Below are 47,914 nucleotides of genomic sequence, written 5' to 3' on the forward strand. Positions count from 1 at the left end.
GTACGAGGACTTGTGCCCGGCGCGCCGAGAGCACGCACCTGACGCCGCGGGGCCGCCCTTCGGGCGACGACGGGAGTGTGACGACAGGACCTAGAGCAGGGAGCGGAGGCGGAGCAGGTCGCGGAAGCCGGCTTCCAGCCTGACCCGGCCCGAGGCCCAGGCCTTCGCGAAGTTCAGGTCTCCGCCCACCATCGCCACAAGGTCGTCGCCGGTCATCGCGAGCCGGATCTGAGCCTTGGCCGGCGGCGGGCCCGACACCGTGGACTGGACCTTGATCCGGCCGTCCGTGAGGCGGCCCGTGAAGGTGGTGTCCAGGTCGGTGATGTGGCAGCTCAGGGTGCGGTCGAGCGCGGCCGCGCCGCGTACGTCCCCGTCCGCCCGCGCGAGGTTGTCCGAGAGTGTGTCGAGTGCGTCGCGGCACTCCGTGATCGTCGCCATCGCCTTCGACCGTACCCCAGGGGTTCGCGGTAGCGTCGGGACCATGAACGACGCGATGGCCGAGCCCGAGCCCGTGGACGAGATCTCCGAACCCGAGGCGTCGGACACGGCGGCCCCGCGAGGCGGCGCCCACGAGCCCGCCGCGGCCGCGCCGCTGGAGGTCGTTCGGGAGCTCACCGGGCACCCCGGGGTCGACGCCCGTCTGGCGCGTCTCGCCGAGGTGGACGACCTCCCGGCGGACGGACACCTGGAGGTGTACGAGGATGTACACCGTGGACTGCGCGCCGAGCTGACCTCGCTCGACGCGCACCCCGCCCCTCGTCCGTACGAAAACAGGAGCTGAACCGAACGTGGCAGGAGTGGCACGCCGCCGTCTCGACGCCGAGCTGGTCCGGCGCAAGCTCGCGCGCTCGCGCGAGCACGCCAGCCAGCTGATCGCCGCGGGCCGGGTGACCGTCGGCAAGACCGTCGCCACCAAGCCCGCCACCCAGGTCGAGACCGCCGCGGCCATCGTCGTCGTCCAGGACGACTCCGATCCCGACTACGTCTCGCGCGGCGGTCACAAGCTCGCCGGGGCCTTCGAGGCCTTCGTCCCGCTCGGGCTGAAGGTCGAGGGCCGGCGCGCCCTGGACGCCGGGGCCTCCACCGGTGGCTTCACCGACGTCCTGCTGCGGGCCGGCGCCGCCCATGTCGTCGCCGTCGACGTCGGCTACGGGCAGCTCGCCTGGTCGCTGCAGAGCGACGAACGCGTCACCGTGAAGGACCGTACGAACGTACGCGAGTTGACAGTCGACGCGATCGACGGCGTGCCCGTCGACCTGGTCGTCGGCGACCTCTCGTTCATCCCGCTCGGCCTCGTCCTGCCCGCCCTCGCGGCCTGTACGGCGCCCGACGCCGACCTCGTCCTGATGGTGAAGCCGCAGTTCGAGGTGGGCAAGGAGCGGCTCGGCACGGGCGGAGTCGTCCGAAGCACCGAACTCCGCGCCGACGCCGTGAAGAACGTCGCCCGGCGTGCCGCCGAGCTCGGCCTCGGCGTCCTGGGCGTCACCGCGAGCCCGCTGCCCGGCCCCTCCGGCAACGTCGAGTACTTTCTGTGGCTGCGGGCAGGCGCGCCCGCGCTGGATCCGGCGGATGTCGACCGCGCCGTGGCGGAAGGACCTCGTTGAGCTCAACGGCAGCAGCATCAGAGACCGCACCACGTACCGTCTTCCTGCTCGCACACACCGGCAGGCCGGCCGCCGTGCGCAGCGCCGAACTGGTCGTCCTCGGACTGCTGCGCTGCGGCATCGGCGTCCGCGTCCTGGAGGCCGAGGCGGAGGACCTTCCGCTGCCGCCGTCCGTCGAGAAGGTGAAGGAGGCCTGCTCCGACGCCCTCGACGGCTGTGAACTCCTCGTCGTCCTCGGAGGCGACGGCACCCTGCTGCGCGGCGCCGAGTTCTCCCGCGCGTCCGGCGTCCCGATGCTCGGCGTCAACCTCGGCCGCGTCGGCTTCCTCGCGGAGGCCGAGCGGGACGACCTCGACAAGGTCGTCGACCGGGTCGTGACGAAGGCGTACGAGGTCGAGGAGCGAATGACCCTCGACGTCGTCGTGTACGAGAACGGCGACGTCCTGCACCGCGACTGGGCGCTCAACGAGGCGGCCGTGCAGAAGGTGTCCCCCGAACGGATGCTGGAGGTCGTCCTCGCGATCGACGGGCGCCCGGTGACCGGCTTCGGCTGCGACGGGGTGATCTGCGCGACACCGACCGGGTCGACCGCGTACGCCTTCTCGGCGGGCGGCCCGGTCGTCTGGCCCGAGGTCGAGGCGCTGCTCATGGTCCCGATCGGGGCGCACGCCCTGTTCGCCAAGCCGCTCATCACCACCCCCGAGTCGGTGCTCGCCGTCGAGGTCGAGCCGCACACCCCGCACGGGGTGCTGTGGTGCGACGGGCGGCGGACGGTGGAACTCCCGGCGGGAGCGCGGGTGGAGGTGCGGCGGGGTGCCGTGCCGGTCCGGCTCGCCCGGCTCCACCACGCCTCCTTCACGGACCGGCTCGTCGCGAAGTTCGCCCTGCCCGTGTCCGGGTGGCGGGGCGGGGCTCGCTGACGTACGCGCCCCGTCCGCTGCCCCTGACGGGGGCGCTCGCTCACGTACGCCCCCGGTCGGCAGGCTCCGGCGGGAGCGAACGAGCGGCGCGCCGGAGAGTTACGCCCGGGGGTGATGTCGCATCGCACCAGGGAAACCTCGTATGGTCTGGGGCGTGCTGGAGGAGATGCGGATACGGTCGCTCGGGGTCATCGACGACGCGGTGGTCGAGCTGTCGCCCGGCTTCACCGCGGTGACCGGTGAGACCGGTGCGGGCAAGACCATGGTGGTGACCAGTCTGGGCCTGCTGCTCGGCGGCAGGGCCGACCCGGCCCTGGTGCGGATCGGCGCGGCCTCGGCCGTCGTCGAGGGGCGGATCAGCGTGCCCGCGGGCGCGCCCGCCGCCGTGCGCGCCGAGGAAGCCGGGGCGGAGCTGGAGGACGGGGTGCTGCTCGTCAGCCGCACCGTCTCGGCCGAGGGACGCTCGCGCGCCCACCTCGGCGGGCGCTCGGTGCCCGTCGGGCTGCTCGCCGAGCTCGCCGACGAACTCGTCGCCGTCCACGGCCAGACGGACCAGCAGGGCCTGCTCAAGCCGGCCCGGCAGCGCGGGGCGCTCGACCGGTACGCGGGCGAGGCCGTCTCCGTGCCGCTCGCCGCCTACGCGGAGGCGTACCGGCGGCTGCGTGCCGTCACCGGCGAACTCGACGAGATCACCACACGGGCGCGGGAGCGGGCCCAGGAGGCCGATCTGCTGCGGTTCGGGCTCGGTGAGATCGAGGCGGTCGCCCCGCGGGGCGGGGAGGACACCGAACTCGCCGCTGAGGCGGAGCGGCTCGGGCACGCGGAGGCCCTCGCCTCCGCGGCCGCGCTCGCGCACGCCGCGCTCGCGGGCGTTCCCGAGGATCCCGAGTCCGTCGACGCCACGACCCTGGTCGCGGGCGCGGGCCGGGCCCTGGAGTCCGTACGGTCGCACGACCCTGCGCTCGCCGCGCTCGCCGACCGGATGGGGGAGATCTCCATCCTCCTCGGCGACGTGGCCACCGAGCTCGCCGGATACGCCGACGACCTGGACGCCGACCCGCTGCGGCTCGCCGCGGTGGAGGAGCGCCGGGCGGCGCTCACCCAGCTGACCCGGAAGTACGGGCGGGACGGTGAGGGCATGGTCGCCGTCCTCGCCTGGGCGGAGGAGAGCGCCGGCCGGCTCGGTGAGCTGGACGGCGACGACGACCGCATCGGGGAACTCACCGCCGAGCGCGACCGGCTGCGCGACGATCTGTCGGCGCTCGCCCAGCAACTCACCGACGCCCGTACGGAGGCCGCCGACCGGTTCGCCGGCGCGGTCACCGCGGAACTCGCCTCGCTCGCCATGCCCCACGCGCGCGTGTCCTTCGACATCCGGCAGACCGAGGACCCCGAGGGCGTCGAGGTCGGCGGCCTCCGGGTCGCCTACGGTCCCTCCGGTGCCGACGAGGTCGAGCTGCTGCTCGCCCCGCACCCCGGGGCCCCGCCGCGGCCGATCGCCAAGGGCGCGTCCGGTGGTGAGCTGTCCCGCGTGATGCTCGCGGTGGAGGTCGTCTTCGCCGGGGTCGACCCGGTGCCGACGTACCTCTTCGACGAGGTCGACGCGGGCGTCGGCGGCAAGGCGGCGGTCGAGATCGGCCGCCGGCTCGCCAAGCTCGCCAGGACCGCGCAGGTCGTCGTCGTCACCCATCTGCCGCAGGTCGCGGCCTTCGCCGACCGGCAGCTGCTCGTCGAGAAGACCAACGACGGGTCGGTGACCCGGTCCGGCGTCACGGTCCTGGAGGGCGAGGAGCGCGTACGGGAACTGTCCCGGATGCTCGCCGGCCAGGAGGACTCCGAGACGGCCCGGGCGCACGCCGAGGAACTGCTGGCGACGGCGCGGGCGGACGTCTGACACCGGTCGGACCGGCCGGGCGACCGGCCGGTCAGCCTGGTCGGTCGGGGCGATCGGTCAGCCTGGTCGGTCATGGGCGATCGGGAGGTGTGGGGGCGGGTGGGTCGCCACTGCGCGGAGAGAGGGCCCCGGGGGCGTGTGAGTCCGCCTTGTGCGCTCACCCGAGTGGGTGAACCCGCGGTGGGGGTCCCGGTGCCGTACGCCTTCCGTACAGGGGAACGACGCCACTTCGGTGCCGGAACGTGCGTACGGTCGGCGGTACGGGCTGGCATCCTTGGGCGCGTGACACAGCTCCGTACGGTCCAAGTGCTGGGCGGCGGCAGCGCGGGCAGCAGCGCTCACGTCCGATCACTCGCCTCGGGGCTGGTGGCGAGGGGTGTGCGGGTGACCGTGTGCGCCCCGCCCGAACTCGACCGCGTCTATGACTACCTGGGCGCCGGTGCACACTTCGTGCCGCTGCCGCGCCTCGGCGACCCCGCGACGGTCGCCGCACTCCGTAACGCCTGCATCGGCGCCGACGTGGTCCACGCGCACGGCCTGGAGGCGTCCGTGCGGGCCGCGCTCGCGCTGTCCGGCTGCGGGGGCGGCGATCGTGCTCCGCTCGTGACGACCTGGGACAGTCGGAACCAGGCCCGCGGGGCGGCGCAGGGCGGGGTGCTGCGGCTCCTGGAGCGAAGGACCGTGCGGGCCGCGACCGTTGTCCTCGCCACCTCCTCCGAGCTCGTCGACCGGGCCCGCCGCCGTGGGGCCCGGGACGCCCGGCTCGCGCCCGTCACGGTCCCGCCCGCGCGCGGGCCCGTCTGCCTCCACGACGGCAAGGCCCGGGCCGAACTGGGCGCGGTCGACCGGCCGTTGCTGATGGCGGTCGGGGCGCTTGAGCGGGGCCGGGGGTACCGGACGCTGCTCGACGCGGCCCGGTCCTGGCGGGAGCTCGATCCACAGCCGCTCCTCGTCATCGCGGGGGAGGGACGCGAACGGGCCGCCCTCCAGCGGCGGATCGTGGCCGAGGGGCTGCCCGTGCGGCTGATCGGGCGGCGAGAGGACATCGCCGAGCTGCTCGCGGCCGCCGATGTGGCGGTGCTTCCCTCGCGGTGGGAGGCGCGGTCCCTGCTCGCGCAGGAGGCGCTGCGGCTCGGTGTGCCGCTGGTCGCCACGGCGGTGGGCGGCGTACCGGAACTCGTCGGCGACGCGGCGGAGCTGGTGCCGTACGGGGACGCCGAGGCGCTCGCCCGGGTGGTGCGCGGGCTGCTCGACGACGCGGAGCGGCGGATGGACCTCGCGGCGGCGGGACGGGTGCAGGCCGGGACCTGGCCCACGGAGGACGAGACGGTGGCACACGTGCTGAGCGTCTACGACGAGCTGGTGGGGCGGTAGTCGCGGCCCTCGCGAGGGGCCTGCCCCACCGCCCTCCGCGAGGCGGGTGGGGGCAGGCCCCCACCGCCCCGTGGGCCGCTACGGCGTGTGGCGGCGGGCCCTCAGGGCCAGGGAGAGGGCCAGGACGGTCTGGGGGTCGTCCAGGTCCGTGCCCAGGAGGTCGGAGATGCGGGCCAGACGGTTGTACAGCGTCTGGCGGTTGAGATGGAGCTCCCGGGCCGTTTCCGCCTTGCGGCCCGCGTGCGCCAGGTACGTCTCCAGCGTCGGCAGGAGCGGCGGGCGGGACGTGCGGTCGTGGTCCCGCAGGGGGCCGATCGCACGGTCCACGAAAGCCGCGAGGACCGTGTCCCCGTGGAAGTGCAGCCGCCACAGCAGCAGGTCGATGTCGAGGCGCCGGGCGTCGTACCAGGGCAGGTCCGAGAGGCCCTGCGCGGCCGTCGCCGTCTCCGCCGCGTGCCGCAGCCCCGCCGAGGCCGCCGCCCAGCTGCCCGCGACACCCACCACGACGACCGGCGGATGCACCCCGGCGCGTTCGAGGCCGGCGCGCTCCACGCCCGCGCGCAGCGCCGCCGCGACCCGGTCCGCGACCGCCGTGCGCTCCGACTCCGAGCGCAGGCCGAGCAGCAGCGGCACCCGGCCCTCGACCGGGCGGACGCCCAGGAGGACCGGGACACCCACGGACGACAGCTCCTCCAGGACCGCGCGGGCCAGGAGGGCCCAGTTGCCCGACGGGGAGAGCTCCGAGGCCAGCCGCATCACCACCGGCAGGAGCGGGCCGTCGCCCGGCTTGAAGCCCAGGACCCGGGCCTGTGCCGGGGCGTCCTCGGCCGTGATCCGGCCCTCCGCCAGGTCCGTCAGGAAGTCGCCCCGGCCGCGCGCCGCCAGCTCCTCCTCCTGGCGCGCCTGCATGAGGACGACCGCGAGGAGGCCCGCCGCGCGCTCGGCCGCCATCCGGTGCACGGGGGAGAGGGCGCCGGAGACCGAGAGCAGGACGAGACGGGCCCGTACCGAGGACGTACCGGGGCCGCCGCCGGGCACGTCCACCAGGACCGCGCCGGTCGGCGGGCCCGATTCGCGGGCCGCCCGGCCGCCGCGCAGCCCGTCCCAGACCTGCAGCGGGTCGGCGGGCGCGGACTCGGTGCCCGCCGCGTACAGCAGCTGTCCGTCGGCGGTCTCCAGGAAGACGGGGTTGGCCGCGAAGTCCGAGAGGATGCGCAGGACCTGGGGGATCCCGCCGCCGCCGAGCAGTGCCTCCGTGCACTGCCGGTGGACCTCCTCGGCCTGTCGCAGGAGCGCGTAGTGACCGTTGACGATCTCGGTGTGGATCTCCTCCGTCACCGCCACGAACGGGACCTCGCGGTGCAGCTGCACCAGGGGCAGACCGGCGGCCCGCGCGGCCTCCACTATCGTCGAGGGGAGACGGGCGAAGCGCGGCCCCAGCTCCACCACGAGCGCCGCGATGCCCCGGTCGGCGAGCCGCCGCACGAAGGCACGCTGTTCCGCCGGCCGGGTGCCGAGCCCGAGGCCCGTGGTCAGCAGCAGTTCACCGCCCTTGAGCAGCGACGCGATGTTCGGCACCTCGCCCGCGTGCACCCAGCGCACCGTGCGCTGCAGCCGGTCCGCGCCGGCCACGACCTCCGGGAGCCCGCTGCGCAGGCCCGGGAGTTCGAGCGCCCGCTGCACGGTGATTCCGCCCTGATCGTCCATGGAGCCGGACGCTACCCGCGTCCGTGATCCGGCGACATCACCCCACGGTCACGGGACCGGACGGTTCGTCGCCGAGGGCGACAACTCGTCCACTCGCGGCGGTAATTGCGCGACCCGGTGTCGAGTGTGTCCTGCGTCACCTCCGGCGAGCCACCTCAGGCGGCCGGGACGATGTTCTGGTTGAAGCGGAACACGTTGTCGGGGTCGTACGCGGCCTTCACGCCGGCGAGCCGGCGGTAGTTCTCCTCGCCGAACGAGGAGACCACGCGCTGCTCGCCCTCGGCGCCGACGAAGTTCAGGTACACCGAGTCGATCGCCCACGGCCGCACGTCCGCCCGCACGTCCCGCACCCACTGGATCTCGGCCTCGTCCATCGCCGGGTCCTCCCAGGTCGCGAACGGGTGCACCGCCCAGGGCGCGGCGCGCCACGGCTGCGGGTAGGGCGCGGCCCCGGCCGTCACCGCGCCGCCCTGCACGAACAGCACGTGCTGGGTGGCCGCGGGCAGCGGAATCCCCGCGCCTCGCTCGCAGAACAGGTCCACGGCCTCGTCCGGGAAGGCGGTCAGGTACTCGGCCGACCAGTAGTTCCGCAGCCCGGGCGGGTCGTCGAGCATGGACTGCAGCTCCGCGTACGGGATGTCCATGACGATCTCGATCACCGGCTTCAGGGCGAACAGCGGCGCCGCCAGCTCCCGTACCTCCTCGACCGGCCCCGCGTACGTCAGCAGGGTCCCGCACAACAGCCTGCCGACCAGCTCCTCCGGGACGAACGGCTCGGGCGGCGCCGGCAGGTAGATCGCCCCGCCGCCCACCTCGTCCGGGGCGGCGACGGCGATGTCCCGGAAGGTGCGGACCACCTCGGGCGCGGAGTCGGGCAGGAAGAACAGCATCACGATGCTCATACGCGGCAGCTCGTGCAGCCGCAGCGTCAGCGAGGTCGCCACCCCGAAGTTGCCGCCGCCGCCGTGCAGCGCCCAGAACAGGTCGGGGTGCTCCTCGGCGTCGGTGTGGACGTGCTTCCCCTCGGCGGTGATCAGGTCGGCGGCCAGCAGGTTGTCGCTGGCGAGGCCGAACTTCCGCTCCAGCCAGCCGGACCCGCCGCCCAGCGTGAAGCCGCCGATCCCGGTGGTGGAGACCCGCCCGCCGGTGGTCGCGACGTGGAACGGCTGGCAGGCGTGGTCCATCTGCCCCATCGTCGTCCCGCCGCCGACCCGAACCGTCATGTTCTCCGGGTCCACGACGACCGTGTGCATCCGCCGCAGGTCGACCACGAGGGAGCCGTCGATGACGGAGGTCCCGGCGACGCTGTGGCCGCCGCCGCGCACGGCGATCGGGAGGTCGCAGGCGCGGCCGAAGAGGATCGCGTTGGACACGTCCGCCTGGCTCTCGCACTGGGCGATCACCGAGGGACGGTGGTCGATCATGCCGTTGTGGAGGGTGCGGGCCGCGTCGTAGCCCGGACCGCCGGGGATGATCACCTCGCCGGCCAGGTCGTCGACAAGCCCTGCCAGGGCGCTTTCGGAGATGTGGGGACCCATGGGAGCCCCCTTTCGTACGGGGGACGGGACCTTCTCATCCTAGGTCCGGGCACCCTCCCCCGCGCGGGACCGCGGCAGCGGTCCAGCGAGGGGGAGGCCCCCGTCCGGTACGGGGGCACGTCACGCCGCGCGCGGGGGCGCGTCAGGCCGTCCTGCGCGGGGGGCGTCAGCCGCCGTACGCCCCGCTCGCCGTCAGGCGCAGGGCCGTGTCGATCAGGGGCACGTGGCTGAACGCCTGCGGGAAGTTGCCGACCTGCCGCTGGAGCCTGGGGTCCCACTCCTCGGCGAGCAGCCCCAGGTCGTTGCGGAGCGCGAGCAGCCGCTCGAAGAGCGAGCGTGCCTCGTCGACCCGGCCGATCATCGCCAGGTCGTCGGCCAGCCAGAACGAGCAGGCGAGGAACGCGCCCTCGTCGCCCTCCAGGCCGTCGACGCCGGCCTCCTCGCCGGAGGTCGGGTAGCGGAGCACGAAACCGTCCTCCGTGGACAGCTCGCGCTGGATCGCCTCGATCGTGCCGATGACCCGCTTGTCGTCCGGCGGCAGGAAGCCCATCTGCGGGATCAGCAGCAGCGAGGCGTCCAGCTCCTTGGAGCCGTACGACTGCGTGAAGGTGTTCCGCTCGGGGTCGTAGCCCTTCTCGCAGACGTCCCGGTGGATCTCGTCGCGCAGCGCGTGCCAGCGCTCCAGCGGGCCGTCCGCGTCCCCGGACTCGATCAGCTTGATCGTGCGGTCGACGGCCACCCAGGCCATCACCTTGGAGTGGACGAAGTGCCGGCGCGGGCCGCGGACCTCCCAGATGCCCTCGTCGGGCTGGTCCCAGTGCTTCTCCAGGTAGTTGATCAGCTTGATCTGGAGGAGCGAGGCGTAGTCGTTGCGGGACAGGCCCGTCATGTGCGCGAGGTGGAGGGCCTCGGTGACCTCGCCGTATACGTCCAGCTGGAGCTGGTTGGCGGCGCCGTTGCCGACCCGGACCGGGCCCGAGTTCTCGTAGCCGGGGAGCCAGTCGAGCTCCGCCTCGCCGAGCTCCCGCTCGCCGGCGATGCCGTACATGATCTGCAGGTTCTCCGGGTCGCCGGCGACCGCGCGGAGCAACCAGTCCCGCCAGGCGCGGGCCTCCTCCCGGTAGCCGGTGCGGAGCATGGAGGAGAGGGTGATCGCCGCGTCGCGCAGCCAGGTGTAGCGGTAGTCCCAGTTGCGGACGCCGCCGATCTCCTCCGGCAGGGAGGTGGTCGGCGCGGCCACGATGCCGCCGGTCGGCGCGTACGTCAGCGCCTTCAGGGTGATCAGGGAACGGATCACGGCCTCCCGGTAGGGGCCGTGGTACGTGCAGTGCTCGACCCACTCGCGCCAGAAGTCGGCGGTCGCCTCCAGGGAGCCCTCGGGGTCCGGAAGCGCCGGCGGCTCCTTGTGGGAAGGCTGCCAGGACAGCGTGAACGTGATCCGGTCACCGGGGTTCACGGTGAAGTCGGAGTACGTCGTGAGGTCCTTGCCGTGCGTCTCGGCGTCGGTGTCCAGCCACACCGAGTCGGGCCCGGCGACGGCGACCGTACGGTCCCCGACCTTGTGGACCCACGGCACGATCCGGCCGTAGCTGAACCGCATGCGCAGCGAGGAGCGCATCCGGACCCGGCCGGAGACGCCCTCCACGATCCGGATCAGCTGCGGGGCGCCGTCGCGCGGCGGCATGAAGTCGGTCACCCGGACCGTCCCGCGCGGGGTGTCCCACTCGGACTCCAGGATCAGCGAGTCGCCCCGGTAGCGGCGCCGGTCGGCCGGGGCCGGCTCGGCGTCGGCGGGCATGGCGGGGCCCACCCGCCAGAATCCGTGTTCCTCGGTGCCGAGCAGCCCGGCGAAGATCGCGTGGGAGTCGAATCGGGGGAGACACAGCCAGTCGACGCTGCCGTCGCGGCAGACCAGGGCGGCGGTCTGCATGTCTCCGATGAGTGCGTAATCCTCGATGCGCCCGGCCACGTGCTTCACTCCAGTCGAACGGCCACGTCCGCCCCGCGGGGCGCTTGCTCAGATGCGCCGGCTGGGTGTGTCAGCCGGGTCTGCGTGTGTCAGCGGTCAAGGGATCTTCGACGAGCTCTTGGTCCGGGTGACGGGCGGGGTGATGCCGCTGGCCGGCCCGCTCGGCGGGCAATGTCCGAGCAGGATACGTCGCACCCTAGTGACCCGGTGATCACGCCGGTAACGGCGTTGCTCCGATCAGGTGAACGAGTCCGGTTCGCCGGTGGAAGGTCCGCCTGTCGTGCGGGCAGGCACGGTCGGAACGCCTGCCGGAAGATCCGGCGGGCATCCTGTGCGTCGCAGGTGAGAGACAGTGAGAACTCCTCCCTTCCGCCCGGTGGGAGGCCGCTCCCCCCACCCGGTAGGGGACCCTTCCCCGGATCCGCCGGGAGACTCCGCCCACCCCGGGGTCGCCGTCCGTGAACACCCGACTGCCGCGTGTGGCCGGAAGCGGCCTCCCGATGTCGCTGATACCCTGGTACCCCGTGGACCGGTGGGAAACGGCGACAGCCGAGGACCCCGAAACCGCAGCGACGGCACCCCCCGATTCTTCCGGAGGGGACGCCGGTACGCACCTCCAGAACGCGACCACGGGAGCCCCCTCTTGGCGATGCCGCCCAAAACCACGACGACCAAGCACATCTTCGTCACCGGGGGTGTCGCCTCCAGCCTCGGCAAGGGCCTGACCGCCTCCAGCCTGGGTGCGCTCCTCAAGGCCCGGGGCCTGCGGGTCACGATGCAGAAGCTCGACCCGTACCTGAACGTCGACCCGGGCACGATGAACCCCTTCCAGCACGGCGAGGTGTTCGTCACCAACGACGGCGCCGAGACCGACCTGGACATCGGCCACTACGAGCGCTTCCTCGACGTCGACCTCGACGGCTCGGCCAACGTCACCACCGGCCAGGTCTACTCGCAGGTCATCGCCAAGGAGCGGCGCGGCGAGTACCTCGGTGACACCGTGCAGGTCATCCCGCACATCACCAACGAGATCAAGTCCCGGATCCGCCGCATGGCGACCGACGACGTCGACGTCGTCATCACCGAGGTCGGCGGCACGGTCGGCGACATCGAGTCGCTGCCGTTCCTGGAGACCGTCCGCCAGGTCCGCCACGAGGTCGGCCGCGACAACGTCTTCGTCGTGCACATCTCGCTGCTCCCGTACATCGGCCCCTCCGGCGAGCTGAAGACCAAGCCGACCCAGCACTCCGTCGCCGCGCTCCGCAACATCGGCATCCAGCCCGACGCCATCGTGCTGCGCGCCGACCGTGAGGTCCCCACCTCCATCAAGCGCAAGATCTCGCTGATGTGCGACGTCGACGAGGCCGCGGTCGTCGCCGCCATCGACGCCAAGTCGATCTACGACATTCCCAAGGTGCTCCACACCGAGGGCCTGGACGCGTACGTCGTCCGCAAGCTCGACCTGCCGTTCCGCGACGTGGACTGGACGACCTGGGACGACCTGCTCGACCGCGTCCACAACCCCGACCACGAGGTCACCGTCGCGCTCGTCGGCAAGTACATCGACCTGCCCGACGCGTACCTCTCGGTCACCGAGGCCATGCGGGCCGGCGGCTTCGCGAACAAGGCCCGCGTCAAGGTCAAGTGGGTCACCTCCGACGACTGCAAGACCCCGGCCGGCGCCAAGAAGCAGCTCGGTGACGTCGACGCCGTCCTCATCCCCGGCGGCTTCGGCGACCGCGGTGTGAGCGGCAAGGTCGGCGCGATCCAGTACGCCCGCGAGAACAAGGTGCCGCTGCTCGGCATCTGCCTCGGCCTCCAGTGCATCGTCATCGAGGCGGCCCGGAACCTGGCCGACATCCCCGAGGCCAACTCCACCGAGTTCGACCCGGCCACCGCGCATCCCGTCGTCTCGACGATGGAGGAGCAGCTCGCGTTCGTCGAGGGCGCCGGCGACCTGGGCGGAACGATGCGCCTGGGCCTGTACCCGGCGAAGCTCGCCGAGGGCTCGATCGTCCGTGAGGTCTACGGCGACCAGCCGTACGTCGACGAGCGCCACCGTCACCGCTACGAGGTCAACAACTCCTACCGCGCGGAGCTGGAGAAGAAGGCCGGTCTGGTCTTCTCCGGCACCTCCCCGGACAACAAGCTCGTCGAGTACGTCGAGTACCCGCGCGAGATCCACCCCTACCTGGTCGCCACGCAGGCGCACCCGGAGCTGCGTTCGCGCCCGACGCGTCCGCACCCGCTCTTCGCCGGTCTGGTGAAGGCGGCCGTGGAGCGCAAGACGGGCAAGCCGGCCGAGTAGTCGCCGCGCGTTAACGTTGCCGGGGTACGGGTCCTGACGGATCAGTACCCCGGTTTTCGTGTGTGGGAGGACGCAGATGGAGTTGAAGGACACCCCGGAGGAGTGGCGGGTCGTCGCGACGACGACCCCTTTCCAGGGAAACAAGACGAGTGTCCGCACGGACGACGTGGTCATGCCGGACGGCACGGTGGCGCGCCGCGACTACCAGGTCCACCCCGGCTCGGTGGCCGTCCTGGCCCTCGACGACCAGGACCGGGTCCTGCTGCTCAAGCAGTACCGGCATCCGGTGCGGCAGAAGCTCTGGGAGATCCCGGCGGGACTCCTCGACGTGCCCGGCGAGAACCCGCTGCACGCCGCCCAGCGCGAGCTCTACGAGGAGGCGCACGTCAAGGCCGAGGACTGGCGGGTCCTGACCGACGTCTACACGACTCCGGGCGGCTGCGACGAGGCCGTACGGATCTTCCTCGCGCGCGGGCTCTCCGAGGCGGAGGGGGAGCGGTACGAGGTCTCCGAGGAGGAGGCGGACATGGAGCTGGCGCGGGTGCCGCTGGCAGAGCTGGTACGCGGGGTCCTGGCGGGGGAACTGCACAACAACTGCCTGGTGGTGGGAGTGCTGTCGCTGGCGGCGGCGCGGGCGGGCGGGGGTGTGGGGGAGCTCCGGGCGGCGGATGCGGCTTGGCCGGCGCGACCGTTCGAGGCGTAGCGCGGGGGCCGGGGGTCTGAGATTTGTGGATTCGGGGTCTTACGGCCCCGGGCCCCGCAGGAGAGGCCCGACTGCTGGGCCCCTGACACCCACCCGGGTCGTCGCCCCCCGTTGCGGGCAGCGGTTCCGCCGGGGCCGTGCCCGCTCCCCACGCCTCGTTGTGGCCCTCCGCCCCGCCGAAGCGGCTCCCACCCTCGCCCACTCCGTCGTGGGCATTCGTTCCTCCCCCAAGGACTTCGTCCAGGGGGACCCCCAAGCGGGACGATCGCCCGCACGGCGGGGGTGGCGGGCGCAGCCCGTGCGGTGGGTGGTGCCGGTGCGGGTCGCTCCGGGAGGGTGTGTGGTGTGAAGATCCGCTGATCCGATCGGGGGACGTGTTCGTCGTGCTCCGCCAGGTCCGGTGCGCGCCCTGAACTACGCTCGTGATCGCCCGTGCGGAGCCCCCACGCGGGATCGGCTCGTGCGCAGGTGGACGGGAGCGTGGCCCGTGACGGATCAGGCGGTGGCGGCGGCCGGCAGCCGGCAGTTCTTCGGCCGACAGCGGGAGTTGAAGGCCCTGCGCGCCGACATCGAGCGGACCGGCCTCGACACCCTCACCGGCCGTAAGGCACCCCGCGCCCGTGTCCTCCTCGTCGCGGGCAAGCCCGGCTCCGGACGTACCGCGCTCGCCGAGGAACTCGCCGCCGGACTCTCCGACCAGTACCCCGACGGGATCTTCCGTGCCCGGCTCACCGAGCCCGGCGGCGACCCCGTGCCCACCGCCCGCGTCGCCCAGGAACTCCTCGCCGTGCTCGGGGTCGCCGAGCCCCCCGGCGCCGCCGAGGACGAGCTGACCGAGCTGGTCCGCACGGCGCTCGGGGAGCGCCGTGCGGTTCTCGTGCTCGACGACGCCGTCGACGCCGAGCACGCCGATCCGCTCATCCCCGACAACCCCGATTCCCTGGTGATCGGGGTCGCCAGGGGACCGCTCACGGGGATTCCCGACGTACGGCCCTGCACCCTCGGCGGGCTGGACCCCAAGTCGGCCATCGAGCTGCTCACCGCCTTCACCGGCTCCGTACGCATCACCGTCGATCCGCAGGCCGCCGAGACGCTCGTCGAGGAGTGCGGCGGGCTGCCCGCCGCGGTCGTGCTCGCCGGCGGCTGGCTCTCCACCCGGCCCAAGGCGTCCGTCGCCGACCTGGCGAAGCGGTTGCGTGCGCTCAGTGGCGATCCGCTGACACGTGCCTTCTCGCTCGCCCACGAGGCGCTGCCCGCGACCGCCGCCCGGATACTGCGCTACCTCTCCCTCGCGCCCCTCGGCCGGGCCGACGCCCACACGGCCTCCGCCCTGGCCGGCTGCTCCGTCTCGGCCGCCGCGACCACCCTCGCCGACTTCGCCGCCCTGGGGCTCCTCGAGTGCGGCGAGGACGGGCAGTACGAGGTCCCCGGCCATCTCGTCCCCCTCCTTCGCGCTCAGCTGGAGGAGCGCGACCGGCCCGCCGAGGTGCAGCTCGCCCGGGCCCGGATGCTGGAGCGGACCGTACGGCTCCTCCAGTCCTGCCGTGCGGTCACCGAACCCGAGGGCTCGCCGGCCCGCCGGAAGCTGGCCGGTCTGCCGCGCGCCCTGCGTTTCCCCCACGCCGCCGCGGGTGCCGACTGGCTGCGTTCCCGGCAGTCGTTCCTGCTGGCCTCCGCCCGGCTGGCCGTTGCCGACGGGGAGCTGGACACACTCGCCCGCCGGCTCGTCGCCTCCCTGGTCAGGGCGCTCGCCGCGCACCGGGGGGCCGAGGCGGCGGCGCCCCAGTTGTACGGGCTCCATCAGCTGGTCCTGGACGTGGCAGAGCGGCGCGGGCTGCACCGGGAGCGGGCCGCAGCGCTGCTGAACCTGGCCGACCTCGACGCCCGTACCGGCAGGACGAAGGAGGCTCTGCTGCGATATCGGTCGGCTTTGGATGCCGGACGCGCAGCAAATGACCCGTACGCGACCGGTCGCGCAATGGAATCCGTAGGTGGCTCGTATCAGGAGCTGGGGGACTGGCAGCGGGCCGGCGACTGGTACGGGCGGGCTCTCGCCCAGCGCCTCGCCCGGGACGAGCGAGCGGATCAGGCCAGGCTGTACGCCCGCCTCGGCGCCGTACATACCTACGCGGGCCGGTACGGAGAAGCCCTGCGGAACTGGCGGGCCGCCGCGGCCGGCTACCGGCGGCTCGACGATCTCCCGGGCTACGCGCGGGCGTTGAGCGAGGCCGCCAGGGTCCAGGAGTACGCGGGACGGCCCGAGGAATCCCTCCGGACCTGCGAGGAGGCCGTCGAGTGGGCCAGGCGTGCCCAGGACACCCGGCTCCAGGCCGCGCTCCAGCTGCGGCTCGCCGACACCCTCGACCGGCTCGGCGACCCGGCCGCGGCCCGGCTGCACCGGTCCGCAGCCGAGAGACTGCTGGAAACGGAATCTTCTGCCTACGAAATCCGCAGTGGGTCGATCGAAGATTAGTACTTTGAAAGGCTAGACAGCGGGAACTCCTTCATTAGACTGGGTGCGCCGCGTTCGAACGTGGTCTGCCCCGGTGCGCCGCAGTGCATCCGGGTATGTATCGCAGTGCCCCATGTATCCCCCCTGATTCAAGGACCGTGATCGACGATGAAGGTCGGCATCCCCCGCGAGGTCAAGAACAACGAGTTCCGCGTGGCCATCACCCCCGCCGGTGTCCACGAGCTCGTCCGCCACGGCCACCAGGTCTTCGTCGAGCAGAACGCCGGTGTCGGCTCCTCGATCACGGACGAGGAGTACGTCGCCGCCGGCGCCGAGATCCTCCCCACCGCCGACGAGGTCTGGGCCACCGCCGACCTGCTGCTCAAGGTCAAGGAGCCGATCGCGGAGGAGTACCACCGCCTCCGCAAGGACCAGACGCTCTTCACCTACCTGCACCTCGCCGCCTCCCGCGAGTGCACGGACGCGCTCCTCGAGTCCGGCACCACCGCCATCGCGTACGAGACCGTGGAGACCGCGAACCGCGCCCTCCCGCTGCTCGCCCCGATGTCCGAGGTCGCGGGCCGCCTGGCCCCGCAGGTCGGCGCCTACCACCTGATGCGCTCGGTCGGCGGCCGCGGCGTCCTCCCCGGCGGCGTCCCCGGCACCCATGCCGGCGAGTGCGTCGTCATCGGCGGCGGCGTCTCCGGCTGGAACGCCACCCAGATCGCCGTCGGCATGGGCTTCCACGTGACCCTGCTCGACCGTGACATCAACAAGCTCCGCGAGGCCGACAAGATCTTCGGCACCAAGGTGAAGACGATCGTCTCCAACGCCTACGAGCTGGAGAAGGCCGTCGTGGAGGCCGACCTCGTCATCGGCGCCGTCCTCATCCCGGGCGCCAAGGCCCCGAAGCTGGTCACCAACGAGCTCGTCGCCAAGATGAAGCCCGGAAGTGTCCTTGTCGACATTGCGATCGACCAGGGCGGCTGCTTCGAGGACTCGCACGCGACCACCCACGCCGAGCCGACCTTCCAGGTCCACAACTCGGTCTTCTACTGCGTCGCCAACATGCCGGGCGCGGTTCCGAACACCTCCACCTACGCCCTCACCAACGCCACGCTGCCCTACATCGTGTCGCTGGCGAACAACGGCTGGGCCGAGGCGCTGCGCCGCGACGCCGCGCTCGCCCTGGGCCTCAACACCCATGACGGCAAGGTGGTTTACAAGGAGGTCGCCGAGGCGCACGGCCTGGAGCACGTCGAGCTGAACACCCTCCTGGGCTGACCCTCGCGGCGCCGCCGTCAACGCGTGCCGTCAATGCCGCACACCCGGCCGGACCTTGTTCGACAAGGTCCGGCCGGATGTGTGTCCGGACCCGGCGGAACGTTCGGCCAACTCGCCTCGAACGTAACCCTTTAACCGTTTCGCACACCCCTGAAACGTGTGGATGCATGCCTGCGCACCCTTGACAGAGAGGTGTTCGGTTGCCGACACATCGGGCCGGGTCCGGCGGATTGTGTTGCTGCGGAGCGGTGACACGCCATAGAGTCGCCAACCGTCGGCATGGTGCCACGCTGACCTATCGATAAATGTTCCTGGTGACATCCAAGGAGGTAAGACGACTTGTGAATGAGTCGACAATTACTCCCGGGAGCGGTGCGCCAGGTGCTCCGATCGGCTCCGTCGCGGTGCGGACCTTCGCGACGCACCAGCCCATGACGACAGCCCACACGATGAAGACGATGGACGGCCTACACGTGAACGCCACGGCCGGCAACGAGATGGGCCGAGAGTCCACCCACTTCGCCGCCTTTGACGAGGTGCCCGAGGGGCACTTCTACGACCCCGACGCCGAGTACGAGCCCGACCCCGAGTACGCGGCCACCCTCGCACCCGACGCTGCCCGCCAGCGCCGCGAGCGGATCGGCCCGACGGGACGGCCCCTGCCGTACTTCCCGATCCCCGGTCCCCTCACGGACCACGGACCCGCGAAGATCATCGCGATGTGCAACCAGAAGGGCGGCGTCGGCAAGACCACGTCGACCATCAACCTGGGTGCCGCGCTCGCGGAGTACGGACGACGGGTCCTGCTCGTCGACTTCGACCCGCAGGGAGCCCTGTCGGTCGGCCTCGGCGTGAACCCGATGGAGCTCGACCTCACCGTCTACAACCTGCTCATGGAGCGGGGCATGTCGGCGGACGAGGTCCTCCTCAAGACCGCCGTACCCAACATGGACCTGCTGCCGAGCAACATCGACCTCTCGGCCGCCGAAGTCCAGCTCGTCAGCGAGGTGGCGCGCGAGTCGACGCTCCAGCGCGCCCTGAAGCCGCTGATGAACGACTACGACTACATCGTGATCGACTGTCAGCCCTCGCTCGGCCTGCTGACCGTGAACGCCCTGACGGCGGCTCACAAGGTCATCGTGCCGCTGGAATGCGAGTTCTTCGCGCTCCGCGGAGTGGCGCTGCTCACCGAGACCATCGAGAAGGTCCAGGAGCGGCTCAACCCCGAGCTGGAGCTCGACGGCATCCTCGCCACGATGTACGACTCCCGTACCGTGCACAGCCGTGAGGTCCTCGCGCGCGTCGTCGAGGCCTTCGACGACCACGTGTACCACACGGTCATCGGGCGGACGGTGCGCTTCCCGGAGACCACGGTCGCCGGCGAGCCCATCACCACGTACGCCTCCAACTCCGTGGGCGCCGCCGCCTATCGTCAGCTCGCCAGGGAGGTGCTCGCCCGGTGTCACGCCGAGTGAGTCTGCCCGGGGCCGACGAACTCTTCCGTACGACCGGGGGGACGGCGCTCCAGGCGTCCGCACCCCGCCGGGCGGTCCCGGCACCCGCGGCCGAGAGCGACACGACGGCGGCCGAGGGCTCCGCGGAGCACACGGCGGCGGGCTCCGAGGCCTCGGAGCCGCGCGCCCGGACGGCGGAGCCCGAGGGTGCCGCCGCTCCGAAGCCCGCGACGCCCACCGCCGCGGTGCCCGCCCCGGCGGCGGCACGGCGGCGCGGCGGCCGGGCCCCGAACCGGCGGCCCAGCGGCCGTGAGCGTCACGACGAGAAGATCACGGTCTACGTCTCCGCCGAGGAGCTGATGGACCTGGAGCACGCCCGTCTCGTCCTCCGGGGCGAACACGGTCTCGCCGTGGACCGGGGCCGGATCGTCCGGGAGGCCGTCGCGGTCGTCCTGGCGGACCTGGAGTCACGCGGCGACGCGAGCATCCTCGTGCGCCGTCTGCGCGGCCGCTGACGGTAGCCTGCGGGCTGCCGCGCTCCCCGTTCTCCTGGACCTCCATGCACCACGCCTCTGACGAAACGTCCCGTCCGCCACGCCGCCGCGCCCTGGGCCGCGGCCCGGGCGAGCCGGAGGGGCCGGCTGCCGCTCCGGCGGCGTCGACGGGGGACACGGGGGACACGGGGGACACGGGGGACACGGGGGACACGGGGGCTTCCACCGCCCCCGACGCCCCCACCGCCCCTGCCGACCGCGGGGTCGCGGAGGAGGCCGGGGCCGCGTCCCGGCCCGAGCCGGATCCCGTGGTCGTGTCCGGGCGTGAGGCCCTGGCTCCGCTGCGTGTCGAGCCCGACGTCGCGCCGGGGGCCGAGCCCGAGCCCCAGCCCGTGGCCGCGTCCGGGCCTGCGGTCGCGTCCGGGCCCCAACCCGTGGCCGCGTCCGGGCCCGAGGGCCCGTCTGCGGGCGTACCCGCGGGTGACGGCGGGGACGGGCGGTTCACCGTGCGGCTGGCCAATTTCGAGGGGCCCTTCGATCTGCTGATCCAGCTGATCACCAAGCACAAGCTCGACGTCACCGAGGTCGCCCTCTCCCAGGTCACCGATGAGTTCATGGCGCATCTGCGGGCCCTCGGGCCCGACGGGGATCTCGACCAGACCACCGAGTTCCTCGTCGTCGCCGCCACCCTGCTCGACCTCAAGGCCGCCCGGCTGCTGCCCGCCGCAGAGGTCGAGGACGAGGCCGACCTCGCGCTCCTGGAGGCGCGCGACCTGCTCTTCGCCCGGCTCCTCCAGTACCGCGCGTACAAACGCATCGCGGCGATCTTCGAGGAGCGCTGGGAGGCCGAGGGCCGCCGCCATCCCCGTACCGTCGGACTCGAACCCCACCACGCCGAGCTGCTCCCCGAGGTCGTCATCTCCATCGGCGCCGAGGGTTTCGCCAGGCTGGCCGTCAAGGCGATGCAGCCCAGGGCCGAGCCGCAGGTGTACGTCGACCACATCCACGCCCCGCTCGTCAGCGTCCGCGAGCAGGCCGCCGTGGTCGTCTCGCTGCTGCGGGAGCGCGGGACGGCGCTCTTCCGGGAGCTCATCGAGGACGTCGGCGACGACACCCTCACCGTCGTCGCCCGCTTCCTCGCCCTCCTGGAGCTCTACCGGGAGAAGGCCGTCGCCCTCGACCAGGAGACCGCCCTGGGGGACCTCACGGTCTCCTGGACCGGCGGGGAGACGGATCCCGCGGGGGCCGTGACCGACGAGTTCGACCAGGAGAACACCGCATGAGCGACCTCAAGCCCTCTCTCGAAGCCGTCCTCATGGTCGTCGACGAGCCCGCCACCGAGGTGCATCTCGCCAAGGTCCTGGAGCGCACGCCCCGCGAGGTGGCCGACGCGCTGCGCGAGCTGGCCGACGAGTACACCGTCCAGGGCCGCGGCTTCGAGCTGCGACAGGTGGCCGGGGGCTGGCGCTACTACACCCGTGCCGCCCACGCCGCGGCCGTCGAGGCCTTCGTCCTGGAGGGCCAGCAGGCCCGGCTCACCCAGGCGGCCCTGGAGACCCTGGCGGTCGTCGCGTACCGCCAGCCGGTCAGCCGTTCCCGGGTCTCCGCGGTCCGCGGAGTGAACTGCGACGGCGTGATGCGGACCCTCCTCCAGAGGGGTCTGGTGGAGGAGACGGGCGCGGAACCCGAAACAGGTGCGATCCTGTACAGGACGACGAACTACTTCCTGGAGCGGATGGGCCTGCGTGGCCTGGACGAGCTCCCCGAGCTCGCGCCCTTCCTCCCCGAGGCGGAGGCGGTCGAGCCGGACTCACTGGAAGGGGTCCCGTCGTTCGATCCGGATGCACCGGATCGTGAGGACGACGACGACAAGACGGAAGTTTGATGCGAAGCAGCAGCGGCAGGAACAGCAGCGGAAACAACGGCGGGAGCCGTGGTGGCAACAGCGGCGGCCGCGGCGGCAGCAGCGGTGGCGGCCGTGGTGGCAGCGGCGCCGGCGGTGGCGGCTACCGGGGCTCCGGTGGCGGCAGTGGCAGCGGTGGCGGTGGCGGTCGTGGTGGCAGCGGCGGTGGCGGTGGTTACCGCGGCGGCAGCGGCTCCGGCAGCGGCGGTGGCGGTGGCTACCGTGGCGGCAGCGGCAGCGGCTCCGGTGGCGGTGGCTACCAGGGCGGCGGTGGCGGTGGCGGCTACCAGGGCGGCGGCCGTGACGGCCAGAAGAGCCCGAGCAACCCCCGTCGGCCTCGCCCCGAGGAGCGCTCCTACGACGTGAGCCCCCCCGCCGAGGCCCCGAAGAAGGGGCGCGGCTCCGCGGCCCGCGGCGGCGCCAAGGGCGGCCCCAAGGCCCCTCAGGGCGGCATGCCGCCCCGTCGTGGCCCGCACGGCCAGCGCCAGGCCCCGGCCCGCTCCCGTGAGCTCGACGCCAAGATCGAGCAGCGCAACCGGGAGCGGTACGAGAACCGGCCGGAGATCAAGACCCCGAAGACCTTCCCCGGCGCCGAGCAGGAGGGCGAGCGGCTGCAGAAGGTCCTCGCCCGCGCCGGCATGGGTTCGCGGCGTGCCTGTGAGGAGCTCATCGAGCAGGCCCGCGTCGAGGTCAACGGCGAGATCGTCCTGGAGCAGGGCAAGCGCGTCGACCCGGAGAAGGACGAGATCAAGGTGGACGGCCTGACCGTCGCCACCCAGTCGTACCTGTTCTTCGCGCTGAACAAGCCGGCCGGCGTCGTCTCCACCATGGAGGACCCGGACGGCCGCCAGTGCCTCGGCGACTACGTCACCAACCGTGAGACGCGTCTCTTCCACGTCGGCCGGCTCGACACGGAGACCGAGGGCATCATCCTGCTCACCAACCACGGCGAGCTGGCCCACCGCCTCACGCACCCGAAGTACGGCGTGAAGAAGACCTACCTGGCCGCCATCACCGGCCCCCTGCCCCGCGAGGTCGGCAAGCGGCTCAAGGACGGCATCCAGCTGGAGGACGGCTACGCCAAGGCCGACCACTTCCGCGTGGTCGAGCAGACCGGCAAGAACTACCTGGTCGAGGTCACGCTGCACGAGGGCCGCAAGCACATCGTGCGCCGCATGCTCGCCGAGGCGGGCTTCCCGGTCGAGAAGCTGGTCCGTACGGCCTTCGGCCCGATCGGTCTGGGCGACCAGAAGTCGGGCTGGCTGCGCCGGCTCACCAACACCGAGGTCGGCATGCTGATGAAGGAAGTCGGCATGTAAGGCCCCGAGGCCCGCAGGCCCCGGCCTGCCCCTCTCCGCGGAAGCCCGCGACCGTCCGTCGGTCGCGGGCTTCCCCGTTCTGGTACGGCCTCGGGGACCATCGGACGCCATCCGCTGTGCCGCTGTGCCCCAGGTCGTTACCGGGGCGACGGCTCACGGGGGCCTGGTTCGGGGCACCCCGAAGCAGAGGAGTGCCCCGTGGGCAAGGTGGTCATGTACAGCTCGGTGTCGGTGGACGGCTTCGTCGCGGACGACAACGACCGGCCGGGACCGCTGTTCGCGTGGTTGTCCAGCGGTGACGTCCCGTTGGACGAGAGCGGCGTGCTGAAGGTGTCGCAGACGTCGTACGACTACACCCGGTCGTACTGGGACCGGATCGGGGCGACCGTCGTCGGCCGCCACGTCTTCGACCTGACCGACGGCTGGGACGGGAAGCCTCCGGGCGGTATCGACCACGTGGTCGTCGTGACGCACCGGCCGGAGCCCGAGGGCTGGGACCGCGAGGCGCCGTTCCACTTCGTCGACGGCGTCGAGGCAGCCGTGGCGAAGGCGCAGGAGCTCGCGGGTGACCGCATCGTCGAGGTCGCCGCGGGCGACGTCGGCGGCCAGGTGCTTGCCGCGGGCCTGGTCGACGAGGTGCGCATGGACGTCGTACCCGTCGTGCTCGGGTCGGGCAAGCGCTACTTCGGGTCGGTCCACGCGCAGCACCTGCTGGAGGATCCTGACGTGGTTCAGGGCGACCGGGTGCTTCACCTGCGCTATCGGGTGCGCCGCTGACCTGTCCGAGCGGGTGCGCCGCCGGCGCGGGCTGATCTACGACGGACCGCGCGCCGCCGTGCCGAAGCCACGCCCTCCCTGCAGGGTCGAAAGCCGCGCCCTCCCCGCCGTGCCGAAAGCCGCGTGCGCGGCGGGCGTGGCGCCGTGCTTTTCGGGCTTGTGGCCGGAGACGGTCGACCTTTATAGTCAGTATGACTCTTAAGGAGGTCGGGCGTGAGCCTCGCAAGCATCCTCGAACCGCTGCAGCAGCCGCTCTTCACGATCCTGGACACCCCGGTCAGCTGGACCGAGGTCCTGGGATTCGGCAGCGGGGCGCTCTGTGTCTGGCTCGTCGCCCGTCAGCACCTCGCGAACTGGCCCATCGGCATCGCCAACAACCTGTTCTTCGTCCTGCTCTTCACGCAGGCCGGGTTGTACGCGGACGCCGGCCTCCAGATCGTCTTCATCACCCTCGCCGTGTACGGCTGGTGGACCTGGACCCACGGGGGTGGACCAGGCTCCGACGCCCTCCCGGTGCGCCGCACCACGCGCACCGAGTGGACGTGGCTGCTCACGGCGGGGGTGGTGGGGACCCTCGCGCTCACCCTGCTGCTCGACCGCGCCACCGACTCGACCGTCCCCTTCTGGGACGCCCTGACGACCGCGCTCTCCCTCATGGCGACCTACGGCCAGTGCCGGAAGCGCCTGGAGTCCTGGTGGCTGTGGATCGCCGCCGACGTGGTCTACGTACCGCTGTACGCGTACAAGGAGCTCTATCTGACCTCCCTGCTCTACGTCGGCTTCATGACGCTCTGCGTCCTCGGCCTGCGCGGCTGGACCAAGGACCTCACCGCACGTCGCGCCCTCCAGGTGGAGGCGGCGGCATGAGGCGCTACGGACACGGCCTGGTCCTCGGCAAGTTCTATCCGCCGCACGCCGGCCACCACCATCTCGTCGACACGGCCCTCGCGCGCTGCGAGCGCCTCACCGTCCTCGTCTGCGCCTCCTCCGTGGAGAGCATCTCCCTGGAGGACCGGGTCGCCTGGATGCGCGAGGTCCACCCCGACGCCCTCGTCGTCGGAGCCGTCGACGACATCCCCGTCGACCTCCACGACCCCGACGTCTGGGACGCCCACATGGCCGTCTTCCGGGCCGCCGTGCCCGAACACGTCGACGCCGTCTTCACCTCGGAGCCGTACGGGGAGGAGCTCGCCCGCCGCTTCGGCGCCGAGTCCGTCTGCGTCGACCCCGGGCGCGACCGCTTCCCCGTCTCCGGCACCGCCGTCCGCGCGGACCCCGCCGGCTGCTGGGACTTCCTGGAGCCGCCCGTACGGTCCGCGCTCACCCGGCGCGTCGTCGTCCTCGGCGCCGAGTCCACCGGCACCACCACCATGGCCCTCGCCCTCGCCGACCACTACCGGAGGCGCGGCGGCGTCTGGGCCAGGACCCGGTACGTGCCGGAGTACGGGCGCGCGTACAGCGAACTCAAACTCGCCGAACTCCGCGCCGAACGCCCCGGCGCCGCATGGGCCGACGTCGCCTTCCACTCCTCCGACTTCCCCGTCATCGCCCAGCGGCAGGCCGAACTGGAGGAGGAGGCGGCCCGCGACGGCTCACCCGTCCTCTTCTGCGACACCGACGCCTTCGCCACCACCATCTGGCACGAGCGCTACATGGGCACCACCAGCCCCGCCACCGGTGAGATCGCCGCCCGCGGCCGACAGCACCTCTGGCTCCTCACCGACCACCGGGGCGTCGACTTCGAGGACGACGGACTGCGCGACGGGGAGCACCTGCGGCCCTGGATGACCGCGCGTTTCCTCACCCAGCTCGCCCACAGCGGCCGCCGCACGGCCGTCCTCACCGGCCCGCACGAGGAACGCCTCGCGGCCGCGGTCGCCGCCGTCGACGGGCTGCTCGCCGAGGGCTGGGCCCTCGCCGACCCGCTGCCGGAGCGGCGATGAGCGGCGACCGGGTACCGGACGGACGGCCGGTGAACGCACCCGGGGCCGGGCCGGCAGGCGCGCCCGAGGGCTACGACCCGTACGCCTTCGAGCCGTTCGCCGTCACCGTCGACCTCGCCGTCCTCACCCTCCGCGAGGAGCGCCTCCACGTCCTGCTCGTCGAGCGCGGCCAGGAGCCGTACGCCGGACACTGGGCCCTCCCCGGCGGCTTCGTCCTGCCCCGCGAGTCCGCCGAGCAGGCCGCCCGCCGTGAACTCGCCGAGGAGACCGGGCTCTCCGGGACCACCGTCGCCGGTCTCCACCTCGAACAGCTGCGTACCTACAGCGAGCCGGACCGCGACCCGAGGATGCGGGTCGTCTCCGTCGCCTTCGCCGCGCTCGTGCCCGACGCACCCGAACCGCGCGGCGGCGGAGACGCGGCGCAGGCCCGGTGGAAGCCGTACGGGGCGCACGGGCCGCTCGCGTTCGACCACGACCGCATCCTCGCCGACGCCCACGAACGGGTCGGCGCCAAGCTGGAGTACACCTGCCTCGCGACCGCCTTCTGCCCGCCCGAGTTCACCCTCGGCGAGCTGCGGCAGGTCTACGAGACGGTCTGGGGCGTCGAGCTCGACCGCCCCAACTTCCGGCGCAAGGTCCTCGCCACGCCCGGCTTCGTCCAGGCCGTGGAAGGACCGCCGCGCCTCACCGGCGGACGGGGGAAACCGGCCGCTCTCTACCGGGCGGGCGAGGCCACCACCCTGCACCCGCCCCTCCTGCGACCGGAAGGACGATCCACATGAACCCGACCCGCACCGCGACCACGCAGGCCGCGACCGGCTCCCTGATCGGACTGGCGCTCGGCGACGCGCTGGGATTCCCGACCGAGTTCAACGACGTGCCGTCGATCCTCGCGAAGGCCGGACCCTGGCGACAGATGACACTGCCCGTCAGGAGCGGCACGGCGCACGTCACCGACGACACCCAGATGACCCTCGCCTTCGCCCGCGGCATCCGTACGGCCATGGACCGGGAGGTGCTCTCCCCGGACGCGCTCGCGGGGCCCGTCCGCGACGAGTTCGTCGCCTGGTACCACGACCCGGAGAACAACCGGGCCCCCGGCAACACCTGCCTGAGAGCCTGCGAACTCCTCGACGGCGACCGGGCTTGGCAGGACGCCAGCCAGATCCACTCCAAGGGCTGCGGCGCCAACATGCGGGTCACTCCCATCGGGCTCGTCCCCGGCCTGAGCGAGGAGCAGCGGGCCGGCGCCGCGCAGCTCCAGGCGGCCCTGACCCACGGTCACCCCACCGCGCTCGCCGCCTCCGACCTCACCGCCCGCGCCGTGTACCTGCTCGCCCAGGGCGTGGACCCGGCCGGCCTCGTCGGACAGCTGCGCTCGTACGCGTACGAGAACCGCTCCCGCTACCACGAGAACTGGCTCGGCGACCTGTGGACCCGCTCCCAGGACCCCAGCGCCCTCGCCTTCGTCCAGCGCGGCTGGGACGAGTGCCTGGCCGTCCTGGAACGCCTCGACGCCGTCCAGCGCACGGCCGACCCGGAGCTCGACCCCTGTACGTACACGGGAGACGGCTGGATCGCCGAGGAGGCTCTCGCGACCGGCCTCCTCTGTTTCCTGCTCTTCCCCGACGAGCCCCTCACCGCCCTGCGCCGGGCCGCCTGCACCCGCGGCGACTCCGACTCGATCGCCGCACTCGCCGGCGCCTTCGCCGGTGCCCACCTCGGCGCCGACGCGTGGCCGAAGGAGTGGGAGGAGCGCATCGAGTACCGGAGCGACCTGCTGACCTTCGGCGCGCTCTGGGACGCTTGACCCATGACGCTCACCCTGGACCTGGACCTCTCCGCCGTCGTCGCGGAACAGCCCGACCCCCTGCTCTTCGCGACCGTCTCCGGCGCGCACCTGTACGGGTTCCCGTCCCGCGACTCGGACGTGGACCTGCGCGGCGCGCACCTCCTCCCGGTGGACGCCCTCATAGGCCTGCGCGAGCCGGAGGAGACCCGCAGCCGGATGTGGGACCGGGACGGCGTCGAGATGGACCTGGTCACCCACGACCTGCGGAAGTTCGCCCGGCTGATGCTGCGCCGCAACGGCTACGTCCTGGAACAGCTCACCTCCCCGCTCGTCGCCCACACCACGGAGACCCACGCGGAGCTCGTCTCGCTCGTGCCCGAGGTGCTCACCCCTCACCACGCCCACCACTACCGGGGCTTCGCCGGCACGCAGTGGCGGCTCTTCGAGCGCAGCGGGGAACTCAAGCCGCTGCTCTACACCTACCGGGCGCTGCTCACCGGCATCCACCTCATGCGGGCCGGCGAGGTGCAGGCCCATCTGCCGACCCTGGTCGAGGAGGTCGCCGAGGCGCCCGCCCGGCTCCCCGACCTCGTCGCGGCGAAGGCGGCGGCGGAGCACGGTCTCGCGGAGGTGGCGATCGAGGACGTACGGGCGGAGACCGAGGCCCTGCACGGGGTCCTGGACGAGGCGCAGGCCGCGTCCGGGCTGGGGGAGACGTCGGCACGCGCCCATGACCGGCTGCACGATCTGGTCGTACGGGCGCGGCGGGTCACGTCGTAGCCCGCGGCTGGAGCGCGTCCGTCGCCGAGGCGCGGCGCGCGCGGATCAGGAAGTCCTGCACGCGCGCGTGGTCCGGTGTCGCCGGGAGCGGGGTCGCGTCCAGGGCGTGGTCGGCCTCCTCCTGGAGCCGGTTCATCCAGGACTCGACCTCGGGCCAGGTCACCTCGCCGCGCTTGACCGAGAGGAGGCGCTCGCGGTCCTCGCCGACGTCGATCCGCAGCTCGCCCGAGCGCAGCAGGTCCCGGCAGCTGGTCAGCAGCCGCAGCAGGTGCATGGCGTGCTTCCAGCGCGGGTGGCCGTACTGGCGCACGTCCGCGTCGAGCTTGCGGCGCTGTCCGCCCGCGTAGCGGACGAAGGTCTGGTGGGCCTGCCGGGAGAGGAAGGAGCCGCGCAGCGAGAGCAGTTCGCGGCCGAGGTCGTCGACGTACTCGACCACGGGGGAGTGGAGGCACTCCAGGACGTTCGGGTTGTTGCGCAGGGCCAGCTCGCAGAAGCGTTCCAGCTCCCAGCTGAACTGCTCCTCGCCCGGCCCCTCGACATGCGCGGGGGGCTTGTCGAAGTGCCAGAACAACGGCGTCGGGGCGAGGTACACGCCCCGCACGTCCGTGTCGCTGCCCTCGGTCGCGAGACCGAAGGCGCGCGAGCCCATCACACAGGAGTAGATCGTGTGTGCGCGCACCAGCTCGTCCGGAGTCATGCCGGTCAGGCTACGGCAGGGCTATGACAGGGCTATGTCAGGGTGATCGAGTCGCCCGAGACGGTGATCTGCTCCGCCGGCAGTGGGCGCGGAGCCGGTCCCGCCACCACCGCGGCGTCGGTGATGCGGAACTTGGAGCCGTGGCAGGGGCAGTCGATGGTGCCGTCCGCGACCTTGTTCACCAGACAGCCCTGATGGGTGCAGACGGCGGAGAACGCCTTGAACTCACCCGCCGTGGGCTGGGTGACGACCACCTTCTCCGAGGCGAAGACCGCGCCGCCGCCGACCGGGATGTCGGCGGTCGTGGCCAGGGCCTTGCCGCTGGGGGCGACGGCGGAGCCGCTCGGCTCCGCGGGAGGGGACGACGGGGCCGGCGCACTCGTTCCGGAGGTGGCGGGCGCGTTCGTGCCGGCCGTGTCGCTCGGGGTGGTCGTACCTCCGTCGCCTCCGTCGTCCGAGCCGCAGCCCGCCGTCAGGGCCGCCGCGGCGACCAGGACGGTGCGGCGGCTCGTCGCGGATGCGGTCAGGTTGCTGACGCGTGAAGTCATACGGCCACCTTGACGCCGCCGGACCGCACGGTCCCGCAACACGCCTACAACCGGGGGGTCAGCTCCCTCGCACGGCCGTCCGTGTCCCGCCGTACCTCCAGGACCGAGGTCACCGCGGTCCGCTCGATCGGCCCGTAGACATGCGGGAAGAGCGCCCCTCCCGAACCCTCCCAGCGGACCTCCCCGGCCAGCCGCTCCTCGTCGATCACCAGCACCAGGAGGGGGCCCGGCACGTCCCGGTAGCGGGCGTCGGCGATCAGGAGGGCCGCGGCCTCGTCCGGCGAGCAGTGGACGAAACCCTCGGAGGCGAGGGACGACGGGGCGTACGGGGCATCGGGGGCGGCGGACCAGTCGGCCAGCGGTACGACGTGCAGCAACATGTCGACAGTTCTATCGCGTGGGCGCCACGGAGCCGGCCTTTACCCCGAGTGGCGGAACACCCCGGTTCGGGTCACATTGGGCGTGTTCGAACCGGACGAAAGGCGGGACCATGGCGGGAAACGACCTCGGCAGTCTCCTCGGGAGCCTCCTCGGAGGTGCCGGCGGACGGAGCGGTGGCGGCGGTGCCGGCGGCATCCTCGGCTCCCTGATCGGCGCGCTCGCGGGCGGCCAGGGCGCGGGCGGCGCGGCCGCATCGGGCGGCGCGGGCGGTGCGTCGAACCCGCTCGGCGGACTCCTCGACATGCTCACCAGGTCGGGCCTCACCGACCAGACCCGGTCCTGGGTCGGCACCGGTGAGAACCAGCCCGTCAGCGGCGCCCAGATCGCCGAGGCCCTCCCGGACGAGACCCTGCAGAAGGTCGCCCAGGACGCCGGCGTCAGCCCGCAGGAGGCCGCCGACGAGATCGCGCGGTCGCTGCCGCAGGCCGTCGACAAGCTCACACCGGCCGGCTCGATGCCCCAGGGCTCCCTCGAGGACATCATCCGCGAGCAGAAGCTCTGACCGGAGTCCCGGCCCTCCGGGGCTCCGAAGGCTCGCGGGCGCCCGTCCTCCGTCTCGGAGGGCGGGCGCCCCGGCACGCCCTCCGGCCCCTGACTAGGCTGAACGGAGCACTGACGCAGGCGAAGGAGCACGACGTGGCGGTACGAGCGGTCCGAGGAGCCGTCCAGCTGGAGCGGGACGAGGCCGGACACATGAGTGAGCAGGTCGAAGAGCTGCTCACCGCCGTCCTCGAGCGCAACGGACTCGACGCCGACGACCTCATCAGCATCTGGTTCACGGCCACCCCCGACCTCCACAGCGACTTCCCCGCCGCCGCGGCCCGCCGCATCGGCATCGTCGACGTCCCCCTGATCTGCGCGCAGGAACTCGACATCGAGGGCGCGATGCCGAGGGTCGTCCGGCTCCTCGCCCACGTCGAGACCGAGCTTCCCAAGTCCCGGATCGCGCACGTCTACCTCGGCGCCGCGGCCGCTCTGCGCAAGGACATCGCCCAGTGAGAACAGCGCTCGTCATCGGCACCGGACTGATCGGCACCTCCGCCGCGATCGCCCTCGCGGGCCGGGGCGTCACCGTCCATCTGCGCGACCACGACCCGGCGCGCGCCAGCACGGCCGCCGCGCTCGGCGCCGGCACCGACGAGGCGCCCCAGGGGCCCGTCGACCTCGTCATCGTCGCCGTACCGCCGGCGCACGTGGCGGCCACCCTCGCCGAGGCCATGACCGCCGGGCTCGGCCGCGGCTACCTCGACGTGGCGAGCGTCAAGGGCGGCCCCAAGCGCGAGCTGGAGGCCCTGGGCCTCGACCTCACGGCGTACATCGGTACGCACCCCATGTCCGGCAAGGAGCGCTCGGGCCCGCTCGCCGCGACGGCCGACCTCTTCGAGGGACGCCCCTGGGTGCTCACGCCGACCCGGGACACCGACACCGAGGTCCTCAACCTCGCCCTGGAGCTCGTCGCCCTGTGCCGGGCCGTCCCCGTCGTCATGGACGCCGACGCCCACGACCGCGCGGTCGCCCTGGTCTCCCACACCCCGCAGCTGGTGTCGTCGATGGTCGCCGCGCGACTGGAGGAGGCCGACGAGTCGGCCGTACGCCTCTGCGGGCAGGGCATCCGCGACGTCACCCGGATCGCGGCCTCGGACCCGCGGATGTGGGTCGAGATCCTCTCCGCCAACCCGGGCCCCGTGGCCGACGTCCTCTCCGGTGTCGCCTCCGACCTCGACGAGACCGTCCGCGCGCTGCGCTCCCTGCAGTCCGCCGACGAGGACAAGCGCAGGGACGGCGCCTCGGGCGTCGAGGACGTGCTGCGCCGCGGCAACGCCGGCCGCTCCCGCGTCCCCGGCAAGCACGGCGCCGCGCCCACGGCGTACGAGACGGTCGCCGTCCTCATCAGCGACCAGCCGGGCGAGCTGGCCCGGATCTTCGCCGACGCGGGCCGGGCAGGGGTCAACATCGAGGACGTCCGGATCGAGCACGCGACGGGGCAGCAGGCGGGTCTGGTCCAGCTGATGGTGGAACCTTCGGCGGCCCCGGTCCTCGGCGCGGCCCTCCAGGAGCGGGGCTGGGCCCTGCGGACGAGCTGACGGCGGGCCCCGGCGGGGACCGGAGGCGCCCCCGGGGGCACCTCCGGCCGGGCCCCGGCACGGGCTGGGCCGAACGGGTGCGTCGGACTCGGTAACCTTGGGGAGGCCCCTTGCATCTCCGCCGGGTCCAGACACTCACCCCAGGAAGGTGTTCCCACCGTGGAATCCGTGATCGTCGCCATCGACGGGCCCTCCGGCACGGGCAAGTCCAGCACCTCGAAGGCGGTCGCCGCCAAGCTGGGTCTGAGCTACCTCGACACCGGCGCCCAGTACCGGGCGATCACCTGGTGGATGATCAGCAACGGTGTGGACGTCCACGACGCCGAGGCCGTCGCCAACGCCGCCGCCAAGCCGGTGATCGTCTCCGGCACCGACCCGGCGCGGCCCACCATCACCGTCGACGGCGCCGACGCCGCCGGCCCGATCCGCACCGAGGAGGTCACCTCCAAGGTCAGCGCCGTCAGCGCCGTCCCCGAGGTGCGGAGCCTGATCACGGAGCTCCAGAGGTCCATCGCCCGCGGCGCAGAGCACGGCATCGTCGTCGAGGGCCGGGACATCGGCACCACCGTCCTGCCCGACGCCGACCTCAAGATCTTCCTCACCGCCTCGCCCGAGGCCCGCGCCGCCCGCCGCTCCGGCGAGCTCAAGGGCGTCGACGTACAGGCGACGAAGGAAGCCCTGGTCAAGCGGGACGCGGCCGACTCCAGCCGTAAGACCTCGCCGCTCGCCAAGGCCGGCGACGCCGTCGAGGTCGACACCACCGAGCTCACCCTCGACCAGGTCATCGAGTGCGTCGTCACCCTGGTGGACGAGAAGCGCGGAGCCGCCAAGTGACCGTGCCCTCCGAGAAGGGCGCCGCCGTCGGCCGACGCATCGGCATCGGACTGATGTACGGCTTCTGGAAGCCGCGCGTCCTCGGTGCCTGGCGGGTGCCGGCCACCGGCCCCGCCATCTTCGCCGTCAACCACGCGCACAACATCGACGGCCCCATGCTCATGGGCACCGCACCGCGCCCCGTGCACTTCCTCATCAAGAAGGAGGCGTTCGTCGGCCCGCTCGGCAGCTTCCTGGAGGGCATCGGGCAGCTCAAGGTGGACCGCGACAGCACCGACCGCACCGCGATAGGCAACGCCCTGGGCGTCCTGGAGCAGGGCGGCATCCTCGGGATCTTCCCCGAGGGCACCAGGGGCGACGGCGACTTCGCCGCGATCCGCTCCGGGCTGGCCTACTTCGCCGTCCGCAGCGGCGCGCCCATCGTCCCGGTGGCCGTCCTGGGAAGCACCGAGCGCCGCGGACGGTTGGTGAAGGCACTGCCGCCGCTGCGCGGCCGCGTCGACGTCGTCTTCGGTGACGCCTTCGACGCGGGTGACGGCTCCGGCCGGCGCACGCGCAAGGCGCTGGACGAGGCCACCGTACGGATCCAGGGGAAGCTCACCGGCCACCTGGAAAACGCCAGGCGCCTCACCGGGCGCTGAGCGAGACTTTCAGTAGTGGGCCCCGCGGCCCGGGGACCCACCGACCACGAATGATCAAGGAACGGACTTCATGAACGACCAGCACGACCACGGGGCACTTGGCGACGCCGAGTACGCGGAGTTCATGGAGCTCGCCTCCGAAGAAGGCTTCGACGTCGAAGAGGTCGAGGGCGCGATCGAGGAGGCCGGCCACGGCCCCCTCCCCGTCCTCGCCGTCGTCGGCCGTCCGAACGTCGGCAAGTCGACCCTGGTGAACCGCATCATCGGCCGCCGCGAGGCCGTCGTCGAGGACAAGCCGGGTGTCACCCGCGACCGCGTCACCTACGAGGCCGAATGGGCCGGGCGCCGCTTCAAGGTCGTCGACACCGGCGGCTGGGAGCAGGACGTCCTCGGCATCGACGCCTCCGTCGCCGCCCAGGCCGAGTTCGCCATCGAGGCCGCCGACGCCTGTCTCTTCGTCGTGGACGCCACCGTCGGCGCCACCGACACCGACGAGGCCGTCGTCAAGCTGCTCCGCCGCTCCGGAAAGCCGGTCGTCCTCGCCGCCAACAAGGTCGACGGACAGTCCGGCGAGGCCGACGCCACCACGCTCTGGTCCCTGGGCCTCGGCGAGCCGTTCCCCGTCTCCTCGCTGCACGGCCGCGGCACCGGTGACCTCCTCGACGAGGTCCTGAAGGCGCTGCCCGAGGCCCCCGAGCAGCGCTTCGGCAACGCCGTCGGCGGCCCGCGCCGCATCGCCCTCATCGGCCGCCCGAACGTCGGCAAGTCCTCCCTGCTCAACAAGGTGGCGGGCGAGGACCGGGTGGTCGTCAACGAGCTGGCCGGCACCACTCGCGACCCGGTCGACGAGCTCATCGAGCTCGGCGGTGTGACGTGGAAGTTCGTCGACACCGCCGGTATCCGCAAGAAGGTCCACCTCCAGGAGGGCGCGGACTACTACGCCTCCCTGCGGACCGCGGCCGCCATCGAGAAGGCCGAGGTGGCCGTCATCCTCATCGACACCACCGACAACATCTCGGTCCAGGACCAGCGCATCATCACGACGGCGGTCGAGTCGGGCCGCGCCATCGTCATCGCCTACAACAAGTGGGACGAGCTCGACGAGGAGCGCCGCTACTACCTCGAGCGCGAGATCGAGACCGAGATGCAGCAGGTCGCCTGGGCGCCCCGCGTCAACGTCTCCGCCAAGACCGGCCGCCACATGGAGAAGCTGGTCCCGGCCATCGAGACCGCCCTTGCCGGCTGGGAGACCCGCGTTCCCACCGGTCGGCTCAACGCCTTCCTCGGTGAGATCGTCGCGGCCCACCCGCACCCGATCCGGGGCGGCAAGCAGCCCCGCATCCTCTTCGGCACGCAGGCGGGCACCAAGCCGCCCCGCTTCGTGCTCTTCGCCTCCGGCTTCCTCGAGGCGGGCTACCGCCGCTTCATCGAGCGTCGCCTCCGCGAGGAGTTCGGCTTCGAGGGCACCCCGATCCACATCTCGGTGCGCGTGCGCGAGAAGCGCGGCCGCAAGAAGTAGTCCTGCCGTACGGCGACGGACCGAGGACACGGCGGAGGGGGGGGGGGGGGGGGGGGGGGCGGCCCCCCCCCCCCCCCCCCTCCGCCGTTCCCCCGATGTGCCGTGTGCCCTGGGCCGACAGGACCTAGAGGCCCCTGCGGGGCCCCGGCGGCAGGGCCGCCTGGGTGTGGTTGGCCGCCTGGGTGTGCGTCTGCGGGTACGGGGCCGACCACGCCGCCGGATACGCCGCCCCGTACCGGTGGCCCTGCCCGTTTGCGTACACGCCCGTGCTCACCGCCGTACCGAACGCCCGGAACGTCAGCTCCTCCTCGCCGCTGCGGTCACCCGGCAGCGTGCGGAACGACCTGCGGTACTCCGAGTACAGGGCGTCGTAGATCGGCGTGGGCGAGGCCCCCGACGTGACGTCCTGCGCAGGGCGCATCGACGGGATCTGACTCGGATACGGCTGGAGGAAGGGGTCGTATGCGTGCACGTAGGTGCCAACGACCCCGCCGCCCGTCGGATGCGGGCGGCTCTCCGAAAGGGGCGCGCGCCGAGGACGCGGCACGGTCGGTGCCGCCGGACCGGCGGAGCCCGTCGGCCCCTTCGGTACGTGGGAGACCCGCGTCCACCCTATGCCCGGCCGGCCGTCCTCCATCAGGTACCGGCCAGCGGCATCGCGGCGGCGACCAGACGCCCGTTCGCCGCGGCCTTCTCCAACGCGTCGCGCAGCAGGTCCTCGCGGGGCTGCTGGCCGATCGAGCCGACCGGGGCGGCGAAGACCAGCACCGTGTGCGACTTGTTGGCCGCCGCACGCCAGCCCTCGGTGACCTGCAGCGGCTGGTGCGCCTGCCACCAGGCGGCCTGTCCGGCGCCGCCGGGGCCCGGCTGGAGGACGGAGTGCAGCTGGCCCATGGCGACCAGCACCGACCAGCCCGGCAGCGCCGCAGGCCGCTCGTCGAGGTTCATGACCTGGTGGAAGCCCTGGTCGGCCAGGAGCGGCAGGAACTCGTCGGTGAGACCGTCCGAACCCGGACGGGCCACCGGCGCGGTCGGCTCCACGACGAGAGCCGGGTGCAGCTCGCCCTGGATCAGGACGAGACCGCTGGTGACGCCGAGCACGGCCTGCTCGGGGTGGGCGGCGGACAGCGCGTCGGCGGTGTCCGAGGCCGTGATGGAGGCGACGGCACCCTGGAGCTGCTCCTCGGCGACCCGGACGACCTGCGACGGAATGCAGCTGGCGTGGGCGAACGCGAGGACCGCGGTCTCGTCGCCGACGAACAGCACCGTGCTGGTGCGCTCCTGCTCGGAGTCCCCCGGCGTGCGGCAGGAGGTGCAGTCGTAGCTGCCCGGGGCGTTGTCGCCGGCGAGCAGCCGGTCCGCTTCTTCGTCGCCGATCTCGGCGCGTACGTCCTCGCTGACGTCGAGCATGCGCGGCACGGGGGGCTCCCTGGACTCGGTACGGGGGGACGCCGGGCCGTTCCCGGTCGTCTCATGCCGAGTTCAACGGGTCAGGCTCGGCCGGGGTCACGCGTGGAAGCGAGGCAACTTGCCACCGGCTCGGGCGGAAGCGGGTGCGCGGGGCTCCGAGGAGGCCCGGAACGGGTGACTCCGACCGGGTGGGGTGTGAACAGTGTTCCGCGCGGCACGGGCCGAGGACGGCGGGCCGCTGCCTAGCCTGCCCCGATGTCGAAGATCCGATTTTGGACGACGGGTTCGCTCGTGGCGGCGTCCGCCGCCGCGCTGCTGACCCTGGCCCCGGCACCCGCCCTGGCCCGGGACGTGCCGGCCGGGCCCCGGAACGCGTCCGCCGTGCTCCGGTCCGTGGCCGACGGGCTTCGGGCGGCCGCCGCCGTGCCCGCCTACCCCTGCGCCCGGGACCAGTGGCCGTGGGGCTGTGTCGCCGACTGCGAGAGCAGCGGGGACTGGCACATCAACACCGGGAACGGCTTCTACGGCGGGCTCCAGTTCTGGCACCCGACCTGGGTCGAGCACGGCGGACTGCGGTACGCCCCCCGCGCCGACCTGGCGACCCGCCCCCAGCAGATCACCGTCGCGGAGGAGGTGCTCCGCACCCAGGGCTGGGGGGCCTGGCCGGTCTGCTCCAAGCGGTACGGGCTGAGCGGGCGCGTCCACACCGTCCAGCCCGGCGACACCCTCAGCTCCATCGCCCGCCGCTTCGGGATCAACGGCGGCTGGAAGGCGCTGTACGCGGCGAACCGGAGTCTCATCGGGCCCGACCCGAACCGGGTCGTCGTCGGGACGATGCTGCGGATCGGCCCGCTCTGACGGGTCCCGGGGCCGTCACCCGAGCTCGGCCGGCTCCCCGCTGAACGCGACGGAGCCGTGCCGCAGCTCGTGCACGAGGGTGCCGGGCGGCAGCCCGTCCGGAACCCGCTGCTCCGCCAGGACCACGGCGGCGCCGCCCTCCACGGCGCGTGCGACCAGGCCCCGGTACGTACGGGCGGCGACCGGCGGGGCCAGGCCGAGCGACGGCTCGTCGACCAGCACCACGCGCGCGTGGAGGAGGAGAAGGGCCCGGGAGAGAGCCAGCATGCGGCGCTCGCCGCCGGAGAGGGTTCCGGCGGTGCGGCCCAGGAGAGGGACGAGCTCGGGGTACGGGGGCCGGGCCCCGGGACTCGTGAGCGCGAGGTTCTCGGCGACGGTGAGGCCCGCGTACACCGCCTGCAGGTCCGGTACGAGGCACAGCCCGCGCCGGGCCCGTTCGTGCGCAGAGAGGCGGGTCACGTCGGTGCCCCGCCACAGGACCCGCCCGGCGGAGAGCCGTACCGTGCCGGCGAGGGCGCGCAGGGCCGTCGTACGTCCCGAGCCGTTGCGGCCCAGGAGGACGGTGACCGTGCCGGCCGGGACGGGCAGGTCGAGGCCGTGCAGGGCCTCCAGCGGGCCGTAGCGGACCCGGGCGGCGCGCAGGGCGATCTCGACGCTCATGGTTCGAGGCTCATTTCTCGGCGCTCATGACACGATCCGGCCGCCTTCCATGGTGTGCACGGTGTGGGCGATGCCCGCGACGAGATCCGGGTCGTGTTCGACCACCAGGACGGTCAGGCCGTCCGCGGCCAGCGCGGCGAGGATCCGGGCGAGCGCGGCCGTCTCGGCGGCGTCGAGACCGGCGGCGGGCTCGTCGAGGAGCAGGGTGTGCGGCTGCCCGGCGAGCGCGCGGGCCAGCTCGACCCGGCGCAGGGTCCCGCCGGGCAGGTCCGCCGCCGTCGCGTGCCGCACGGATCCGGCGAGCCCGAGGAGACGGAGGCTCCGCTCGACGGCGGCGGGGTCCTTGCGGACGTGGCCCTGCTCCTCGCCGAGGCGGACGTTCTCCTCGACGGTGAGGGACGGGAAGACGGCGAGGCGCTGGAAGGTCCGGGCGATGCCGAGGCGGGTGCGGGCGTGGGCCGAGCGGTGGGTGATGTCGGCGCCGTCGAGGGTGATCCGGCCCTCGCGGGGGCGGACGGTGCCGGCGAGACAGTCGAAGAGGGTGCTTTTGCCCGCGCCGTTGGGGCCGACGAGTGCGGTGATGCGGGAGGGGACGAGGTCGAGGGTGACGCGGTCGAGGGCGGTGACCCCTCCGGGGCGGGTGAGAGTGAGGCCCTGGGCGCGGAGGCGGGGGACGGGGGTGGGTGCCGGTGCCTGTCTGGGTGTGGGTGCCTGCGCGGGCGGGTGGGCGGGGGGTGCGGCGCACGCCGCCGTCGGTGCCGTCGGTGCTTCCGTCGCTGGTGCTGGTGCTGGTGCTGGTGCTGGTGCTGGTGCTGGTGCTGGTGCTGGTGCTGGTGCCGGCGTCGGCGTGGGTCTCGTCCTGTCCGGGTGCCTTCCCTGCGGGAGCAGCGTCGTCAACGGGGGGATCCTGGCCGTCAGGGTGGCCAGGAGGCCCAGGGTCAACGCCGCCGTGCCCGCGTACGCGCCCGCGTCCAGGGTCGTCAGGAGGGCCGCCGCCACCAGCGGGGTCAGCAGGCTGTCCGCGCCGAGCACCAGGACCGCGGCGAACCACAGCAGGCCGCGGACCGGGTCGTACGCCTCCGGGTCGAAGGCGCGCAGGCCCATGCCGAGCAGGCCGCCGCCCAGGGCCGCCAGGGCCGCGCCCAGGACGAACGCGAGGAGCTTCAGGCCGGAGACCGCGACGCCCGACGCCTCCGCCCCCGGTTCGTGGTCCCGCAGCGCCGCGAGCGCCCGGCCCGTGCGGCCCCGGCGGAGTGCCGCCACCAGGGCCAGGCAGCCCGCGAGGACGAGGAGTTCGAGGGCGTAGAAGGCGCGGTCGTCGGAGAAGCCCGCCGGGCGGCCGAGGGACAGGCCGGCCGTCGCGTACGGCTGGGTGAGGACGAAGCGGCTCACCGCCACGCCCGTCGCCAGCGTCACCAGCGCGAGCGCCAGGCCGTGCCGGCGGATCGCCGGCCCGCCCGTGAGCAGCCCCACCGCGCCGACGAGCGGCACCGCCAGGCCCAGGGCCAGGAGGCCCGGGACCCCGCGTGCCGTGAGCAGCGCCGTGAACAGGGCGCCCAGGCCCGCGTACGCCGCCTGCCCGAGCGCGATCTGGCCGCCCCGCCCGGCCACCACGACCAGGGACAGCAGGATCACCGCGAGCGCCGGGACCTGGATCGCCGTGTGCAGGTCCGAGCCCGCGAAGCCGAGCGGGATCAGGAAGAGCACGCCGACGACGAGCCACACGGCCGCCGGCACCCGTCCGGATCGCACCGGCGGCGGCAGGGCGTCCCGGCCCTCGCCGCCGATCCCCGGCAGGACGAGCGCGGCGACCAGGAGTGCCACCACGAACAGGTTCGCCCCGACGGCCTGGACCAGCGGTCCCGCCCAGCCCTCCGGGTGCAGCCGGGTGAGCTGGGCCTGGGCGACGCCGATGGCGAGCGCGGCCAGGACCGCGACCGGCAGCGACCGCATCCGGGCGATGACGGCGACCGCGATCACCTCGACGACGACCAGCGGCATCCCGTACGGGTCGAGCCGTACGTACGGGGCGAGCAGCACCCCGGTCAGCCCGGCGGTGAACGAGCCGAAGGCCCAGCCGGCCGCCGCGACCCGGTCCGCGTCGATCCCGGAGAGCACGGCGAGCGGCCGGTTGTCGATCACGGCCCGCAGCTCCCGCCCGAACCGGGTCCACCGGGTCACCGCTCCCACCAGGCAGGCGAGCGCCACCACCGCGCCGAGCTGCGCCCAGGGATCGTCGCCGAGGAGCACGGGCACGTCGTCGTGGGCGCCCGGGCCCCACAGCAGCACCGCCGCGCCCACGAGCAGGACGAAGACGCCGATGGAGGCCACCAGGGACTGCGCCGGATTCGCCTCCCGCCGGGAGAGCGGCCGGAACACCGCGAGGTCCAGGACGAGTCCGATGCCGGGGGCGACGACGAGCAGCGTGACGAGGGCGCCCACCGGCAGCGGCCAGCCCCACACGACCACCAGCTGGCGGAGCACGTACGCGCAGATCATGGCCACCGCGCCGTGCGCCAGGTTCAGGACCCCGGTGGCCCGGTAGGTGACGACCAGTCCGATCCCGGTGAGCGCGGCGGCGCTGCCGACCGCGAGGCCGGCGAGCGTCAACTCGTACGTCAGGGAGGACATCAGGGCGGCCCCGGCTCACATACCGGACAGGGGTCCAGGGCGGTGTCGCCCACCCGCGTCGCCTCCGGCTTGCCCGCGATCAGCGGACAGTCCGGGCGATGCGCGAGCGTGCCGCCCGGGACGCGGAGCTGCGGGCCGTCGGAGGAGGGCGGGTGAGTCTCCTGCGGCCCGTGGCCGTCCTCCGCCGCGGGATCCCCGTCCGCCGCACGGCCGTCCTCGGCCGTCCCCGGGCCGCGCGGTTCCGGAGGGCGTAGGGGAATCACGTACGCCGCCACGACGAGGATCGCGCCCGCGACGATCAGGGCCGCGCCCGGCACCGTGCACGAGGCCAGGTAGGGCAGCTGACGCTCCGCGAACCGTTCGCCGGAGATCCCGTACCAGCCGAGCACGCACAGCACCGCGCCCCCGGCGGCCGCCACGAGACCGCTCCACAGCAGGATCCGGGATGCCGGCACGGCGACCTCCCTCGTCTCTTCCTCACGCTATGCCCTGATCTTGCACTATGCCCCGACACGTCCCACCCTGGAAGCATCGGACCGTACGGCCCGGAGGGACACCCGGTGGTGAGCCAGATGGTTTTCGCACGACTCGGCCGACGCCCCCGCCTCGCCGCCCTCGCGGCCGCCGCCGTCCTGGCCCTCACCCCCGTCGTCGCGGGGTGCTCCGACGACGGTGCCGGCGGCGGAGAGGGCCGCTACGACGACACCGAGACCTCCGCGGCGGCCACCGGCGCCGACGAGCCCGACGACCCCGTCGCCGCGAAGGCGGAGATCACCAAGAACTGGACGGCGTTCTTCGACCCCGAGACCCCCGCCGCCGAGAGGGTGCAGCTCCTGGAGAACGGGGAGCAGATGCAGGAGGTCCTCGGCGCCTTCGGCGGTGACGAGAACGCCGCCATGACCTCGGCGAAGGTCACCGGCGTCGAGTTCACCTCCGCCACCGAGGCCAACGTGACCTATGACCTGCTGGTCGGCGGAGCCCCCGCGCTGACCGGCTCGCAGGGCACGTCCGTCCTCCAGAACGACACCTGGAAGGTCACCGTGAAGACGCTGTGCGGCCTGGTCCAGCTGAGCGGTGTCACCGTTCCGGGCTGCTGAGGCGGGAGCGGCGCTGCTCCTGGCCCTGCTGCTCCTGCTCCTGACGGCCTGCGGCAGCCGGCTCCCGGAGCGTGCCTTCGAGACGCGGCCCACCGCCCACCCCTCCGGCGGTGAGCCGCTCCGCGTCGGGATCATCACCAGCGTCACCAGCCCCGTCGGCGGACAGGCCTTCACGGGCACGCGCGACGGGGCCCGCGCCTACTTCGACGCCCTCAACGCGCGCGGCGGCCTGGACGGGCGCCGGATCGAGGTCGAGACCTGCGACGACGGCGGCAGCGGTGTCGGCAACAACGCGTGCGTGCACCGGCTGATCGACGAGCGCGGGGTCTTCGCCCTGGTCGCCACCACCGCCCTCGACTACGCGGGCGCGCCCCTGGTCTCCCGTGCCGGAGTGCCCGACATCGGCGGCCAGCCGCTCACCCCCGCGTACGACACCTATCCGCACCTGTACGGGATCTACGGAAGCTCGGCCCCGCGCACCGGGAAGGAACCCGGCTGGGGCGGGGTCCTGTACGGCGGGACCGAGGTCTACCGCTGGTTCGAGCAGGAGAAGGGGGCACGGACCGCCGCCGTGGTCTCCTACAACCAGACCGCGTCCGCCGCGTACGCCCGGCTGGTCACCCGGGGGCTGCGCGCCGAGGGATACCGGGTCGTCGAGGAGCAGGTGGACTTCGCCCTGCCCAACTTCCGCGCGGTCGCCGCCGATCTGCGGGCCCAGCACGTCGACGTCCTCTTCGACGCCATGGACACCCATGGCAACGTCCGACTGTGCGAGGCGATGGAGGCGCTCGGCGTACGGGTCGACGCCAAGGTCACCAACGTGCAGAACTGGTCCTCGTCCGTCGCCCGAGACTACGCCCGCGCGCCCGGCTGCCGGGACGCCCTCTGGGTGACCGGCGCGAGCCGCAACCACCAGGACACCGGGCATCCGGCGGTCCGCGAGTTCCGGGCGGCGATGGGGGACCGGCCGCTGTCGCAGTGGCAGCTGGAGGGATGGGCGGCGGCGATGTGGTTCACCGACGCGGCCCGCTCCTGCCTCGCGGGGCGGGGAGACGACGGCGCGGAGAGCGGTGCCGCAGACGGCGGGGAGAGCGGTGGGGCAGCAGGCGGGGCGGACGGCGGGGAGCGCGGTGGGGCAGCAGGCGGGGCGGACGGCGGGGAGCGCGGTGGCGCCGGCGGTGTGCTCACCCGGGGGTGCGTGGAGGAGTACCTGAACCGCCCGGGGGCGTACACCGCGCGGGGACTGCTGCTCCCCGTCCTCTTCGAGCACCTCGCGGAACCGCCGGCGACCCGGAACACCTGCCTCTCCGTGGCCCGTTGGCAGGACGGCCGGGGCTGGGTGAGCCAGGGCGAGATGACGGAGAACTGCGCGACCGTGCCCCAGCTCGGCTACCGCCCCTGACCCTGCCCCGGCTACGGGCTGTGAACGGCCCCCCTTCACCGGCAGTACAGTCGGGCGACCGATCAACTGACCGGGGGGAACCGGCAGCGCGATGCGTATTTCCTTTCTGCTCCACAACGGATACCACTACGGCGGCACCATCCGGACGACCTTCACCCTCGCCGAGGAACTGGCGAAACGTCATGAGGTGGAGATCGTCTCGGTGTTCCGCCACCGCGACCGCCCGCTCCTCGGCCTGCCCTCCGGAGTGACGCTGCGCCACCTCGTCGACCTGCGCAAGGACAGCCCCGGATACGACGGCGACCACCCCGACCTCCACCGGCCCGCCGAGGTGTTCCCGCGCGGTGACGGACGCTGGAAGCAGTACAGCGCGCTCACCGACGCCCGGATCGGGGAGCACCTGCGCGGCGTCGAGGCCGACGTCCTCGTCGGCACCCGCCCCGGGCTCAACGTGCAGCTCGTCCGACAGGCCCGGCGGGGGCCGGTCCTCGTCGGACAGGAGCACCTGATCCTCGACGGCCACACCTTCCGGCTGCGCCGGGACATCGGCCACGAGTACGCGCTCCTCGACGCCGTCACCACCGTCACCGAGGCGGACGCCCGCGCCTACCGGAAGCTCGGGCTGCCCGGCGTACGCGTCGAGTCCGTGCCCAACAGCGTGCCCGCGCCCCCGGTACCGCCCGCCGACCCCGCGGCGAAGACCGTCGTCGCGGCGGGCCGGCTCACCCGCGTCAAGCGGTACGACCTGCTGATCGACGCGTTCGCCGAGGTGGCCGCCGACCACCCCGGGTGGAAGCTGCGGATCTACGGCAGCGGGGACGCCGTCCAGAACCTCAAGGGGCCGCTGACCCGGCAGATCGAGGACCGGGGCCTCGGCGGGCAGGTCTTCCTCATGGGTTCGGCGACCCCGCTGGAACCGGAGCTGGCCAAGGGCTCGATCGCAGCGGTGACCTCGCAGCGCGAGTCCTTCGGCATGACCATCGTCGAGGCGATGCGCTGCGGACTCCCGGTGGTCTCCACCGACTGCCCGCACGGGCCGGGCGAGATCATCGAGGACGGGGTCGACGGCTTCCTCGTGCCGGTCGACGACGTGGCGGCGTTCGCGCGGGCGCTGCGCCGGCTCGTCGAGGACGACGAGCTGCGGGCCAAGACGGCGCGGGCGGCGCTCGACGCGTCCGAGCGGTTCGACCCGGTCCGGATCGCCGCCCGGCACGAGGCGCTGTGGACGGAGCTCGTCGAGCGGGGCGCGAGCCTGCGCACCCACCCGAAGGCCCGGGTGACGCTGCACGCCGGGACCGGTCGGATGATCGACGCGGTCTACGCCCTGAAGGCGCGGGCCGGCCGACTCGTCCGCCGCTTCCGCTGACGGGCCGGAGAGCCGGCCGTCCGGAGAACAGCCCGCGCTGGAGAGCCGACGGGCTGGGGAACTGACGGGCCGGAGAACTGACCGGCCGGAGAACTGTAGGGCCGGAGAACTGTCCGGCCGCCCGTTCATCGAGGACAGAAGTCGTCCGCGAGGGCTGGCAGACTCGGGGCCATGTTGGAGACCTCCGCACGGCTCTTGCGTCTGCTCTCGTTGCTCCAGGCCCACCGCGAGTGGTCCGGTGCCGACCTCGCCGACCGGCTCGGGGTGACGTCCCGCACCGTACGACGGGACGTCGACCGGCTCCGCGAGCTCGGCTACCCGGTCAACGCGAGCCCCGGCACCGGCGGCGGGTATCAGCTGGGCGCCGGGGCCGAGCTGCCGCCGCTGCTCCTCGACGACGAGGAGGCCGTGGCGGTCGCCGTCGGCCTGCGCGCCGCCGCCGGGCAGGGGGTCGAGGGCATCGGCGAGAGCTCCGTCCGCGCCCTGGCCAAGCTGGAGCAGGTGCTTCCGGGGCGGCTGCGGCGCCGGGTGAGCGCCCTGAACGCCTTCACCGTCCCGATGCTGCGCACCCCGCGCGAGCGGATCGACCCGGCCGTCCTCACCGAACTCGCCAACGCCTGCCGGGACACCGAACGGCTGCGCTTCGAGTACCGGGACCACGGCGGGGCCACCACCCGCAGGAACGTCGAGCCGCACCGGCTGGTCTGCAGCGAACGGCGCTGGTACCTGGTCGCCTGGGACGTGGACCGGGCCGACTGGCGCACCTTCCGCGCCGACCGGATCGTGCCGACGCCGCCGCACGGGCCGCGCTTCCCGCCCCGCGAGCCGCCGGCCGAGGATCTGGCCGCCTATGTGGCGAAGGGCGTGTCCACCTCGGCGTACGCGACCGAGGCGACGATCCGGCTGCACGTGCCGCTCGCCGAGGCCGCCGCTGCCGTCGGCGCGGCCGACGGCGTCCTGACGGCGGACGGGGAGGACGCCTGCCTGCTCAGGACGGGGGCCCACAGCCTCGACGTGATGGTGATCCACGTGTCGCTGATCGGCTTCGAGTTCGAGGTGCTCGACCCGCCGGAGCTGGTCGACCGGGTGCGGGCGCTCAGGGACCTGTTGTCCCGGTCCCTCGATCGCTCGGCCTCCGCTCCGGCGGCGGGCTCGTGAGCCGCATCCGCTCGTAGGCCGCGAACTCGGGGTGGTGCAGGTCGAAGGCCGGTGCCTCGGAGCGGATCCGGGGGACTGCGTCGAAGTTGTGCCGGGGCGGCGGGCAGGAGGTGGCCCACTCGAGAGAGCGGCCGAAGCCCCACGGGTCGTCGACCTCGACCTTCGGCCCGTACAGCGTGGTCCGCCACACGTTGTAGAGGAACGGCAGGGTGGACGCGCCGAGCAGGAAGGCGCCGATGGTGGAGACGGTGTTGAGGGCGGTGAAGCCGTCCGCCTCCAGGTAGTCGGCGTACCGCCGGGGCATGCCCTCCGCGCCGAGCCAGTGCTGCACCAGGAACGTCAGGTGGAAGCCGGTGAAGAGGGTCCAGAAGTGGATCTTCCCGAGCCGTTCGTCGAGCATCCGGCCGGTGAACTTGGGCCACCAGAAGGTGAAGCCGGCGAAGGTCGCGAAGACGACCGTGCCGAAGACCGTGTAGTGGAAGTGGGCGACCACGAAGTACGAGTCGGTGACCTGGAAGTCCATCGGCGGCGAGGCGAGGATGACCCCGGTGAGGCCGCCGAAGAGGAACGACACCAGGAAGCCGACGCACCACAGCATCGGGGTCTCGAAGGAGAGCGAGCCCCGCAGCATCGTCCCGGTCCAGTTGAAGAACTTCACCCCGGTGGGCACCGCGATGAGGAACGAGAGCAGGGAGAAGAACGGCAGCAGCACCGCGCCCGTCGCGAACATGTGGTGGGCCCAGACGACCACCGACAGTCCGGTGATCGCCATGGTGGCGGCGATCAGTGTGGTGTAGCCGAAGATCGGCTTGCGGGCGAAGACCGGGATGATCTCGCTGACGATCCCGAAGAACGGCAGCGCGATGATGTAGACCTCGGGGTGGCCGAAGAACCAGAAGAGGTGCTGCCAGAGCAGCGCTCCGCCGTTCTCGGGCTGGAAGACCACGGAGCCGAGGCGCCGGTCCGCCTCCAGGACGAGCAGGGCCGCGGCGAGCACGGGGAAGGCGACGATCACCAGGACCGCCGTGAAGAGCACGTTCCAGGTGAAGATCGGCATCCGGAACATGGTCATGCCGGGCGCCCGCATCCCGATGATGGTCGCGAGGAAGTTCACCGAGGTCAGAATGGTGCCGAAGCCGGAGAGCGCGAGCCCCACGATCCACAGGTCGACGCCGGCGCCGGGGGACCGCTCCAGGCTGTTGAGCGGGGCGTAGGCGGTCCAGCCGAAGGCGGCCGGACCGGTCGGCGTGAGCAGCGCGCCGACCACCATCAGGCTCCCGAAGAGGAACAGCCAGTACGAGAACATGTTCAGCCGCGGGAAGGCGACGTCGGGCGAGCCGATCTGCAGCGGCACCAGTTCGTTGGCGAAGCCGGCGAAGGTCGGCGTGGCGAAGAGCAGCAGCATGATCGTGCCGTGCAGGGTGAAGGCCTGGTTGAACTCCTGGTTCGTGACCAGCTGGAGTCCCGGGCGGGCCAGCTCGGCCCGCATCAGCATCGCCATCAGTCCGGCGATGAGGAAGAAGGCGAACGCGGTCACCAGATAGAGGTGGCCGATCTTCTTGTGGTCGGTGGTGGTGAGCCAGTCGATCAGGATCCGGCCGTGCCGCTCGCGGCTCGATTCGACGGTCGCGGTCGCTGTCCCGTTGCCCATCCTGCCTCCGCTTCGCGGTCGTCCCGGCTCCGCGTCTCCGGGCGTTCGGACAGCGTAAGCATTGTGTAAGGGAAGAGTGTGCGGCTCGCGTGCGCGTCGCCGATGCAATTCGGGACGGCGGAGCGGGAAGCGCTGAATTACCCGAGTTCTATCGGCCCTTGCGACCCTTGGTGCGAACTGCCGGATGCCCTTGGGAATTCCTGGAGAAACGGCCGGAATCCATGTCGCGGAGTGACGGGGATCATGCCGAGCATACGTCGAGAACTTGTGACACAAGCGTGACCGCCAAGGTACTAACGTGAGGTCCATGGCACCCACATCGCGCACTCCCGAACCGTCCCGCGACGCCCCCGAGTCCTATGTGGGCCTCGATGCGGAAGACGCTGCACGGCTCGCCAGGACGCGGGGCTGGAGCACCGTGAGGTCGCTCCCGCCCGGCTCGATCATCACGATGGAGTACCTCGCCGGACGCATCAACTTCGAGGTCCAGGACGGCACGGTCACCCGCTGCTGGCTCGGCTGAGAGACACGCGCCGGCACGCCGGGCGACCCCGGCGTGTTCGTACCCGGGCATACGGAAGGGGCCCGGCCGACGGGTCGGGCGGGGGCATTTCCCATTTGTGGTTTCAGGGGGTTCGTGGCCACAACGAGGCGCCAGGGGGGGGCCAACAGACACCCCCACACAGGGCGGCCGGACCACAC

Annotated in this window: 45 protein-coding genes; 32 read left to right on the forward strand and 13 right to left on the reverse strand. The window is 72.8% G+C overall.

Going from position 1 to position 47,914, the window contains the following annotated elements; translation table 11 throughout:
- Positions 1–90: 90 nt before the first annotated feature.
- Positions 91–438, reverse strand: coding sequence for an SCP2 sterol-binding domain-containing protein (locus ACZ4XX_RS29625; protein ID WP_468510930.1), 348 nt, complete (start codon positions 436–438; stop codon positions 91–93).
- Between the two features lie 43 nt (positions 439–481).
- Here ACZ4XX_RS29625 and ACZ4XX_RS29630 point away from each other — a divergent pair, with 43 nt between their 5' ends.
- From ACZ4XX_RS29630 to ACZ4XX_RS29650, 5 genes are all read left to right on the forward strand, one after another.
- Entirely contained in the window at positions 482–781 is a 300-nt protein-coding gene (locus ACZ4XX_RS29630) for a hypothetical protein (protein WP_468510931.1), read from the forward strand.
- Between the two features lie 7 nt (positions 782–788).
- On the forward strand, positions 789–1,604 hold the full coding sequence (locus ACZ4XX_RS29635) for a TlyA family RNA methyltransferase (protein ID WP_468510932.1): 816 nt from the start codon (positions 789–791) through the stop codon (positions 1,602–1,604).
- On the forward strand, positions 1,601–2,524 hold the full coding sequence (locus tag ACZ4XX_RS29640; RefSeq protein WP_468510933.1) for an NAD kinase: 924 nt from the start codon (positions 1,601–1,603) through the stop codon (positions 2,522–2,524). Before ACZ4XX_RS29635 ends, ACZ4XX_RS29640 begins: the two co-directional genes overlap by 4 nt.
- A 142-nt stretch (positions 2,525–2,666) precedes the next feature.
- Entirely contained in the window at positions 2,667–4,418 is a 1,752-nt protein-coding gene (recN, locus tag ACZ4XX_RS29645; protein WP_468510934.1) for a DNA repair protein RecN, read from the forward strand.
- Positions 4,419–4,700: 282 nt separating this feature from the next.
- Positions 4,701–5,792 (forward strand): glycosyltransferase family 4 protein, encoded by a 1,092-nt coding sequence (locus tag ACZ4XX_RS29650; protein ID WP_468510935.1) that lies wholly within the window; start codon positions 4,701–4,703, stop codon positions 5,790–5,792.
- Between the two features lie 78 nt (positions 5,793–5,870).
- Here ACZ4XX_RS29650 and ACZ4XX_RS29655 read toward each other — a convergent pair whose 3' ends face one another.
- From ACZ4XX_RS29655 to ACZ4XX_RS29665, 3 genes are all read right to left on the reverse strand, one after another.
- Complete coding sequence (locus tag ACZ4XX_RS29655; RefSeq protein ID WP_468510936.1) at positions 5,871–7,499, reverse strand: PucR family transcriptional regulator; 1,629 nt, start codon at positions 7,497–7,499, stop codon at positions 5,871–5,873.
- Between the two features lie 155 nt (positions 7,500–7,654).
- A complete protein-coding gene (locus ACZ4XX_RS29660; RefSeq protein ID WP_468510937.1) occupies positions 7,655–9,037 on the reverse strand; it encodes an FAD-binding oxidoreductase in 1,383 nt (460 codons plus the stop codon).
- A 166-nt stretch (positions 9,038–9,203) separates the two neighbouring features.
- A complete protein-coding gene (locus ACZ4XX_RS29665; RefSeq protein ID WP_468510938.1) occupies positions 9,204–11,006 on the reverse strand; it encodes a glycoside hydrolase family 15 protein in 1,803 nt (600 codons plus the stop codon).
- A gap of 649 nt (positions 11,007–11,655) precedes the next feature.
- Here ACZ4XX_RS29665 and ACZ4XX_RS29670 point away from each other — a divergent pair.
- The 15 genes from ACZ4XX_RS29670 to ACZ4XX_RS29740 all read left to right on the forward strand — a co-directional run bounded on the left by ACZ4XX_RS29670 (position 11,656) and on the right by ACZ4XX_RS29740 (position 28,215).
- The gene (locus ACZ4XX_RS29670; RefSeq protein ID WP_468510939.1) at positions 11,656–13,314 is read left to right on the forward strand and encodes a CTP synthase; all 1,659 of its coding nucleotides are present in this window, start codon (positions 11,656–11,658) and stop codon (positions 13,312–13,314) included.
- A gap of 76 nt (positions 13,315–13,390) precedes the next feature.
- The gene (locus ACZ4XX_RS29675; RefSeq protein WP_468510940.1) at positions 13,391–14,017 is read left to right on the forward strand and encodes an NUDIX domain-containing protein; all 627 of its coding nucleotides are present in this window, start codon (positions 13,391–13,393) and stop codon (positions 14,015–14,017) included.
- Between the two features lie 487 nt (positions 14,018–14,504).
- Positions 14,505–16,490, forward strand: a complete 1,986-nt coding sequence (locus ACZ4XX_RS29680) for a tetratricopeptide repeat protein (protein WP_468510941.1) — start codon at positions 14,505–14,507, stop codon at positions 16,488–16,490.
- A 147-nt stretch (positions 16,491–16,637) separates the two neighbouring features.
- Positions 16,638–17,753, forward strand: a complete 1,116-nt coding sequence (gene ald / locus ACZ4XX_RS29685; RefSeq protein WP_468510942.1) for an alanine dehydrogenase — start codon at positions 16,638–16,640, stop codon at positions 17,751–17,753.
- A gap of 449 nt (positions 17,754–18,202) precedes the next feature.
- The gene (locus tag ACZ4XX_RS29690; protein ID WP_037637819.1) at positions 18,203–19,228 is read left to right on the forward strand and encodes a ParA family protein; all 1,026 of its coding nucleotides are present in this window, start codon (positions 18,203–18,205) and stop codon (positions 19,226–19,228) included.
- Positions 19,213–19,722: a hypothetical protein gene (locus ACZ4XX_RS29695; protein ID WP_468510943.1), complete on the forward strand. Its 510-nt coding sequence runs from the start codon at positions 19,213–19,215 to the stop codon at positions 19,720–19,722. The genes ACZ4XX_RS29690 and ACZ4XX_RS29695 overlap by 16 nt, the downstream gene beginning before the upstream one ends.
- A 44-nt stretch (positions 19,723–19,766) precedes the next feature.
- Entirely contained in the window at positions 19,767–20,984 is a 1,218-nt protein-coding gene (locus tag ACZ4XX_RS29700) for a segregation and condensation protein A (protein ID WP_468510944.1), read from the forward strand.
- Positions 20,981–21,586 (forward strand): SMC-Scp complex subunit ScpB, encoded by a 606-nt coding sequence (gene scpB / locus ACZ4XX_RS29705; RefSeq protein WP_468510945.1) that lies wholly within the window; start codon positions 20,981–20,983, stop codon positions 21,584–21,586. Before ACZ4XX_RS29700 ends, scpB begins: the two co-directional genes overlap by 4 nt.
- The gene (locus ACZ4XX_RS29710; RefSeq protein WP_468510946.1) at positions 21,586–22,923 is read left to right on the forward strand and encodes a pseudouridine synthase; all 1,338 of its coding nucleotides are present in this window, start codon (positions 21,586–21,588) and stop codon (positions 22,921–22,923) included. The genes scpB and ACZ4XX_RS29710 overlap by 1 nt, the downstream gene beginning before the upstream one ends.
- Before the next feature lie 198 nt (positions 22,924–23,121).
- Positions 23,122–23,700, forward strand: a complete 579-nt coding sequence (locus ACZ4XX_RS29715) for a dihydrofolate reductase family protein (protein WP_468510947.1) — start codon at positions 23,122–23,124, stop codon at positions 23,698–23,700.
- A gap of 213 nt (positions 23,701–23,913) precedes the next feature.
- A complete protein-coding gene (pnuC, locus tag ACZ4XX_RS29720; RefSeq protein WP_055599419.1) occupies positions 23,914–24,567 on the forward strand; it encodes a nicotinamide riboside transporter PnuC in 654 nt (217 codons plus the stop codon).
- Positions 24,564–25,643 (forward strand): AAA family ATPase, encoded by a 1,080-nt coding sequence (locus ACZ4XX_RS29725; protein ID WP_468510948.1) that lies wholly within the window; start codon positions 24,564–24,566, stop codon positions 25,641–25,643. Before pnuC ends, ACZ4XX_RS29725 begins: the two co-directional genes overlap by 4 nt.
- Entirely contained in the window at positions 25,640–26,425 is a 786-nt protein-coding gene (locus ACZ4XX_RS29730) for an NUDIX hydrolase (RefSeq protein WP_468510949.1), read from the forward strand. Before ACZ4XX_RS29725 ends, ACZ4XX_RS29730 begins: the two co-directional genes overlap by 4 nt.
- A complete protein-coding gene (locus tag ACZ4XX_RS29735) occupies positions 26,422–27,453 on the forward strand; it encodes an ADP-ribosylglycohydrolase family protein (RefSeq protein ID WP_468510950.1) in 1,032 nt (343 codons plus the stop codon). The genes ACZ4XX_RS29730 and ACZ4XX_RS29735 overlap by 4 nt, the downstream gene beginning before the upstream one ends.
- A 3-nt stretch (positions 27,454–27,456) precedes the next feature.
- Complete coding sequence (locus ACZ4XX_RS29740; protein ID WP_468510951.1) at positions 27,457–28,215, forward strand: nucleotidyltransferase domain-containing protein; 759 nt, start codon at positions 27,457–27,459, stop codon at positions 28,213–28,215.
- Here the strand turns inward: ACZ4XX_RS29740 and ACZ4XX_RS29745 are convergent.
- From ACZ4XX_RS29745 to ACZ4XX_RS29755, 3 genes are read right to left on the reverse strand one after another with little or no spacing between them, the layout of a single operon-like run.
- Complete coding sequence (locus ACZ4XX_RS29745) at positions 28,205–28,912, reverse strand: nucleotidyltransferase domain-containing protein (protein ID WP_468510952.1); 708 nt, start codon at positions 28,910–28,912, stop codon at positions 28,205–28,207. The genes ACZ4XX_RS29740 and ACZ4XX_RS29745 overlap by 11 nt on opposite strands.
- Before the next feature lie 32 nt (positions 28,913–28,944).
- Positions 28,945–29,460 carry a Rieske (2Fe-2S) protein gene (locus ACZ4XX_RS29750; RefSeq protein ID WP_468510953.1) on the reverse strand — a complete coding sequence of 172 codons (516 nt, stop codon included), beginning with the start codon at positions 29,458–29,460 and terminating at the stop codon, positions 28,945–28,947.
- Positions 29,461–29,504: 44 nt separating this feature from the next.
- Positions 29,505–29,840: a DUF952 domain-containing protein gene (locus ACZ4XX_RS29755; protein WP_468510954.1), complete on the reverse strand. Its 336-nt coding sequence runs from the start codon at positions 29,838–29,840 to the stop codon at positions 29,505–29,507.
- 110 nt (positions 29,841–29,950) lie between these two features.
- On the opposite strand from ACZ4XX_RS29755, the gene ACZ4XX_RS29760 reads away from it, so the two are divergent.
- The 6 genes from ACZ4XX_RS29760 to der all read left to right on the forward strand — a co-directional run bounded on the left by ACZ4XX_RS29760 (position 29,951) and on the right by der (position 34,979).
- Positions 29,951–30,403: a YidB family protein gene (locus ACZ4XX_RS29760; RefSeq protein WP_468510955.1), complete on the forward strand. Its 453-nt coding sequence runs from the start codon at positions 29,951–29,953 to the stop codon at positions 30,401–30,403.
- Between the two features lie 134 nt (positions 30,404–30,537).
- Complete coding sequence (gene aroH, locus ACZ4XX_RS29765; RefSeq protein ID WP_030315684.1) at positions 30,538–30,900, forward strand: chorismate mutase; 363 nt, start codon at positions 30,538–30,540, stop codon at positions 30,898–30,900.
- On the forward strand, positions 30,897–31,985 hold the full coding sequence (locus ACZ4XX_RS29770) for a prephenate dehydrogenase (RefSeq protein WP_468510956.1): 1,089 nt from the start codon (positions 30,897–30,899) through the stop codon (positions 31,983–31,985). Before aroH ends, ACZ4XX_RS29770 begins: the two co-directional genes overlap by 4 nt.
- Before the next feature lie 159 nt (positions 31,986–32,144).
- Positions 32,145–32,819: a (d)CMP kinase gene (gene cmk, locus ACZ4XX_RS29775; RefSeq protein ID WP_468510957.1), complete on the forward strand. Its 675-nt coding sequence runs from the start codon at positions 32,145–32,147 to the stop codon at positions 32,817–32,819.
- Positions 32,820–32,872: 53 nt separating this feature from the next.
- Entirely contained in the window at positions 32,873–33,460 is a 588-nt protein-coding gene (locus ACZ4XX_RS29780) for a lysophospholipid acyltransferase family protein (RefSeq protein ID WP_468510985.1), read from the forward strand.
- Between the two features lie 70 nt (positions 33,461–33,530).
- A complete protein-coding gene (gene der / locus ACZ4XX_RS29785) occupies positions 33,531–34,979 on the forward strand; it encodes a ribosome biogenesis GTPase Der (protein WP_468510958.1) in 1,449 nt (482 codons plus the stop codon).
- Between the two features lie 124 nt (positions 34,980–35,103).
- Here the strand turns inward: der and ACZ4XX_RS29790 are convergent, their stop codons facing one another.
- Complete coding sequence (locus ACZ4XX_RS29790; RefSeq protein WP_468510959.1) at positions 35,104–35,400, reverse strand: hypothetical protein; 297 nt, start codon at positions 35,398–35,400, stop codon at positions 35,104–35,106.
- A 215-nt stretch (positions 35,401–35,615) separates the two neighbouring features.
- Positions 35,616–36,398 carry a hypothetical protein gene (locus ACZ4XX_RS29795; protein ID WP_468510960.1) on the reverse strand — a complete coding sequence of 261 codons (783 nt, stop codon included), beginning with the start codon at positions 36,396–36,398 and terminating at the stop codon, positions 35,616–35,618.
- A gap of 246 nt (positions 36,399–36,644) precedes the next feature.
- Here ACZ4XX_RS29795 and ACZ4XX_RS29800 point away from each other — a divergent pair, with 246 nt between their 5' ends.
- A complete protein-coding gene (locus ACZ4XX_RS29800; RefSeq protein WP_468510961.1) occupies positions 36,645–37,247 on the forward strand; it encodes a LysM peptidoglycan-binding domain-containing protein in 603 nt (200 codons plus the stop codon).
- Positions 37,248–37,262: 15 nt separating this feature from the next.
- Here ACZ4XX_RS29800 and ACZ4XX_RS29805 read toward each other — a convergent pair whose 3' ends face one another.
- The 3 genes from ACZ4XX_RS29805 to ACZ4XX_RS29815 are packed head-to-tail and all read right to left on the reverse strand — an operon-like array spanning position 37,263 to position 40,993.
- A complete protein-coding gene (locus tag ACZ4XX_RS29805; protein WP_468510962.1) occupies positions 37,263–37,907 on the reverse strand; it encodes an ATP-binding cassette domain-containing protein in 645 nt (214 codons plus the stop codon).
- A gap of 24 nt (positions 37,908–37,931) precedes the next feature.
- On the reverse strand, positions 37,932–40,538 hold the full coding sequence (locus ACZ4XX_RS29810) for an ABC transporter permease subunit (protein WP_468510963.1): 2,607 nt from the start codon (positions 40,536–40,538) through the stop codon (positions 37,932–37,934).
- A complete protein-coding gene (locus tag ACZ4XX_RS29815; protein WP_468510964.1) occupies positions 40,538–40,993 on the reverse strand; it encodes a hypothetical protein in 456 nt (151 codons plus the stop codon). The genes ACZ4XX_RS29810 and ACZ4XX_RS29815 overlap by 1 nt, the downstream gene beginning before the upstream one ends.
- Before the next feature lie 117 nt (positions 40,994–41,110).
- Between ACZ4XX_RS29815 and ACZ4XX_RS29820 the strand changes: the two genes are divergently transcribed.
- The 4 genes from ACZ4XX_RS29820 (at position 41,111) to ACZ4XX_RS29835 (ending at position 45,561) form a co-directional block, all read left to right on the forward strand.
- Positions 41,111–41,635, forward strand: a complete 525-nt coding sequence (locus ACZ4XX_RS29820) for an MTB12 C-terminal domain-containing protein (protein ID WP_468510965.1) — start codon at positions 41,111–41,113, stop codon at positions 41,633–41,635.
- The gene (locus ACZ4XX_RS29825; RefSeq protein ID WP_468510966.1) at positions 41,613–43,037 is read left to right on the forward strand and encodes an ABC transporter substrate-binding protein; all 1,425 of its coding nucleotides are present in this window, start codon (positions 41,613–41,615) and stop codon (positions 43,035–43,037) included. The genes ACZ4XX_RS29820 and ACZ4XX_RS29825 overlap by 23 nt, the downstream gene beginning before the upstream one ends.
- A gap of 91 nt (positions 43,038–43,128) precedes the next feature.
- Complete coding sequence (locus ACZ4XX_RS29830; protein ID WP_468510967.1) at positions 43,129–44,403, forward strand: glycosyltransferase family 4 protein; 1,275 nt, start codon at positions 43,129–43,131, stop codon at positions 44,401–44,403.
- Between the two features lie 171 nt (positions 44,404–44,574).
- Positions 44,575–45,561 (forward strand): helix-turn-helix transcriptional regulator, encoded by a 987-nt coding sequence (locus ACZ4XX_RS29835; protein ID WP_468510968.1) that lies wholly within the window; start codon positions 44,575–44,577, stop codon positions 45,559–45,561.
- Here the strand turns inward: ACZ4XX_RS29835 and ctaD are convergent.
- Positions 45,500–47,212 (reverse strand): aa3-type cytochrome oxidase subunit I, encoded by a 1,713-nt coding sequence (gene ctaD, locus ACZ4XX_RS29840; RefSeq protein WP_468510969.1) that lies wholly within the window; start codon positions 47,210–47,212, stop codon positions 45,500–45,502. The genes ACZ4XX_RS29835 and ctaD overlap by 62 nt on opposite strands.
- 307 nt (positions 47,213–47,519) lie before the next feature.
- Between ctaD and ACZ4XX_RS29845 the strand changes: the two genes are divergently transcribed.
- Entirely contained in the window at positions 47,520–47,735 is a 216-nt protein-coding gene (locus ACZ4XX_RS29845) for an I78 family peptidase inhibitor (RefSeq protein ID WP_468510970.1), read from the forward strand.
- The last annotated feature ends 179 nt before the right edge of the window (positions 47,736–47,914 follow it).

Source organism: Streptomyces sp. NPDC029956, from assembly GCF_055574655.1.

Bases quoted from the DNA above. Each gene is read 5' to 3' on its own strand.
- ACZ4XX_RS29625 (WP_468510930.1), bottom strand. From the start codon at position 438: ATGGCGACGATCACGGAGTGCCGCGACGCACTCGACACACTCTCGGAC.
- ACZ4XX_RS29630 (WP_468510931.1), top strand. From the start codon at position 482: ATGAACGACGCGATGGCCGAGCCCGAGCCCGTGGACGAGATCTCCGAA.
- recN (WP_468510934.1), top strand. From the start codon at position 2,667: ATGGTCTGGGGCGTGCTGGAGGAGATGCGGATACGGTCGCTCGGGGTC.
- ACZ4XX_RS29655 (WP_468510936.1), bottom strand. From the start codon at position 7,499: ATGGACGATCAGGGCGGAATCACCGTGCAGCGGGCGCTCGAACTCCCG.
- ACZ4XX_RS29660 (WP_468510937.1), bottom strand. From the start codon at position 9,037: ATGGGTCCCCACATCTCCGAAAGCGCCCTGGCAGGGCTTGTCGACGAC.
- ACZ4XX_RS29670 (WP_468510939.1), top strand. From the start codon at position 11,656: ATGCCGCCCAAAACCACGACGACCAAGCACATCTTCGTCACCGGGGGT.
- ACZ4XX_RS29675 (WP_468510940.1), top strand. From the start codon at position 13,391: ATGGAGTTGAAGGACACCCCGGAGGAGTGGCGGGTCGTCGCGACGACG.
- ald (WP_468510942.1), top strand. From the start codon at position 16,638: ATGAAGGTCGGCATCCCCCGCGAGGTCAAGAACAACGAGTTCCGCGTG.
- ACZ4XX_RS29690 (WP_037637819.1), top strand. From the start codon at position 18,203: ATGAAGACGATGGACGGCCTACACGTGAACGCCACGGCCGGCAACGAG.
- ACZ4XX_RS29700 (WP_468510944.1), top strand. From the start codon at position 19,767: ATGCACCACGCCTCTGACGAAACGTCCCGTCCGCCACGCCGCCGCGCC.
- scpB (WP_468510945.1), top strand. From the start codon at position 20,981: ATGAGCGACCTCAAGCCCTCTCTCGAAGCCGTCCTCATGGTCGTCGAC.
- ACZ4XX_RS29710 (WP_468510946.1), top strand. From the start codon at position 21,586: ATGCGAAGCAGCAGCGGCAGGAACAGCAGCGGAAACAACGGCGGGAGC.
- ACZ4XX_RS29725 (WP_468510948.1), top strand. From the start codon at position 24,564: ATGAGGCGCTACGGACACGGCCTGGTCCTCGGCAAGTTCTATCCGCCG.
- ACZ4XX_RS29730 (WP_468510949.1), top strand. From the start codon at position 25,640: ATGAGCGGCGACCGGGTACCGGACGGACGGCCGGTGAACGCACCCGGG.
- ACZ4XX_RS29735 (WP_468510950.1), top strand. From the start codon at position 26,422: ATGAACCCGACCCGCACCGCGACCACGCAGGCCGCGACCGGCTCCCTG.
- ACZ4XX_RS29740 (WP_468510951.1), top strand. From the start codon at position 27,457: ATGACGCTCACCCTGGACCTGGACCTCTCCGCCGTCGTCGCGGAACAG.
- ACZ4XX_RS29745 (WP_468510952.1), bottom strand. From the start codon at position 28,912: ATGACTCCGGACGAGCTGGTGCGCGCACACACGATCTACTCCTGTGTG.
- ACZ4XX_RS29750 (WP_468510953.1), bottom strand. From the start codon at position 29,460: ATGACTTCACGCGTCAGCAACCTGACCGCATCCGCGACGAGCCGCCGC.
- ACZ4XX_RS29755 (WP_468510954.1), bottom strand. From the start codon at position 29,840: ATGTTGCTGCACGTCGTACCGCTGGCCGACTGGTCCGCCGCCCCCGAT.
- ACZ4XX_RS29760 (WP_468510955.1), top strand. From the start codon at position 29,951: ATGGCGGGAAACGACCTCGGCAGTCTCCTCGGGAGCCTCCTCGGAGGT.
- ACZ4XX_RS29780 (WP_468510985.1), top strand. From the start codon at position 32,873: ATGTACGGCTTCTGGAAGCCGCGCGTCCTCGGTGCCTGGCGGGTGCCG.
- der (WP_468510958.1), top strand. From the start codon at position 33,531: ATGAACGACCAGCACGACCACGGGGCACTTGGCGACGCCGAGTACGCG.
- ACZ4XX_RS29790 (WP_468510959.1), bottom strand. From the start codon at position 35,400: ATGCGCCCTGCGCAGGACGTCACGTCGGGGGCCTCGCCCACGCCGATC.
- ACZ4XX_RS29800 (WP_468510961.1), top strand. From the start codon at position 36,645: ATGTCGAAGATCCGATTTTGGACGACGGGTTCGCTCGTGGCGGCGTCC.
- ACZ4XX_RS29805 (WP_468510962.1), bottom strand. From the start codon at position 37,907: ATGAGCGTCGAGATCGCCCTGCGCGCCGCCCGGGTCCGCTACGGCCCG.
- ACZ4XX_RS29810 (WP_468510963.1), bottom strand. From the start codon at position 40,538: ATGTCCTCCCTGACGTACGAGTTGACGCTCGCCGGCCTCGCGGTCGGC.
- ACZ4XX_RS29820 (WP_468510965.1), top strand. From the start codon at position 41,111: ATGGTTTTCGCACGACTCGGCCGACGCCCCCGCCTCGCCGCCCTCGCG.
- ACZ4XX_RS29830 (WP_468510967.1), top strand. From the start codon at position 43,129: ATGCGTATTTCCTTTCTGCTCCACAACGGATACCACTACGGCGGCACC.
- ACZ4XX_RS29835 (WP_468510968.1), top strand. From the start codon at position 44,575: ATGTTGGAGACCTCCGCACGGCTCTTGCGTCTGCTCTCGTTGCTCCAG.
- ctaD (WP_468510969.1), bottom strand. From the start codon at position 47,212: ATGGGCAACGGGACAGCGACCGCGACCGTCGAATCGAGCCGCGAGCGG.
- ACZ4XX_RS29845 (WP_468510970.1), top strand. From the start codon at position 47,520: ATGGCACCCACATCGCGCACTCCCGAACCGTCCCGCGACGCCCCCGAG.